The 42672-nt window shown below is 72.0% G+C and carries 35 protein-coding genes; 23 read left to right on the forward strand and 12 right to left on the reverse strand.

Annotated elements, in window-relative coordinates; genetic code table 11:
• The first annotated feature begins 211 nt into the window (after positions 1–211).
• From IE142_RS33130 to IE142_RS33140, 3 genes are all read left to right on the forward strand, one after another.
• Positions 212–1060 carry a GNAT family N-acetyltransferase gene (locus IE142_RS33130; RefSeq protein ID WP_043379282.1) on the forward strand — a complete coding sequence of 283 codons (849 nt, stop codon included), beginning with the start codon at positions 212–214 and terminating at the stop codon, positions 1058–1060.
• Between the two features lie 65 nt (positions 1061–1125).
• Positions 1126–1671 carry a GNAT family N-acetyltransferase gene (locus tag IE142_RS33135; RefSeq protein WP_043379279.1) on the forward strand — a complete coding sequence of 182 codons (546 nt, stop codon included), beginning with the start codon at positions 1126–1128 and terminating at the stop codon, positions 1669–1671.
• Positions 1672–1744: 73 nt separating this feature from the next.
• Positions 1745–3448 (forward strand): proline--tRNA ligase, encoded by a 1704-nt coding sequence (locus IE142_RS33140; RefSeq protein ID WP_191889165.1) that lies wholly within the window; start codon positions 1745–1747, stop codon positions 3446–3448.
• Between the two features lie 593 nt (positions 3449–4041).
• On the opposite strand, the gene IE142_RS33145 is transcribed toward IE142_RS33140, so the two are convergent.
• From IE142_RS33145 to IE142_RS33155, 3 genes are read right to left on the reverse strand one after another with little or no spacing between them, the layout of a single operon-like run.
• On the reverse strand, positions 4042–4944 hold the full coding sequence (locus IE142_RS33145) for an aminoglycoside phosphotransferase family protein (protein ID WP_191889166.1): 903 nt from the start codon (positions 4942–4944) through the stop codon (positions 4042–4044).
• 39 nt (positions 4945–4983) lie between these two features.
• Positions 4984–5475 (reverse strand): DUF4439 domain-containing protein, encoded by a 492-nt coding sequence (locus IE142_RS33150; protein ID WP_100047828.1) that lies wholly within the window; start codon positions 5473–5475, stop codon positions 4984–4986.
• Positions 5472–6005 carry a hypothetical protein gene (locus tag IE142_RS33155; RefSeq protein ID WP_191889167.1) on the reverse strand — a complete coding sequence of 178 codons (534 nt, stop codon included), beginning with the start codon at positions 6003–6005 and terminating at the stop codon, positions 5472–5474. The genes IE142_RS33150 and IE142_RS33155 overlap by 4 nt, the downstream gene beginning before the upstream one ends.
• Positions 6006–6257: 252 nt before the next feature.
• Here IE142_RS33155 and rimP point away from each other — a divergent pair, with 252 nt between their 5' ends.
• The 9 genes from rimP (at position 6258) to IE142_RS33200 (ending at position 18506) form a co-directional block, all read left to right on the forward strand.
• Positions 6258–6809 carry a ribosome maturation factor RimP gene (rimP, locus tag IE142_RS33160; protein WP_191889168.1) on the forward strand — a complete coding sequence of 184 codons (552 nt, stop codon included), beginning with the start codon at positions 6258–6260 and terminating at the stop codon, positions 6807–6809.
• A gap of 2 nt (positions 6810–6811) precedes the next feature.
• Positions 6812–7822, forward strand: coding sequence for a transcription termination factor NusA (nusA, locus tag IE142_RS33165; RefSeq protein ID WP_100047831.1), 1011 nt, complete (start codon positions 6812–6814; stop codon positions 7820–7822).
• 102 nt (positions 7823–7924) lie between these two features.
• Positions 7925–8206 (forward strand): YlxR family protein, encoded by a 282-nt coding sequence (locus IE142_RS33170; RefSeq protein ID WP_191889169.1) that lies wholly within the window; start codon positions 7925–7927, stop codon positions 8204–8206.
• A gap of 174 nt (positions 8207–8380) precedes the next feature.
• On the forward strand, positions 8381–11452 hold the full coding sequence (gene infB, locus IE142_RS33175) for a translation initiation factor IF-2 (RefSeq protein ID WP_191889170.1): 3072 nt from the start codon (positions 8381–8383) through the stop codon (positions 11450–11452).
• Positions 11453–11604: 152 nt separating this feature from the next.
• Positions 11605–11898, forward strand: a complete 294-nt coding sequence (locus IE142_RS33180; protein WP_043379255.1) for a DUF503 domain-containing protein — start codon at positions 11605–11607, stop codon at positions 11896–11898.
• Positions 11899–11937: 39 nt separating this feature from the next.
• Positions 11938–12402, forward strand: coding sequence for a 30S ribosome-binding factor RbfA (rbfA, locus tag IE142_RS33185; RefSeq protein WP_043379253.1), 465 nt, complete (start codon positions 11938–11940; stop codon positions 12400–12402).
• Positions 12399–13304: a tRNA pseudouridine(55) synthase TruB gene (gene truB, locus IE142_RS33190; RefSeq protein WP_191889171.1), complete on the forward strand. Its 906-nt coding sequence runs from the start codon at positions 12399–12401 to the stop codon at positions 13302–13304. Before rbfA ends, truB begins: the two co-directional genes overlap by 4 nt.
• Before the next feature lie 254 nt (positions 13305–13558).
• Complete coding sequence (locus tag IE142_RS33195) at positions 13559–17392, forward strand: trypsin-like peptidase domain-containing protein (RefSeq protein ID WP_191889172.1); 3834 nt, start codon at positions 13559–13561, stop codon at positions 17390–17392.
• A 157-nt stretch (positions 17393–17549) separates the two neighbouring features.
• Positions 17550–18506 (forward strand): bifunctional riboflavin kinase/FAD synthetase, encoded by a 957-nt coding sequence (locus IE142_RS33200; RefSeq protein ID WP_043379246.1) that lies wholly within the window; start codon positions 17550–17552, stop codon positions 18504–18506.
• 218 nt (positions 18507–18724) lie between these two features.
• On the opposite strand, the gene IE142_RS33205 is transcribed toward IE142_RS33200, so the two are convergent.
• The 6 genes from IE142_RS33205 to IE142_RS33230 form a co-directional block, all read right to left on the reverse strand.
• Positions 18725–19765, reverse strand: coding sequence for an ABC transporter ATP-binding protein (locus IE142_RS33205; RefSeq protein ID WP_191889173.1), 1041 nt, complete (start codon positions 19763–19765; stop codon positions 18725–18727).
• Positions 19762–20796 (reverse strand): ABC transporter ATP-binding protein, encoded by a 1035-nt coding sequence (locus IE142_RS33210; RefSeq protein WP_191889174.1) that lies wholly within the window; start codon positions 20794–20796, stop codon positions 19762–19764. The genes IE142_RS33205 and IE142_RS33210 overlap by 4 nt, the downstream gene beginning before the upstream one ends.
• Positions 20793–21752 carry an ABC transporter permease gene (locus tag IE142_RS33215; protein ID WP_191889175.1) on the reverse strand — a complete coding sequence of 320 codons (960 nt, stop codon included), beginning with the start codon at positions 21750–21752 and terminating at the stop codon, positions 20793–20795. The genes IE142_RS33210 and IE142_RS33215 overlap by 4 nt, the downstream gene beginning before the upstream one ends.
• Positions 21749–22789, reverse strand: a complete 1041-nt coding sequence (locus tag IE142_RS33220; protein WP_191889176.1) for an ABC transporter permease — start codon at positions 22787–22789, stop codon at positions 21749–21751. Before IE142_RS33220 ends, IE142_RS33215 begins: the two co-directional genes overlap by 4 nt.
• Position 22790: 1 nt before the next feature.
• Positions 22791–24659 (reverse strand): ABC transporter substrate-binding protein, encoded by a 1869-nt coding sequence (locus IE142_RS33225; protein ID WP_191889177.1) that lies wholly within the window; start codon positions 24657–24659, stop codon positions 22791–22793.
• Between the two features lie 369 nt (positions 24660–25028).
• The gene (locus IE142_RS33230) at positions 25029–28319 is read right to left on the reverse strand and encodes an SCO5717 family growth-regulating ATPase (RefSeq protein WP_191889178.1); all 3291 of its coding nucleotides are present in this window, start codon (positions 28317–28319) and stop codon (positions 25029–25031) included.
• Between the two features lie 522 nt (positions 28320–28841).
• Between IE142_RS33230 and IE142_RS33235 the strand changes: the two genes are divergently transcribed.
• Positions 28842–30302: a PQQ-binding-like beta-propeller repeat protein gene (locus IE142_RS33235; RefSeq protein WP_229831125.1), complete on the forward strand. Its 1461-nt coding sequence runs from the start codon at positions 28842–28844 to the stop codon at positions 30300–30302.
• 28 nt (positions 30303–30330) lie between these two features.
• Here IE142_RS33235 and IE142_RS33240 read toward each other — a convergent pair whose 3' ends face one another.
• Positions 30331–30627: a DUF397 domain-containing protein gene (locus IE142_RS33240; RefSeq protein ID WP_191889180.1), complete on the reverse strand. Its 297-nt coding sequence runs from the start codon at positions 30625–30627 to the stop codon at positions 30331–30333.
• 390 nt (positions 30628–31017) lie between these two features.
• On the opposite strand from IE142_RS33240, the gene IE142_RS33245 reads away from it, so the two are divergent.
• From IE142_RS33245 to IE142_RS33275, 7 genes are all read left to right on the forward strand, one after another.
• Positions 31018–31557, forward strand: coding sequence for a hypothetical protein (locus IE142_RS33245; RefSeq protein WP_191889181.1), 540 nt, complete (start codon positions 31018–31020; stop codon positions 31555–31557).
• A 78-nt stretch (positions 31558–31635) separates the two neighbouring features.
• Positions 31636–31785, forward strand: a complete 150-nt coding sequence (locus IE142_RS33250; RefSeq protein ID WP_191889182.1) for a hypothetical protein — start codon at positions 31636–31638, stop codon at positions 31783–31785.
• A 225-nt stretch (positions 31786–32010) separates the two neighbouring features.
• The gene (gene rpsO, locus IE142_RS33255; RefSeq protein WP_003973291.1) at positions 32011–32298 is read left to right on the forward strand and encodes a 30S ribosomal protein S15; all 288 of its coding nucleotides are present in this window, start codon (positions 32011–32013) and stop codon (positions 32296–32298) included.
• Positions 32299–32613: 315 nt separating this feature from the next.
• Positions 32614–34833, forward strand: coding sequence for a polyribonucleotide nucleotidyltransferase (locus tag IE142_RS33260; protein WP_191889183.1), 2220 nt, complete (start codon positions 32614–32616; stop codon positions 34831–34833).
• Entirely contained in the window at positions 34830–36209 is a 1380-nt protein-coding gene (locus IE142_RS33265; protein ID WP_191889184.1) for a M16 family metallopeptidase, read from the forward strand. The genes IE142_RS33260 and IE142_RS33265 overlap by 4 nt, the downstream gene beginning before the upstream one ends.
• 25 nt (positions 36210–36234) lie before the next feature.
• Positions 36235–36987 carry a 4-hydroxy-tetrahydrodipicolinate reductase gene (gene dapB / locus IE142_RS33270; RefSeq protein ID WP_191889185.1) on the forward strand — a complete coding sequence of 251 codons (753 nt, stop codon included), beginning with the start codon at positions 36235–36237 and terminating at the stop codon, positions 36985–36987.
• Between the two features lie 25 nt (positions 36988–37012).
• On the forward strand, positions 37013–37468 hold the full coding sequence (locus IE142_RS33275) for a tetratricopeptide repeat protein (protein ID WP_043379210.1): 456 nt from the start codon (positions 37013–37015) through the stop codon (positions 37466–37468).
• 86 nt (positions 37469–37554) lie between these two features.
• Here the strand turns inward: IE142_RS33275 and IE142_RS33280 are convergent, their stop codons facing one another.
• Both IE142_RS33280 and IE142_RS33285 read right to left on the reverse strand, forming a co-directional pair.
• The gene (locus IE142_RS33280; protein WP_191889186.1) at positions 37555–38112 is read right to left on the reverse strand and encodes an SCO5741 family PH domain-containing membrane protein; all 558 of its coding nucleotides are present in this window, start codon (positions 38110–38112) and stop codon (positions 37555–37557) included.
• A 117-nt stretch (positions 38113–38229) separates the two neighbouring features.
• On the reverse strand, positions 38230–38469 hold the full coding sequence (locus IE142_RS33285; RefSeq protein ID WP_043379205.1) for a hypothetical protein: 240 nt from the start codon (positions 38467–38469) through the stop codon (positions 38230–38232).
• 186 nt (positions 38470–38655) lie between these two features.
• Between IE142_RS33285 and thyX the strand changes: the two genes are divergently transcribed.
• From thyX to IE142_RS33300, 3 genes are all read left to right on the forward strand, one after another.
• Positions 38656–39396, forward strand: a complete 741-nt coding sequence (thyX, locus tag IE142_RS33290) for an FAD-dependent thymidylate synthase (protein ID WP_191889187.1) — start codon at positions 38656–38658, stop codon at positions 39394–39396.
• A gap of 217 nt (positions 39397–39613) precedes the next feature.
• On the forward strand, positions 39614–40513 hold the full coding sequence (gene dapA / locus IE142_RS33295; protein ID WP_043379201.1) for a 4-hydroxy-tetrahydrodipicolinate synthase: 900 nt from the start codon (positions 39614–39616) through the stop codon (positions 40511–40513).
• Between the two features lie 153 nt (positions 40514–40666).
• Entirely contained in the window at positions 40667–42352 is a 1686-nt protein-coding gene (locus tag IE142_RS33300) for a ribonuclease J (protein WP_191889188.1), read from the forward strand.
• The last annotated feature ends 320 nt before the right edge of the window (positions 42353–42672 follow it).

Raw genomic sequence — 42672 nt, forward strand, 5'->3', positions numbered from 1 at the left:
CCCGAGTCCAAGATCGTGGAGACCCTCATCGAGGAGGCCATGAAGATCGCCGAGCAGATGGAGGCCGACGGCGTGACCTCCGGCGAGCCCTCGGTGTCCGTCGCGGGCTGATCCACCTCCGCTCCTGCCGCGTCGCCCCGGGGGGCGGCGCGGCATATTCGTGGCAGGTACAGTGCGGAGACCAGCAGATCTCAGGGTGAGGCCCCCGCACGTGTTGACGCAGACCACCTCCCGCGTGCTCGAACCGAGCGACCTGGACGCCGCGCTCGCCGTCCTCGACCGTGAGCCGGTCGCGAACGCCTTCGTGACCGCCCGGGTGCAGATCGCCGGCCTCGACCCGTGGCGTCTCGGCGGCGAGATGTGGGGCTGGTACGAGCACGGCATGCTGACGTCCCTGTGCTACGCGGGCGCCAACCTCGTCCCCATCTGCGCCACCCCGCGCGCCGTCCGCGCCTTCGCCGACCGCGCCCGGCGGGCCGGCCGCCGCTGTTCCTCCATCGTCGGCCCCGCCGACACCACCGCCCAGCTGTGGCGGCTCCTCGAACCCGGCTGGGGCCCCGCTCGCGAGGTCCGCGCCCACCAGCCCCTCATGGTCGCCGACCACCTCCCCGCCGACATCGCCCCCGACCCGTACGTCCGCCGCGTCCGCAAGGACGAGATGGAGCGGATCATGCCGGCCTGCGTGGCGATGTTCACCGAGGAGGTCGGCATCTCCCCGCTGGCCGGCGACGGCGGCCTCCTCTACCAGGCCCGGGTCGCCGAACTCGTCGGCTCCGGCCGCTCCTTCGCCCGCTTCGACACCGACGGCAAGGTCGTCTTCAAGGCCGAGATCGGCGCCGCCACCGACCACGCCTGCCAGATCCAGGGCGTGTGGGTGGCCCCCGAGTACCGGGGCAGGGGCCTCGCGGCACCGGGCATGGCGGCGGTGCTGCGCTACGCCTTGGCGGACGTCGCCCCCGTGGTGAGCCTGTACGTCAACGACTTCAACACGGCGGCCCGACGCACGTACCGAAGGGTGGGCTTCCAAGAGGTGGGCGCCTTCATGAGCGTGCTGTTCTGAAGCCGTCGCCCCCGAGGCGCGGGGGACCGGGCACACCACCGAAAGGCCCCTGTAGGCTCCCCGCCATGGACGTCGTGATCGGCCCGCTGGACCTCTCCGCCCACGTCGACGAGGCCCTGGCCGTCCAGGCCGCCGCCTTCGGACTCGGCCCCGACGAGGTCGCCGTCCGGCGCCAGATCGTCCTGCGTCACATGACCTACCCCGGGGCCCGAGCTCTCGGCGCCACCGCCGACGGCGACCTCGTCGGCTTCGTCTACGGCATGCCCAACGACCGCTCCCACTGGTGGTCCACCGTCGTCGAGCCCTACCTCCGCGCCCAGGGCAACGACGCCTGGCTCGACGACGCCTTCGTCATCACCGAACTCCACGTCCATCCGGCCCACCAGAAGCACGGCCTGGGCCGCTCCCTGATCACCACGATCACCGACGCCGCCGCCCAGCCCCGCTCGATCCTCTCCGCGATCGACACCGAGAGCCCGGCCCGCGGCCTCTACCGCTCCCTCGGCTACCAGGACCTCGCCCGCCGGGTCCTCTTCCCCAGCGCCCCCAAGCCGTACGCGGTGATGGGGGCCCCGCTCCCGCTGCGCAGGCGGTCACCGGCCGGTCGATAACCGATTTCCACCGCACCGGACCACCCGGCTAACCTCCTAGCACCACCCTTACGCAGCAGGAGACACGAGAACCATGGCCAACGCACAGGTCCAGCGCATGTCGAAGTTGATGGCGAAGACGCTGCGCGACGACCCGGCGGACGCCGAGGTCCTCAGCCACAAACTGCTGGTCCGCGCCGGGTACGTGCGCCGCACCGCCGCCGGTCTGTGGAGCTGGCTGCCGCTCGGCAAGAAGGTCCTCGGCAACGTCGAGCGCATCGTCCGCGAGGAGATGGACGCCATCGGCGCCCAGGAGGTCCAGCTCCCCGCCCTGCTGCCGCGCGAGCCGTACGAGGCCACCGGCCGCTGGGAGGAGTACGGTCCCGAACTCTTCCGGCTCCAGGACCGCAGGGGCGGCGACTACCTCCTCGGCCCCACCCACGAGGAGATCTTCACCCTCCTGGTGAAGGACCAGGTGTCCTCCTACAAGGACCTGCCCGTCATCCTCTACCAGATCCAGAACAAGTACCGCGACGAGGCCCGCCCCCGGGCCGGCATCCTGCGCGGCCGCGAGTTCCTGATGAAGGACTCCTACTCCTTCGACGTCGCCGACGAGGGCCTCGCCGAGTCCTACGCCCTGCACCGCGCCGCCTACCAGCGCATCTTCGAGCGCCTGGGCCTCGACTACCGCATCTGCGCCGCGACCGCCGGCGCGATGGGCGGCTCCAAGTCCGAGGAGTTCCTGGCCCCCGCCGAGGCCGGCGAGGACACCTTCGCGGACTGCCCGAACTGCGACTTCGCCGCCAACACCGAGGCGATCACCTACGCGCTGACGCCGGTGGACGCGACCGACGCACCCGCCGCCGAGGACATCCCGACCCCCGACACCCCGACCATCGAGACCCTGGCCGCCTCCCTCGGCGTCCCGGCCTCCGCCACCCTGAAGAACCTCCTGGTCAAGGTGGACGGCGAAATCGTCGCCGTGGGCGTCCCCGGCGACCGCGAGGTCGACATGGACAAGGTCGAGGCCCACTTCGCCCCGGCCGCCGTCGAACTGGTCACCGCCGAGGACTTCGCCGGCCGCCCCGACCTGGTCCGCGGCTACGTCGGCCCCCAGGGCCTCGGCGAGAAGGTCAAGTACATCGCCGACCCCCGCGTGGCGCCGGGCACCGCCTGGATCACGGGTGCCAACAAGGAGCACACGCACGCCAAGAACGTCGTCGCCGGCCGCGACTTCGAGGTCGACGCGTACGTCGACGTCGTGGTCGTCCGCGAGGGCGACCCCTGCCCGAAGTGCGGCACCGGCCTCAAGCTGGACCGCGCCATCGAGATCGGCCACATCTTCCAGTTGGGCCGCAAGTACACCGACGCCCTCAAGCTCGACGTCCTCGGCCAGAACGGCAAGCCTGCCCGCGTCACCATGGGCTCCTACGGCATCGGCGTCTCCCGCGCGGTGGCCGCCCTCGCCGAGCAGCACGCCGACGAGAAGGGCCTCGTCTGGTCCAAGGAGGTCGCCCCGGCCGACGTCCACGTCGTCGCCGCCGGCAAGGCCCTGCAGACCGAGCTGGCCCTGGAGGTCTCCGAGAAGCTGTCCGCCGCCGGCGTCCGCGTCCTGGTGGACGACCGCGCGGGCGTCTCCCCGGGCGTCAAGTTCACCGATGCCGAGCTGATCGGCGTCCCGCAGATCCTGGTCGCCGGCCGTCGTTCCGCCGAGGGCGTGGTCGAGCTGAAGGACCGCCGCACCGGCGAGCGCGAGGAAGTAACGGTCGAAGAGGCCATCACCCGCCTCACCAACTGACCTGCCCGCCCCGGGGGTGGGCGACGCTCACCCCCACTGGCGCGTCGCACCCGAGGCGCGAGGCCCGGCGCCTCCCTGCGCACCCGGCGTGGGTGTGGGCGCGGGAGCGGGTGTCGCGGCCCGGCATTGCGGGGTACCTCCCCCACGCTCGGCTTCGCCCCCACGCTCGGCTTCGCTCGCGCGGGAGGGGCCCCCACCGCCCACCCGTGCCGCCCCTGAGGGGGCACCTCCCAGGCCGTTCAGGCACTGGGGGAGGCACGACTGCCCGCAGCTGCGCGGGTGCGGCGGCACCCGCCGCTGGGGCGGCAGGCGTCGGCCCGCACCCGCCGGGGCGGCGCGGGGGCCGGTCGGTCGCGCACCCGCGTGGACGAGACAGCCGCGTACGGCGGGATTGGGACGTGACGGGGGTGTCCGCCCGCAGCGGTTGGCGCGTCCGCGCCGTTCGCCCCCGTAACCGACCGATTCCGCGCCGTTTCCGAGGACGGACACCCCTCGGCGCGGCCCCGACCCACCACCGAACCGACGCTACCCGCACTCCCACCGGACCCGCACAGGCCGCCGCAGGCACCCCGCTCAACCGCCGGAGGCACCCCTCACAGCCAGCCCGCGAACTCCAACAACAACTCCGCGTCCTGCTCCCGCCCCACCCGCCGGGCCCGCACCCCCGACTCCACGGCCCGGAACAGCGTCCACCCCCGCAGCCGCTCCTGATCCACCTCCAGTGACTCCGCGAGCCGCTTGATCCGGCGCCGGGTCGTCGAGGCCCCCGAGGGCTGCGCGACGAGGTCCTCCACCCGGTCCCGCACCAGCCGCGCCAGATCGAAGGCGCTCTCGCCGACCACCGGGTCGGGCCCCACGGCCAGCCACGGCATCCGGTCCCCGGCGAGAACCTTGCTCTGCCGGAACGTGCCGTGCAGAAGCCGCTCCTCAGGAACCCCGGCCAGCAACTCCCCGCGCACCGCGACCGCCGCGTCGACCAGCGGCGCCACCTCCGGGTCGGTCACCGCGCCCGCCCGCATCGTCTCCGCCTGCCGCCCGGTCCGCTCCGCCACGGTCTCGAAGGGATGACCGGTGGGCGGCTCCACCCACAGCCGGCGCAGCGTCCCCGCGGCCTCCAGCAGCGCCTTCGACTCGGGCAACGACCGCACCGATACGTCCGGATGCAGCCGCTCCAGCAGCAGCACGCCCTCCGTACCGTCCGGCTCGTCGAGCAACTGCACGGCGCCCAGCCCGTTCCAGTGGGCGAGCGCGGCCCGCTCGCTCTCCGGCCGCGCCCGGCGCGGGGCCAGCTTCAGCACGGCCGGCGTCCCGTCCGACCTGCGCACCAGGACGACCAGGCTGCTGCGCCCGCCGGGCACCTGCACCCGCTCCACGGTCAGCTCGCGCAGCTCCACGGCCCGCTCGGCCGCCGCGGGCAGCTTCTCCAACCAGTCGTCACCGTCCGGTGCCGTCTCACCGAGCGCCCTGACCAGACGCCGCGGCGGTTCGAAAGCCATGCGCGAGCCGTTCCCTTCCCGTACGGGCAGCCGTACGTGTTACGCAGTCGGTGTCGCCGAGGCCGAGGTTCCCGAGGCCGGCCCCTGCCCGGCCGACGAACCGGCCCGCTCGGCGAGCCCAGGGAAGGCTACGCTCCCGCCCCGCCAGCGCACCGCCCGGACCGCCGCCTCGCGCAGCGCCCCGGCCGCAGCCGCGCGCCGGTCGCCGTCGGCGGCCCGCACCAGGTCGGAGTAGACACCGGCCACCCGGTCCTCCAGCTCCGCCGCCAGCCGCACCGCCGACGCGGAGTCCGGCACCTCGAAGGGCAGCGCGTATCCGGCCGCCGCCGCGACCGGCTTCGCGCCGAGATCGGACACGTCGCGCGCCAAGGCGTCCCGTCGCGCCCGGTGGGCGTCGTACGCCGTCCGAGCCTCGCCGCGCCGTTCCTCGCCGACGCGCCCGCCGACGACCCCGTAGCCGTACACGGCCGCGTGCTCCGCCGCCAGCGCCGCCTGGAGGGCGTCCAGTTCCCGGTCCTCAGCCTCGCTCACCCGTCACCCTCCGTCAGCAGATACACGTGCGCCGCCCCGGCCGCCGCCACCGAGGCGAGCAGCCGCGCCAGCTCGCCCGGCACCTCCGCCAGCGCCCCGGTCCGCCGGTCGGTCAGCTCTCGTTCGGCGGCGGCGAGCAGGGCCAGGGCGTCCCTCTCGCTCGCGGGCACGGCACCGGAGCCGTCCTCCGGCCCCGCGGCCCGCGCGGACACCGAGGGCGACGCGTCCGGGGAGGACGCCCGCACGGCACCGAACGCCTCCGCGTGCCGCACGACCTCCTCCCGCAGCGGCCGCAGCCGCTCCGCCAGCCCCGGATGTGCGGCGATCACCGCCGTGTACCGCCCGGCCAGCGACTCGCTGTCCCGCGCCGCACGCGCGCGTGCCCGCTTCGCCGCGGACGGACCGCCGCCCTGGTCACCGGATTCGGAGCCGCCGGAACAGCCGACGAGCAGCGCGGCCCCGGCGGCCGACGCGAGCAGGCTCCTTCTGCGCGGCCCCGAGGGCAGGCGCGGCGATGCGGGAAGCGACACGGCAGACGTCCTCGACGGGCTCGTACGGATACGGAGGCGACAGCGGAGCAAAACGGCGGCGGAGCGGCGGGCGGCGCGAACGGGAACCCGCGGTGCGGCCTGCCCGTGATCACGGTACCCGGGCCCCGGCCGGGCACCACCCATCGGCACCGCCGAGCCGGGGTGGACGGCAACACCCTCCGGGACCGGATACCCTTTGACCAGACACGAGCACCGTCCCACAACAGCACACGCGGCCGAGGAGTCACCCGGATGAGCACCACCCAGAGCGACAGGCTGCGAGAGCTGCTCGAGCCGCTCGTCGCCTCCCAGGGACTGGACCTCGAGGAGATCGCGGTGGACTCGGTCGGCCGCAAGCGCGTGCTGCGTGTGGTCGTCGACTCCGACACCGGTGCCGACCTGGACCGGATCGCCGATGTGAGCCGCGCGCTCTCGGCGAAGCTCGACGAGACCGACGCGATGGGCAGCGGGGAGTACACCCTGGAGGTCGGCACCCCGGGCGCCGAGCGCTCCCTCACCGAGCACCGCCACTTCGTGCGCGCCACGCACCGCATGGTGCGGTTCCAGCTCCACGAGGGCGGCGAGCTCGTCGCCCGCATCCTGGGCGTCGACGACGAGGGACTCGACGTCGAGGTCCCCGGAGTCAAGGGGCGCAAGGCCACCACCCGCCGAATCGCCTTCGGCGACATCGACAAGGCACGCGTCCAGGTCGAGTTCAACCGCAAGGACGACGGCGGCGACACGGCCTCCGGGAACAACAGCAAGAACAACAGCATGAACACAACGGAAGAGGAGGAGGCGTAGCCGTGGACATCGACATGAGCGCCCTGCGGGGTTTGGTCCGGGAGAAGGAGATCTCCTTCGACCTGCTGGTCGAGGCGATCGAGTCGGCCCTCCTCATCGCCTACCACCGCACCGAGGGAAGCCGTCGGCACGCGCGCGTGGAACTCAACCGGGACACCGGACATGTGACCGTGTGGGCGAAGGAGGACCCCGACGACCTCGAGGAGGGCCAGGCGCCCCGCGAGTTCGACGACACCCCGTCCGACTTCGGCCGCATCGCCGCCACCACCGCCAAGCAGGTCATCCTGCAGCGGCTGCGCGACGCCGAGGACGACGCGACGCTCGGTGAGTACGCCGGCCGCGAGGGCGACATCGTCACCGGCGTCGTCCAGCAGGGCCGCGACCCGAAGAACGTGCTGGTCGACATCGGCAAGCTGGAGGCCATCCTGCCGGTGCAGGAGCAGGTGCCCGGCGAGACCTACCCGCACGGCACGCGGCTGCGTTCGTACGTCGTCCGCGTCGCCAAGGGCGTGCGCGGCCCGTCCGTCACGCTGTCCCGCACGCACCCCAACCTGGTGAAGAAGCTCTTCGCCCTGGAAGTGCCCGAGATCGCCGACGGTTCGGTGGAGATCTCCGCGATCGCCCGCGAGGCCGGTCACCGCACCAAGATCGCCGTGCGCTCCACCCGCTCGGGGCTGAACGCCAAGGGCGCCTGCATCGGCCCGATGGGCGGCCGGGTGCGCAACGTCATGGGGGAGCTGAACGGCGAGAAGATCGACATTGTCGACTGGTCGGACGACCCGGCCGAGATGGTGGCGAACGCGCTCTCTCCGGCCCGCGTCTCCAAGGTGGAGGTCGTGGACCTGGCGGCCCGCTCGGCCCGCGTGATCGTGCCGGACTACCAGCTGTCGCTGGCCATCGGCAAGGAGGGCCAGAACGCCCGCCTCGCGGCCCGGCTGACCGGCTGGCGGATCGACATCCGCCCGGACACCGAGCAGCCCTCGGACCAGTCGTCCGGCGGGCACGGGGAATAGATCCAAGCCGCACGACGCTGAGATCACGACAGTCTTGTGTGCGGCGTGTGTTCGATTCTTGCCCCAATGGGGTGAGGTCGGTCCGGGGAGGTAGACTTAGGAGTGTCTGGCCGGACACGTACCCGAGCACGCCCTGAGCGCACCTGCGTGGGGTGCCGGGAGCGATCGGTCAAGAGCGAGCTGCTGCGCACCGTGGCGGTCGAGGGTGAATGTGCCCCCGATCCGCGCGGTACGCTGCCCGGCCGGGGTGCGTACGTGCACCCCGTGCCGGTCTGTGTCGACCAGGCAGTGCGCCGCAAGGCGTTCCCGCGGGCGCTCCGCGTCCCGGGTCCGCTCGACGTAAAGGCGTTGCGCCGCTACGTCGAGCAGGCACAAGGTTGCTGACAGCAGCATGTAGGCAACGTGCTAAGGAAGACGTGCCGCACGGAACCCCGTGCGGACTGGTACCTCGCGAGTCGAAAGCAGGTCGAGATTGCGATGAGCACTCGATGAGTACGCGATGAGTACGCCCATGAACTAGCGACGGTCCGGACGCAACCCGGACCTCAGAGGAGCGAAGTGGCTAAGGTCCGGGTATACGAACTCGCCAAGGAGTTCGGTGTGGAGAGCAAGGTCGTCATGGCCAAGCTCCAGGAACTCGGTGAATTCGTCCGTTCGGCGTCTTCGACGATCGAAGCGCCCGTAGTACGCAAGCTGACAGACGCCTTCCAGCAGGGTGGCGGCAACGGCCGGTCCGCCGGTCGTCCCGCGGCGCCGAAGAAGGCTGCCCCCAGGCCGTCGGCGCCCTCCCCGGCGCAGGCGGCCCGCCCGGCTGCGCCCCGTCCGGGTCCCGCGGCTCCGGCGGCACCGGCGGCTCCCAAGCCCCCGGCCGCCCAGCAGCCCGAGGCTCCGTCGGCCCCCGCGCCGGCGCCGTCCCAGGGTCCGCGCCCCACGCCGGGCCCCAAGCCCGCTCCGCGTCCGGCCCCGGCCGCCCCGGAATTCACCGCTCCGCCGTCGGCGCCGGCCGCTTCGTCCCAGGCTCCGGCCGGTCCGAAGCCCGGTGGCGCGCGTCCCGGTGCCCCCAAGCCCGGCGGCGCCCGTCCGTCCGGTCCGGGTCAGGACCGGGGTCAGCAGGGCGGCCAGGGCCGTCCCGGTGGCCAGCGTCCCGGCGCCCCGGGCCAGCGTTCCGGCGGCCGTCCCGGCGGTCCGCGTCCGGGCAACAACCCCTTCACGTCCGGCGGCAACGCCGGCATGGCGCGCCCGCAGGCGCCCCGTCCGCAGGGCGGTCCGCGTCCGGGCGGTCCCGGTGCCCCCGGCGCCGGTCCCCGTCCGCAGGCCCCCGGCCAGGGCGGCGGCGGTCCCCGTCCCCAGGCTCCGGGCGGCAACCGTCCGAGCCCGGGCTCGATGCCGCGTCCGCAGGGCGGCGGCGCCGGTCCCCGTCCCGGCGGCGGTCCGCGTCCGAACCCCGGCATGATGCCGCAGCGTCCCGCTGCCGGTCCGCGTCCCGGCCCCGGTGGTGGCGGTCGCGGTCCCGGCGGTGCCGGTCGTCCCGGCGGCGGCGGCGGTCGTCCGGGCGGCGGCGGCTTCGCCGGTCGTCCCGGCGGCGGTGGCGGCGGTCGTCCCGGTGGCGGCGGCGGTTTCGCCGGTCGTCCCGGCGGTGGCGGCGGCTTCGGTGGCGGCGGTGGCCGTCCCGGCTTCGGCGGCCGTCCCGGCGGCCGCGGTGGCACGCAGGGTGCCTTCGGTCGTCCCGGCGGTCCCGCGCGTCGCGGTCGCAAGTCGAAGCGGCAGAGGCGCCAGGAGTACGAGGCCATGCAGGCCCCGTCGGTCGGCGGCGTGATGCTGCCTCGCGGCAACGGCGAGACCATTCGCCTGTCGCGCGGTGCTTCGCTCACCGACTTCGCGGAGAAGATCAACGCCAACCCGGCGTCGCTCGTCGCGGTCATGATGAACCTCGGCGAGATGGTCACCGCGACCCAGTCCGTCTCCGACGAGACGCTCCAGCTCCTCGCGGACGAGATGAACTACACGGTTCAGATCGTCAGCCCGGAGGAGGAGGACCGCGAGCTGCTCGAGTCCTTCGACCTGGAGTTCGGCGAGGACGAGGGCTCCGAGGAGGACCTGGTCGTCCGTCCGCCGGTCGTGACCGTCATGGGTCACGTCGACCACGGTAAGACCCGACTGCTCGACGCCATCCGCAAGACGAACGTCATCGCGGGCGAGGCCGGCGGCATCACCCAGCACATCGGTGCCTACCAGGTCGCGACCGAGGTCAACGAAGAAGAGCGCAAGATCACCTTCATCGACACCCCGGGTCACGAGGCGTTCACCGCCATGCGTGCCCGTGGTGCTCGGTCGACCGACATCGCGATCCTGGTCGTCGCGGCCAACGACGGCGTCATGCCGCAGACGGTCGAGGCGCTCAACCACGCCAAGGCGGCCGAGGTCCCGATCGTCGTCGCGGTCAACAAGATCGACGTCGAGGGCGCCGACCCGACCAAGGTGCGCGGTCAGCTGACCGAGTACGGCCTGGTGGCCGAGGAGTACGGCGGCGACACCATGTTCGTCGACATCTCCGCCAAGCAGGGTCTGAACATCGACTCCCTGCTGGAGGCCGTGGTCCTCACCGCGGACGCCTCGCTCGACCTGCGGGCCAACCCGAACCAGGACGCGCAGGGCATCTCGATCGAGTCCCGTCTCGACCGCGGCCGCGGTGCCGTGGCGACGGTCCTCGTCCAGCGAGGCACCCTGCGGGTCGGCGACACGATGGTGGTGGGCGACGCCTACGGCCGCGTCCGCGCCATGCTCGACGACAACGGCAACAACGTCGCCGAGGCCGGTCCGTCGACTCCGGTCCAGGTCCTGGGCCTGACCAACGTCCCGGGCGCCGGTGACAACTTCATCGTGGTCGAGGAGGACCGTACGGCCCGCCAGATCGCGGAGAAGCGCGCCGCCCGTGAGCGCAACGCCGCGTTCGCCAAGCGCACGCGCCGCGTGTCGCTGGAGGACCTGGACAAGGTGCTCAAGGCCGGCGAGGTCCAGCAGCTGAACCTGATCATCAAGGGTGACGCTTCCGGTTCGGTCGAGGCCCTCGAGTCCTCGCTGCTCCAGCTGGACGTCGGCGAAGAGGTCGACATCCGCGTCCTGCACCGCGGCGTCGGTGCGGTCACGGAGTCCGACATCGACCTGGCGATGGGCTCCGACGCCATCGTGATCGGCTTCAACGTGCGCGCCGCCGGGCGTGCGCAGCAGATGGCCGAGCGCGAGGGTGTGGACGTCCGGTACTACTCGGTCATCTACCAGGCGATCGAGGAGATCGAGGCGGCCCTCAAGGGCATGCTCAAGCCGGAGTACGAAGAGGTCGAGCTCGGTACGGCGGAGATCCGCGAGGTCTTCCGCTCGTCCAAGCTGGGCAACATCGCGGGTGTCCTCATCCGCTCCGGCGAGGTCAAGCGCAACACCAAGGCGCGCCTCCTGCGCGATGGCAAGGTCATCGCGGAGAACCTCAACATCGAGGGTCTGCGTCGCTTCAAGGACGACGTCACCGAGATCCGGGAAGGCTTCGAGGGCGGTATCAACCTCGGGAACTTCAACGACATCAAGGTCGACGACGTCATCGCGACGTACGAGATGCGCGAGAAGCCGCGGGTGTAAGCACCCCGACTTCCGAGGCGGTCCGGTCCGGGGCCGGTCGGCGGAGAGCAATATCCGTCGATCGGCCCCGGCCGTTCGTTGTACGGTTCTGATGTCCCCGCCCGTGGATGGCGGGGCCATCGATCCCGGACCGGCGGGTGAACCGGTTGCACATGTATGTGGGGACGCTGTCCTTCGACCTCCTCCTCGGCGACGTACATTCGCTGAAGGAGAAGCGCTCCGTCGTCCGCCCGATCGTCGCCGAGCTCCAGCGGAAGTACGCGGTGAGCGCGGCGGAGGTGGATCACATGAACCTCCATCGCCGGGTCGTGATCGGCCTGGCCATGGTGTCCGGCGACGCCGGGCACCTCAGTGACGTACTCGACCGGTGCGAACGGCTGGTGGCCGGCCGGCCCGAGGTGGAACTGCTGTCCGTCAGGCGGCGCTTCCACGGCGAAGACGACTGACCCACAGAACACAGAGAAGAAAGAACGGGAGACGGACCAGTGGCCGACAACGCGCGGGCGAAAAGGCTGGCGGACCTCATCCGAGAGGTGGTGGCCCAGAAGCTGCAGCGCGGGATCAAGGACCCGCGGCTCGGCTCGCACGTCACCATCACGGACACCCGGGTCACGGGTGACCTGCGGGAGGCGACCGTCTTCTACACGGTGTACGGGGACGAAGAGGAGCGGGCGGCCGCGGCCGCCGGCCTGGAGAGCGCGAAGGGCATCCTGCGCTCCGAGGTCGGCAAGGCGGCGGGCGTGAAGTTCACGCCGACCCTGGCCTTCGTCATGGACGCCCTCCCGGACACCGCCCGGAACATCGAGGACCTCCTCGACAAGGCACGCCAGTCCGACGCCAAGGTGCGCGAAGCCTCCGCGGGCGCCGCGTACGCCGGTGAGGCGGACCCGTACCGCAAGCCGGGCGAGGACGACGAAGAGGCCGACGAGACGGACGACACCGCTAAATGACCGAGAAGCACACCACGCCCGACGGCCTTGTCATCGTCGACAAGCCGTCGGGCTTCACCTCGCACGACGTCGTCGCCAAGATGCGGGGCATCGCCCGCACCCGGCGCGTCGGGCACGCCGGTACGCTCGACCCGATGGCGACGGGCGTCCTGGTCCTCGGTGTGGAGCGGGCGACCAAGCTCCTCGGGCACCTCGCGCTCACCGAGAAGGAGTACCTGGGCACCATCAGGCTCGGGCAGACGACGCTGACCGACGACGCCGAGGGCGAGATCACGAGGTCGTTGGACGCCTCGAAGGTCACCCGGGACGCCGTCGACGCCGCCGTCGCCAAGCTGACCGGCGACATCATGCAGGTGCCGTCCAAGGTCAGCGCCATCAAGATCAACGGCGTGCGCTCCTACAAGCGGGCGCGCGAGGGCGAGGAGTTCGAGATCCCCGCCCGCCCCGTCACCGTCTCCTCCTTCGCGGTGTACGACGTCCGGGACGCCGTCGCCGAGGACGGCACCCCCGTGACCGATCTGGTGGTCTCGGTGGTCTGCTCCTCCGGCACCTACATCCGGGCCCTGGCCCGGGACCTCGGCGCCGACCTGGGCGTCGGCGGCCACCTCACCGCGCTGCGCCGAACCCGCGTCGGCCCCTACAAACTGGACGCCGCCAAGACGCTGGACCAGCTCCAGCAGGAGTTGACCGTCATGCCCGTCGCGGACGCGGCCCGTGCCGCCTTCCCGCAGTGGAAGGTGGACACCAGGCGTGCCCGGCTCCTCCTCAACGGCGTGCGGCTGGAGATGCCCGACGAGTACGCGGGCGCCGGTGCCGTCGCCGTCTTCGACCCGGAGGGCCGCTTCTTCGCGCTCGTGGAGGAACAGAAGGGCAAGGCCAAGAGCCTGGCCGTCTTCGGCTGAGCCGGTCCGCCGAAGGGCTTGTCCGTGGAGCGGCGACCACGGGGACTTCCACCGCCGCCGCTCCACGGCCCCCCTCGGTTCCCCCACCCTCTAGGTTGTATCCAACCCTCCCCGCCTGTTCACCCGTCCGGGCAGGCGCTCGGAGTGAACTGGGGGAGTGGAAGGGGGCGCTTTCGTGAAGCGACCTGTCCCGCTGATCATCAGGCGCTTACCGTCGAACACACAGCACGGGTGTACGGCGGGGAGGTGCGACGATGGGGTCGCGGAACCGGTCCCGGGAGGCGGGAAGCGGCAGAGTGGTACGGGGGTCCGCGCAGGGCATCGGGGACCCGCACGACGGACCATCGGCGCGGGCGACCCCGTCGACCGGACACCCGCCCGACGACGCCCTGGTCCGCGTCCACGACCTCGCCGGCCGCCCCCGCGGCACCGGCTTCGTCGCCGACCACCACGGCACGGTCGTCACCGGTCACGAAGCGGTCGACGGCCTGTCCCGGCTCGTGCTGAGCACAGCCGACGACCGCCGCCGCGTCGTGGCCGCCGCCGACGTCACCCCGCTGCCCGCCCTCGGACTGGCACTCGTCCGCGCCGGGGGGCTCGGCGTGCCCCCGCTGCCCGTCACCACGCGGAACAGGGTCGAGGTCGGGGCGTACGTCCGGATCGCCGCCGGCGGCTGGCGGGAGGCCCGGGTGCTGGGCACCACCGACGTCCACTACGCGGCCACCGACCGCTTCCACCGCGTCCGTGACGCGCTGGAGCTGGCGGTCGGCATCTCGGGCCGGGACGCCCTGCGGCTGGGCGGCGGAGCGGCCGGCGGACCGGTGCTCGACCCGACGACCGGCGCGGTCCTCGGGGTCATCGGCACCGCGCTGAGCTCCGGACACAGCGACGTCGGCTTCGCCGTCCCCCTGCCGCACGCCCCCGGCCCCCTCGCCGACCTGCTCGCCGAGAACGCGGCGACGGTCCCGGCCTACGGCGCCGACCTCAACCTGGCCGGCGTACTGGCCCTCACGGCGACCCAGGTCGGGCAGGACGGCCCACCGGGGACGCCGGCGGGGGGTGGGGCGACGGACGCGCGTGCCGGGGTGGGCGGGAGCGACGGCCCGAGGGCCGACGGCGGGCCCTGTAACGGCGCCGGCCCGGTGGAGCCGGTCGAACGCACCGGCGTGATCCGGGAGTTCAACGCCTTCACCGAGCCCCGCGCCCGTGCCCGGGTCCTCGGGCTCGTCGGCGCACCCGGCAGCGGCCGTACGACCGAGCTGGCCGCCCTCGCCGCCCGCCGCTCCCGGGGCACGGAGCCGGCGCCCACCCTGTGGCTGCGCGGCGCCGATCTGCAGGACGACGACATGTCGGTGGCGGACGCGGTCCGCAGGGCGCTGGCCCGGGCCGCCCGCATCGTGGCCGCCTCCGCCCGCTCCCGCCCCGCCGGTCTCGGCGACATCACCCCGGAGCGCCTGGCACACCTCGCGCACACCGCCGGGCGCCCCCTCCTGCTCCTCCTCGACGGCCCCGAGGAGATGCCGCCCGTCCTGGCCCACCGCCTCCCCGAGTGGACCGAGGGCACGGCGGCATGGCTGGCGGAGACGGGGGCCCGGCTCGTGGTGGCCTGCCGAGTCGAGTACTGGGAGCTGGCCGGGGCGGAGTTCCCGCGGGAGCTGTTGTACGCAGAGGGCACGTCCGCGTCGGCCGCGCCGTGGGCCGGGCCGGTCCTCGGCGGCGGATGCTCCTGGCCGGACGTGACACCGCAGCCGTGCATCGGGCCGGGCGGCGACGGCGTCGGCGACCGCCTCGGCGACAGCGACCGCACCGCGTGGCGGGCACCCGCCGCAGGGCCGTCCTCCGGGACGGAACCCCCCGAGCTTCCGCACGGGGCGCACGCCCCCGAGCTGCCGCACGAAGCGGAGCATCCCGAGCCCGCGTCCGCGGCGGCCGGTGTGGGAAGCCCGCCCTGCGTCCGCCTCGGCGACCTGTCGGACGAGGAGGCCCGTGAGGCGCACGCACGCTACCGGGTACCGGAAGGCGCGCTCGCCGACCCCGACGCCCGGCACCCCCTCACCCTCCGCCTGCTCGCGGAGGTCCACCGGGCCATGCCCGGAGCGCCTCCTCCCGTCCGCGTCGACCGGGACGCGGTCTTCACGGCCTACCTGGACCTGGTCTGCCTGCGCGTCGCGGACCGGCTGGCCCGGGAGAACGGCCTGCACGGCACCGGCGTACGCCGTCGGCTCGCGGCCAAGGTCTCCGGACAGGTGCACGAGGCGGCCCGGCGCAGCCTGGGCCCCGGACAGGGCGAGCTGGACCGGGAGTCGTTCGAGGCGGTGTTCCCGTGGGGGCAGGCCCCGGCGCGGCTCGGCGGCTGCACCGGCTGGGCGGCGGCCGTCCTCGCCGAAGGCCTCCTCGTACCCGTCGGCAACGGCTACCGCTTCGCCCACGAGGAACTCGCCGACTGGATCCAAGGCACCCACCTCGACCTGGACGAGGCCCTGCGCGCCCTCGTCCACCGCGGCGGCACCCCGCGGCACGCGCCCGCCCTCCCCGTGCCGCACCACCGCATCGGACCCGTCGTCGAAGCCGTGCTGCTCCTCGCCCGGCAGCACGGCATCCCCCAACTCGCCCTGACCCTCGAGGAGCTGGTGAACGCCCTCGACGCCGACCCGTACTCCTGGTGGGCCGCCCGGCTGCTCACCGAGGTGCTGACGCGCGTGCCCGACGCCACGCCGTACACGGACGTGCTGCGGCTGCTCGCCGACGGCATCGCTGAGCGGAGCGGCGAAGGACCGTGCGCTCACGGGGAGTTCGGGCCGGCCTTCTGGACCGCCCTGCGACTTCCTGAGGCCACGCGCCTGGACCTGCTGCGCCGCCTCGTCCTCGCCGACGGCCCCCCGCGCGAACCCGGCCCCCGCCACCTCGACACGGTCGCCCGGCTGCTCGCCGCCGACCCCGCGACCGTGCAACCGCTCCTCGCCCGCTGGTTCGACGACGACCGGCCGCTCCCCGCGACCCCGCACGCCACCGTCGCCACGGCAGCCCAGGCACTGCTGCACACCCACCGCCACCGCGGCCTGGACACCCTCACCGAGGCACTCGCCGACAGCACGCACCGGCGGGCCGACGAACTGCTCGCCGTACTGGCCGAGGAGGAGCCCTCCGCTCTCTGCCGGGCCGTCGAACGCTGGGCGCGCGACGAGCGGCCGGAGCGGCGGGCGGCGGCAGTCACCCACGGCCTGCGCACCGCCCCGCACGCCCGCACCGGCGCCGACCGCACCCTGCTCCGCCACACGGCCCTGCTCCTGCTCGCCGGTCCCGCCGACGAACCGCTGCACGGCGGGGCCCTCGCCCTGCTCGTCATGGACCCCGGCAGCCGCGACCGCCACCTCGCGCGGGCCCTCGGCCGGTTCGCGGCGGGCGACCCGTACTTCCCGCCGAGCGCGGTGGCCGCCGCCCTGCCGACCCACCCGGAGCCCGTCCTCGACGCCTTCCGGGCCAGGCTGCGCGGACCCGACGCCGGGGAGGCGCTGCGCAGACTCGCCGACGCCACCACACCCGCGTTGGCCCACCGGGTGGCCGTACTCGTCGGGGAGGCCGTCACGGAGCGCCCCGAAACCGCCGGGCACGTGGCCGCCTACGTCGACCGGCGCCTCGACGACGACCCGGCGGCCCGCGCCGTGCTCCACCCCCTGGTCACCGGTCTGCTGGACGCCGGTCCGGAGCCGGTGCGGGCCGCGCTCGCCGGAGTTCTCGCCGCCGACGGAAGCCCGGTCCGCGGCCTGCTCCGCCACGAGCTGCGCGAACACCTCCTGACCCACGAGCAGGCCCCGGCCGTGCTCGACGCGTTGCTGCACGCGGCCGCCCAGTGCGGCGGCGAGGGCCAGCGCGCCCTGGTCCACCGCACCGGCCGGCTCCTCGTGCGCACCCCGGCCGGCGCCACCCGCTTCGACCGGGGCCTGGTCGACCTGGCCCGGCACCTGCCGGGTTTCGCCGCTCGCGTGACCGACTGGCTGGCCGACGCACCCGAGGACTGGGCCGCGCTGGTGGGCCCCAGCGCACGTCGCACCATCGAGGGCCTGGCGGGCGCCCGGGTCCCCGCGTGACCGCCCAGGCCCGTACGGCGTCTCCCGGCCAGCACCGCGCGGCGTGCACCCGGTCACAGCCCCCATGCCGATGCGGGCGCGAGACGGGTGGCATGGCACTCTTAGAGCTGCGTAAGAGGCATCGACTCCGACGAGTTTGCGACAAGGAGCAGACACAGTGCAGCGCTGGCGTGGCTTGGAGGACATCCCCGAGGACTGGGGACGCAGCGTCGTCACCATCGGCTCCTACGACGGGGTCCACCGGGGGCACCAGCTGATCATCAAGCACGCCGTCGACCGCGCCCGTGACCTGGGCGTCCCGGCAGTCGTCGTCACCTTCGACCCGCACCCCAGCGAGGTCGTCCGCCCCGGCAGCCACCCGCCGCTGCTCGCCCCGCACCACCGGCGCGCCGAACTGATGGCGGACCTGGGCGTGGACGCGGTACTGATTCTGCCCTTCACCACCGAGTTCTCGAAGCTGTCCGCGGCCGACTTCGTGGTCAAGGTCCTGGTCGACAGACTGCGCGCCAAGGCGGTCGTCGAGGGCCCCAACTTCCGCTTCGGCCACAAGGCCGCCGGGAACGTCGACTTCCTCACCGAGCAGGGCAGGGTCTACGACTTCGAGGTCGAGGTCGTGGACCTGTACGTGACCGGTGAGGCGGGCGGCGGCGAGCCGTTCTCCTCCACCCTGACCCGCCGCCTGGTCGCCGAGGGCGACGTCGGGGGTGCCGCGGAGATCCTCGGCCGGCCGCACCGCGTCGAGGGCGTCGTCGTCCGGGGCGCCCAGCGCGGCCGTGAACTGGGCTTTCCCACGGCCAACGTCGAGACCCTCCCGCACACCGCCATTCCGGCCGACGGCGTCTACGCCGGCCTGCTGCACGCCCAGGGTGAGATGATGCCGGCCGCGATCTCCGTCGGCACCAACCCCCAGTTCGAGGGCACCGAGCGCACGGTGGAGGCGTACGCGATCGACCGCGTGGGCCTCGACCTGTACGGGCTGCACGTCGCCGTCGACTTCCTGGCCTTCGTACGCGGGCAGGCGAAGTTCGACACGCTGGACGCGCTGCTGGACCAGATGGGCGAGGACGTCGAGAAGTGCCGGGAGATCATCGCGGCGCACACCGGTCGCCACTGAGAACCACGGCAGCGGCCCGCCATGCCGGGCGTGAGGCCGCCGCCATGCCTCGCCGGGGGCCGACGCCGCGTGGCCCGGTGCACGTGCGGGCCGCGGGCCGCATCCGACGCTCGCCCCACGACAGCCGCACCGCCGCGCACACCGTACGAAGGCCCCGCCGCATGGCCGGTCGGCCGACCGCGAGCGGCGGGCACTCCGCGCCCGCCGCGGGGCGCGCGTCAGCCCGGCCGCACGGCCGCCCCGCCCCCGGCCTCACCCCCGGCCGTCGCCTCGACCGCCCGGGCCCGCGCCCAGTGGCAGGCGACCTGGGAAGCGCCGTCGCCGCGCAGGATCTCCAGGTTCCCGTCACGGCAGGCGTCGGCGACCCCGGCGCGTGCGGCTTCGCCCCCCGCCAGTACCTGACAGCGGACGTGAAAGCGGCAGCCGGTGGGGATGCGCGAGGGGTCGGGCGGTTCGCCGGTCAGCACGACGGGGCTGCCCGGTGCCTTTGGCAGGACGGACAGCAGGGCCTGGGTGTACGGGTGCCGGGGCGCCGTCAGCACCTGCTCCACCGTACCGGTCTCGACGATACGGCCGAGGTACATCACCGCGACCCGGTCGGCGATGTTCCACGCCAGCCCCAGGTCGTGGGTCACCACCAGCGCGGACAGGCCCAGCTCGGTACGCAGCCGCAGCAGCAGCGCCAGGATCTCCCCGCGCACCGACGCGTCGAGGGACGCCACCGGCTCGTCGGCGACCAGCAACTCCGGCTCAAGGACGAGCGCGCCCGCGATGACCACCCGCTGGCGCTGACCGCCGGACAGCTCGTGGGGGTACCGCAGGAAGAAGCGCTCCGGCGGGCGCAGCCCGGCACGGGACAGGGCCTCGGCCACCGCCGTCCGCTCGTCCCCCGGGTGACGGTGGATACGCAGGCCCTCGGCGACGATGTCGTACACCGTGTGCCGGGGATTCAGCGAGCCGCTCGGGTCCTGGAGGACCAGCTGGGCCCGCTTGCGGTACGCCTTCAGCGCGCGTGAGGAGAGCTCGAGCGGCGCGCCGTCGAAGACGATGCGGCCCCCGGTCGGCCGGACGAGGCCGAGCAGGCTCCGGGCGAGCGTCGTCTTGCCGCAGCCCGACTCGCCGACCAGCGCGACGATCTCGCCCCGCCGGACGTCGAGGTCGACCCCGTCCACGGCCCTGGCGGGCGGCGCGCCGCCCCGGCCGGGGAAGGCGACGTGCAGCCCCTGGACGCTCAGCAGTTCGGGCTCGGTGCTCGTCATGAGGTGCGGCTCCTCACTTCCTCGTCCCGTGCCGACGGTGTCCCGCCGGAGGCCTCGTTCCCCGGGAGCGGTGTGCCGGCGTCGGAGCCCACGTGGACGCAGGCCGCCCGCCGGTCCGCCCCCGCCTCCCGCAACGGCTGGTCCTCCGTGGCGCAGACGTCCAGCGCGACCGGACACCTGGGGTGGAAGGCGCACCCCGACGGCACCGCCGCCGGGTCGGGCGGGTCACCCGGCAGCCCGCGCGGCGCGAACCGGGAGCCCGGGTCCCCGATCCTCGGGAAGGCCCCCGACAGCGCCCGGCCGTAGGGGTGCAGGGCGTCCTCGTAGACCTGCCGGGCCGGGCCCTCCTCCACGATCCGGCCCGCGTACATCACCGCGAGCCGGTCGCAGGTGTCGGCCAGCACGGCGAGGTCGTGACTGATCATGATCAGGCCGACGTCCTGCTCGCCGACCAGGCCCTCGATCAGCCGCAGGATCTGCGCCTGGATCATCACGTCGAGTGCCGTGGTGGGCTCGTCGGCGACGATCAGACGCGGTTCACAGGCCAGCGCCATCGCGATCATCACGCGCTGGCGCTGTCCGCCGGACAGTTCGTGCGGGTAGGCCCGCGCCCGCGCCGCCGGGAGGCCCACCTGCTCCAGCAGCTCACCGGTCCGCTTCCGCGCGCCGGCCGCTGTGGCCCTGCGGTGCAGCAGGATCGGCTCGGCGATCTGGTCCCCGACGCGGTGCACGGCGTTCAGCGAGTGCATGGCGCCCTGGAAGACGATCGACGCCCCCGCCCAGCGCACCGCCCGCACCCGGCCCCACTTCATGGCCAGTACGTCCTCACCGTCCAGCAGGATCTCCCCGCCGACCCGGGCCCCGGCCGGCAGCAGCCGCAGCAGCGCCAGCGCCAGGGTGGACTTGCCGCAGCCGGACTCGCCCGCGACACCGAGTTTCTCGCCGGCCGCCAGGGTCAGGCCGGCCCCGCGCACGGCCGCCGCACCTCCGGGATACGTCACCCTCAGGTCGCGGACCTCGAGCAGACTCAACGGGACACCCCCAGCCTGGGATTGAGCACGGCCTCCACCGCACGTCCGCACAGCGTGAACGCCAGCGCCACCGCCGCGATCCCGACGCCCGGCGGCATCAGGTACCACCAGTCGCCGGAACTCACCGACCCCGCCTCCCGCGCGTCCTGCAGCAGCCCGCCCCAGGACACGACCGTCGGATCACCGAGCCCGAGGAAGGCCAGGGTCGCCTCGGCCAGGATCGCCGAGGAGATGATCAGGGTCGTCTGGGCCAGCACCAACGGCATGACGTTGGGCAGCACGTGCCGGGACATGATGTGCCAGTGCCCGCCCCCGAGCGCCTTCGCGCGTTCGATGTACGGCCTGGACTCCACCGCCAGTGTCTGCGCCCGCACCAGCCGGGCCGTGGTGGGCCAGGTGGTCACGCCGATCGCCAGCACGATCGTGCCGAGCGAACGGGACAGGACCGTCGCCAGCACGATGGCGAGCACCAGCGTCGGCATCACCAGGAACCAGTCCGTGATCCGCATCATCACCGTGGCGTACCAGCCGCGGAAGTGCCCGGCCGTGATCCCGATGAGCGCGCCGATCGTCACGGACAGCGCGGCGGCGAGCAGCCCGACGAGCAGCGAGACGCGAGAGCCCCAGACCAGCAGGCCGAGCAGGCTCCGCCCGAACTGGTCGGTGCCCAGCGGGAACTGTCCGCTCGGGCTCTCCAGCGGCCGGCCCGGCGCGTCGGTCACGCTCTCCACGTCCGACCCTACGGTCAGTGGCGCGGTCAGCGCGACGAGCACGAACAGCACCAGCGCCGCCAGTCCGAACACGCCGGCGCGGTGCCTGCGGAACTCCCGCCAGAACCGCGCGACCGAGGCTCGGCGCCGCCGCCGGGCGAGCGCGCGCGGACCGGGCGCCGCCGGTCCCTCGGTGGTCCCGGCGATCGCGTCGCTCGCGGTGGTCTCGGCTTTCTCGGCGGTCATCGGCCCACCCTCGGATCGAACAGCGGATACAGCAGGTCGGCCAGGGTGTTCATCAGGATCACCGCCGCGGCGAAGACGAAGAACAGCCCCTGCACGAGCGGCAGATCGGGCACGCTGAGTGCCTGGTAGAACAGCCCGCCCAGCCCCGGCCAGGAGAACACCGTCTCGACGAGGATGACACCGGCCACCGTCCGGCCGAGGTTGACGAAGACCAGCGTCACGGTCGGCAGCAGCGCGTTCGGCACGGCGTGCCTGCGCCGTACGAGGTCGTCCCGCAGCCCCTTGGCCCGAGCCGTCGTCAGATAGTCGCCGCCCATCTCGTCCAGCAGCGCCGATCGCGTGACCAGCAGCGTCTGCCCGTACTCCACCGCGACCAGCGTCACCACCGGGAGCACGAGGTGGTGGGCGACATCGACGACGTAGGCGAACCCCTCCTCGCCGCCCGACTCCATGCCCCCGGTCGGGAACAGGCCCGGGATCGGGTCCACCCCCACCGACAGGACGATGATGAGCAGCAGGCCCAGCCAGAAGGACGGGACGGAGTACAAGGTCAGCGCCAGCCCCGTGTTCAGCCGGTCGCCGAGCCGGCCGTGCCGCCACGCCGAGCGGGTGCCGAGGAACGCGCCCAGCGCGGTGTACAGCACGAAGGCCGTACCGGTGAGCAGCAGCGTGTTCGGCAACGCCTCCGTGATCCTGTCGACGACGGGCGCGCGGAACTGGTACGACGTGCCCAGGTCCCCGGTCAGCGCCTTGCCGCAGTACTCCGTGAACTGCCGCCACAGCGGCAGGTCCAGCCCGAACTCCCTTCGGTAGACGGCGATCTGCTCGGCCGAGACCGGACGGCCACCGGTCATGAACTTCACCGGGTCGCCGGGGATCATCCGGAACAGGAAGAAACTGGTGACCAGGACGGCGAACAGCGAGACGACCGCTCCGGCCAGCTTGCCCGCCACGTACCGCGGATACGCGCGTCGCCCACGGGACGGGCCGGCGGCACGGCCGCCGGCCGGCGCGGGACCGGCCGGCGCGGACGCCACCTCACTCACGTTCGTCCGCCGAGGCCCGGCGGCGGAGGGCGAAGAGCACCGCGAGCCCGACGAGGACGGCGCCACCCGCGGCGACCCAGATCACCACCGCGGTCGACGACGAATCACCGGAGGAGTCGCCGGAGTCCGCGGGGACGGCCGACCACCAGCTCCAGTAGCCGTCCTGCCCGTAGATGTTGCCCGCCGAGGACGGCATGGTGGTGATCGACTCGATGTGGTCCTTGCGGTAGGCCTCGACCGCGTTCGGGTAGGCCATCACGTTCATGTAGCCCAGGTCGTACAGCCGGGACTGCATCTGCTTGACGATCTCCGTCCGCTTGCCGGCGTCGTACTCGCCGAGCTGCCGCGCGTAGAGCTCGTCGTACTTCTCGTCGCAGATGAAGTTGTCGGTGGCCCCGGTGTCCTTCGGCGTCGCCGGCAGCGCCGCGCAGGTGTGGATGGACAGCACGAAGTCCGGGTCGGGGTTGACGGACCAGCCGTCGAAGGCGAGGTCGTACTCGCCGGCCAGCCACGGGTCGGTGACGTTGTCCCGGCAGTCGAGGGTCATCGAGATGCCGAGCTCGCCCCACCACTCCTGCAGGTACTTGCCGACCGCCTTGTCGTTCGGGTCGGTGGCGTGGCACAGGACGCGGTAGTTCAGCGGCTCGCCGTCCTTGTCGACCCGCTTGCCGTCGGCGTTCTTCCGGTAGCCCGCCTCGTCGAGCAGCCGCGTCGCCTCCGCCGGGTCGTAGGCCAGTTCCTGTTCGGCCGACGGCTCGAAGAAGTACTGCGAGAAGCGCGGCGGGATGTAGCCCTCGCCCTCGACCGCGTGGCCCTGGAACACCTTGTCGACGATCGCCTTGCGGTCCACCGCCATGAACAGCGCGTGCCGCACCCGCTGGTCCAGCAGCGACGGGTGTCCGTCACCGATCTCCGTACCGTCCTTGGCGCGGGCGCCCGGGTTGGTGGCGAGGGCGTAGAAGCGGCGCCCGGGGGCGTCGTTCACGTGGATGTTCTCGTCCTCCTTCAAGGAGGCGGCCTGGGCGGGCGTCAGCGACGGCGAGCCGGCGACGAAGGACACCTCGCCCTTGCGCAGGGCGGCGACGGCGGCGTCCTGGTCCTTGTAGTACCGGAACACCAGCTCGTCGAACTTCGGCGCGCCCCGCCAGTAGTCCTTGTTCGCCGCCAGCCGGACGTAGCTGTCGGGCTCGTAGTCGGTGAGGACGAAGGGTCCGTTCCCGACGACCGGGAAAGTCTTGTCGTTGTTGAACTTCGAGAAGTCCCCGACCTTCTCCCACACGTGCTTGGGGACGATCGGCACGTCCAGCGCGGTCATCGTGGCCTGCGGCTTCTTCAGCCGGATCACCAGCTGGGTCGGGCTGGGCGCGGTGACCTTCTCGAAGTTGGTGACGAAACTGCCGTTGGCGGTTGCGGCACCGTCGTCCGTCATCATCTTGTTGAACGTCCACGCCGCGTCCTCGGCGGTGGCCTGCTCCCCGTCCGACCACGTGGAGTCGGAGCGGATCGTGTACGTCCAGGTCAGTTTGTCCGGGGACGACTTCCACTCGGTGGCCAGCCCGGGGATGACGTGGTTGTCCTTGGGGTCGTAGTTCGTCAGGTACTCGTAGGTCAGCCGGTGGATGCTGGTGCTGAGCAGCCGCACCGCCAGGAAGGGACTGAGCGAGTCGACACTCTGCGCCACGGCGACGGTGAGTACCTTCTTCTGCCCCTGGTCGCCGTCCGCGGCACGCGCGGCCGGGGCCGACGGGGTGACGGCTCCCGACGCGAGGAGGAACGCCGCGGCGCCCGCGGCGGCGAGCAGCCGTGCCCTTCTCGGGCGGGGGCCGGTACGTCCACTGCCGTGCTGATCGTGTGCGCTCATGTCTCCCTGACCTCACGTCATCGCACGCGGGAGACGCCGTGCGCCCCCGCGTGAGGCGGGCTTGAACAGGTGTGAACGGTTGTGAACAGGTTGGAGCGAACTGCGAATGGCCGGAAGGTGATCGGCCGGGTGGCGCCGACGGAATGAAGTGTGTGTCTATCAGCGGCAGTCTGCACGCGTCAACGGTGCGTCAAACCCCATGTGGCCTGCGGAAACGCGGAGTTGATCGAAGGATCATCCTCATTGGCGCAGACCTTTGCCGCCTTGCTGGTGGGAGCGTGGCGGCCGAGTCCCACCGGTTTTGCCTGCGAAGGCCGTGAACGCGCGAACGCCCGCGCCGTGGGGTGACGACGCGGGCGTTCGGCGGGCCTACTGCTGCGGGGGAGGCGTCTGTCCCGGCTGCGGATATCCGTAACCGGGCTGCTGCGGGTACGACTGGCCGGGGTACGGCTGCCCCGGGTGGGGCTGGCCGGGCTGGGCGTACTGGCCCGGCTGGCCGGGGACGCCGGGCTGGTCCGGCATGGGCTGCTGGCCGGGCATCGGCGGGGCCGCGACCGGCGGCGGGTTGCCGTCGGACGTCCACAGCCCGTGGGACTGCTGGTGGCGGACGAAGTCCTCGGCCACCATCGCCGCCAGGTTGAAGTACGCCTCCCGCACCTTCGGCCGCATCATGTCGAGGTCCACCTCGGCACCGGCGGCCAGGTGCTCGTCGAACGGGACCACGACCACACCCCGGCACCGCGTCTGGAAGTGCGCGACGATGTCGTCCACCTTGATCATCTTTCCGGTCTCGCGCACTCCGGAGATGACGGTGAGGGAACGGGACACGAGGTCGGCGTACCCGTGCGCGGAGAGCCAGTCCAGCGTCGTACTGGCGCTGCTCGCACCGTCCACGGACGGCGTCGAGATGATGATGAGCTGGTCGGCGAGGTCGAGCACACCGCGCATGGCGCTGTAGAGCAGACCGGTGCCCGAGTCGGTGAGGATGATCGGGTACTGCTTGCCGAGCACGTCGATCGCGCGCCGGTAGTCCTCGTCGTTGAAGGTCGTGGACACGGCCGGGTCGACGTCGTTGGCGATGATCTCCAGACCGGACGCGGCCTGGGAGGTGAACCGCCGGATGTCCATGTACGAGTTGAGGTACGGGATCGCCTGGACGAGGTCGCGGATGGTCGCACCGGTCTCGCGGCGTACCCGGCGGCCGAGGGTGCCGGCGTCCGGGTTGGCGTCGATCGCGAGGATCTTGTCCTGCCGCTCGGTGGCGAGAGTCGAGCCGAGCGCGGTGGTGGTGGTCGTCTTGCCGACACCGCCCTTGAGGCTGATGACCGCGATGCGGTAGCAGGAGAGCACCGGTGTGCGGATCAACTCCAGCTTCCGCTGCCGCTCGGCCTCCTCCTTCTTCCCGCCGAGCTTGAAGCGCGAGCCGCCGGCCGCCGGGCGGCTGCTTTTCGCCTTCTGCTTCTTGTTGTTGAGCAGCCGGTCCGACGACAGCTCCACGGCGGCCGTGTAACCGATCGGCGCGGCACCCGGGTTGGTGGGCTGCCGCTGGTCGTGCTGCATGGGCTGCGGCCAGGCGGCGCCCAGACGGGGGTCGGCGGGCTGCTGGAGGGGCGGCTGGGCCTGGGGAGGCTGCTGGGACGGGTCCTGCCAGCCGGGCTGTCCGGGCTGCCCCGGCTGAGGCGCGGCCGGTGCCTGGTGCGGCTGCTGGGCGGACGGGACCGGCGGAGTTTGTGCGGCCTGACCCGGCTGGGGCATGGGCTGGGCCGGCGGTACGTGCGGGGCGAATCCCGGCTGGGCGCCGTGGGGCGCGGCACCCTGTGGCTGGCCCTGTTGCGGTACGCCGGGCTGCGGCTGCGGCTGCGGCTGCGGCTGCGGCTGCGGCATGCCGGGCTGGGGCTGCGGGGATACCTGCTGCGGCTCCTGCGGCTGCCCGTGCGGTGCGGGTGCCTGCGGGAAGCCGTAACCGCCGGGCTGTGCCTGGGGCTGGGGCGCGGGCGCGCCGGGGTGCGGGAACCCGTAGCCGGCGGTGGGACCGACCGCGGGGCCGGGACCGCCGCCCGGCTGCTGGAGCGGCGGCTGTGGTGACGCCGGAGCCGGTGCGTCCGGCTGCGGGAAGCCGTAGCCCGGCCGCGGCGCGGGCTGCGGGGGTGTCTGGTGCGGCGGTGTCGGTGCTGTCGGCGCGGTGGCCGACGGGTTCCACGCGGCGGGCGCCGGCTGGGGCGCCTGCGGCTGGAACGGAGGCTGCTGCGCCGGCACGCCCGGCTGCTCCGGAGCGGGGACGGGCTGCGGCTCTACGGGCCACCGGTGCGCCGCGGCGGGGGCGACGGGCGGGTACGACGGAGGCAGCGGCGGTACCGAGGCCTGCGCCGCGGGCGGTGCGTCGGCTGGGGCGGTGTCCTCAGGAGCGGCGTCCTCGGGTGCGGTGCCGGCCGGGACGGCGTCCGCCGGCTCGGCGACGGGCGTCACGGCGTCCGCCGCCGACGGCCGGGCGTCCCGAGGCTCGGGCCGCGCGTCCTCGGGCCCGTCCTCGGCCGGGACGCCGTCCTCGGGCTCAATGCCCGGAGCCGGAGCCGGAGCCGGAGCCGGAGCAGAGGCCGCTGGCACCGAGTCGCCCCCGTCGTCATCACCGCGCACGGCGCTCACGTCGGCCACGCCGGACGGGCCGGCCGCGTCGGCCGTACCCGCGTCCGCCGCGTCCGCACCGTCCTCGTCCCGCACGTCGCCCTGCCCGTCGGCATCGCCGAGTCGGAAACCTTCGGCGTGCTCGGGTTCCACGGCGCCGTCCGTAACCGCGAGCGCCTCGTCCGCGTCGTCCCCGACGCCGGCCTCGGGTGCGTCGGCCGCTGCTTCCGGCCGCTCGTCGTCCGCGGCGGCGCGCTCGGCGATCTCCCGCTTCAGGGCGGCAGAGGAGAAACGCATGGTGGCGCCGCTCTCCAGGTCGCCGTCACCGGGGTCCACCCCCGGCTCCGCCTTGGGTTCCTCGGCCGGTGGGGGAGCGGGCGCCTGGAGCTGGAACCCACCGGCCGGAAACGCCGGTACGGCCGTGGGAGAGGCCGGATCCGCCGCGGGCGCCGGGGCGGCCACGGCCTCCGGCTCGGACTGCGCCGGCGATTCCGACTGGGGCGGGGACTCCTCACGTACCTGAGGCTGCTGCGGCGGCTGCGGCTCGAACCCGCTCCCGACCGGCAGCTTGGGGACCCCGGCAGGCCCCCCGGCCGGAGGCGCGGGCGGAATGAAGGGCGCCCCCGGCCCCGGAGGCGGAGGCGGCGTGAACGCGGTTCCCGGAGCGGGCGGCGGCGGAGTGAAGGGCGCCCCCGGCGAGGGAGCGGGGAAGGAGGAAGGACCGCTGGACGGAGACGCGTGCGGCGGGGGAGTCAGCCCCGGCAGCGGCGGAACCGGCCCACGAGGGGCGGGCGGCACGGAAGGAGTTGCGGCGCCGGAAGACGAACCGGCACTCGAACCCCCCGCAGGCCCGGCCCCTTGATCCCGACCCTGCCCCCGCCCCTGCCCCGAGTCGCTCGAAGCGTTCTGCGTGTACCAGGCGGGCGGGGCGTAGTCGATGGTGAACTCGCCCGTCGTCTCGACTGCGGACTCCGCGTCGGGTTGGTCATCGCCGGGTGTCGCCCAGCCCCCGCGGATCCCGTCCCGATCGCTGCTCACAGTTCCTCCTGGTGTGGTCGAGCCCCTCATGCCGTGCTGGGGCGACCGTTTTTGTCGTCCGACGTTGTCCGAAGTGAAACGAGGTCGTCCGATCGTCGGCCCTCCCCGTACGACGCCGACGCCCGGTCCACGGGTCTGGCGTCGCGCCGGGACCCAGCCTAATCACCACACGCCCCACCCCGGCAGCCCCGTCCTCACCCCAGCATCCGCCCATTGCGTCACAGCCTGCCCCGAAGTGCCGTACCTCGTTTCCGAATCCGTGCATCCGCCACACGACATCCGTGAACAAGTCGGACAGAACTCGGCCGGAGTCGACGGCTCCGGGTCCCTCCGGTGCCACGAGCGATCAAGGCACCGGCATAGTAGGGACGCTTGTCGCCGTCGCTAGGCGGGCAACCCCATGACCAGGAAGAGGATTCACGCGTGAGCTTCGGCCCGCCCCCCTCCATGCCCCAGTCGCCACCGACCGCGGAGACCCGGGAAGGGGCACCCGGACGTAAGGCGCGTAAGGCACGTAAGGCATTGACCGGCCTGCTCGCGGTCGTAGTCGCCGCGGCGTTGGGCACCGGCGGCTGGCTCCTGTGGGGCGGCGAGAACGGCAAGAGCGCCTCCCAGGACGAGAAACGGGCCACGGAAGCGCAGGGCCCCCTCGACGTACGGGAGACGGTCGAGAAGCAACCCGCGAGCACCGTGGGCGAGATGGCCTTCCGGTTCTCCGTGGACGACATGAACCCCGGGGAGCGCGTGGAGATGCCGGGCATGTGGGCCACGGACCGCATCCTCGCCAAAGGCATCAACAAGACCCTCGTCGGCATGCGCATCGGCACCGACGTCGCGCCGGGCGAGGAGGAGTGGCGGCTCGGACTCGACGGCCCGATCTGCGGCTACACGCGCCATGTCACCGGCGACAACCGCACCGCCGTCCTCTTCCGGGCGAACGACCGGGAAGAGGACGCCTTCTGCAACCAGGTCGCCTTCGTCGACCTGGACGACGGCCGCCTGGTCTGGGAGGACCGCTTCTCCTACTCCGCGGCCGGCCCCGGTACGGGCTTCGCGACGGGCAGCGGCAGCCAGGACCGGCCGAGCGTGACGCTGGCGCCCGGCACGGTAGCCGTGACCTGGGGCGGCGGCACCATCGGATACGACATGGCGAAGGGCACGAGCCGGTGGACGACCACGGCCACCGACCCCTGTCAGGACATCGGAGCGGCCGGCGGGCGGGCACTTCTGATCCGCCAGATGTGCTGGAGCACCGACAAGAGCGTGCAGGACACCTCCTGGCAGGACGTCGGCTACAAGGTGCGCAAGGTGGACCCGGACACGGGCCGGACGCTGTGGACGTACACCGCCGCCGAGGGCATCCGCGACCTCAACGTGCCTTCCGCCGAGCCCCCGGTCCTCGCTGTGGCCGGCGGCGACACCGAGATCACCGATCTGCTGTCCCTCGACGACAAGGGCCGCAACCGCGCCACGATCAGTCTGCGCAACGGCGCGTACGTCGCCGACTGCTCCTACACGGACTACCTGGTCATCGACGACTGCCCGACCATCGCCGTCGGCGCGGGCCAGGTCTTCATCCGCAGCAAGGACCAGCTCGAGAAGCAGGTCTCCAACTGGATCATCGGCTTCGACCTGGAGACGGGCGACACGACGAAGAAGTTCGACTCCGGCCCGGAGTCCCTGCTCCAGCCGGTGCGGATGAGCGGCGACCGACTCCTCGCCCTGCGCCTGAGCAACGACCACATCTCACCGAACGCGCTGGTCGCGCTCGACCCGGACACGGACAAGGAGATCCCGTACTTCTATTTCGGCCTCCCGGCCGAGGCCCAGACGATGACGCTGATGAACGAGAACGACATCGTCGTGCAGAACGGCCGGATCTTCTTCGGAGTCAAGTCCGCGAACGGTCCCTCGGGCGAACAGAAGAAGCAGTGGCTCTACCTGGTGCTGGGCATCGGAAGCAGCGCGGCGGAGAAGCCCTGAGACTCACCGGTACCCCTCCGCCCGCACGTCACCGCGGTCCGGTGTCACCATTCTGCGGCGCCGGCTCCAGATCGAACTCTCCGTCGCGCGCCCCCAGCACGAACGCCCGCCACTCCGCCTCCGTGTACCGCAGCACGGTGTCCGGGTCGAGGGACGACCGCATGGCGACGGCGCCGGCGGGCAGGTAGGCGATCTCGACCCGCTCCTCGTGCTCCTCGGTGCCGGGTGCGCTGTGCCATTCCACTCCGGAGATGTCGAGGGAGTAGAGCTCGTCCCTCTCCCGCTCCTTGCGCGCCTTGAGTTCGAGGTCCTCGGCATCGGCCATCGCGGGTCCGGTCCTTCCTGCTGTGCCAACGAGCTGTGCAGCTACCCTACTTGCTGTCGTTGTCCCTGATCAGCGGTTCGCGGATGTACCCCCGGCGGGGTGACGCCGCCTTCGCCCCGCCGTCCCCCCCACTGCCCGCCCAGCGCCCGCCCCCTCGACTCTGCGGGCCGGCAGGCGCCGCCGTGAGTTTCGTCCCCCGCCCTCCCCGTACAACGCTTCCGCCCCGGAACCTCGCCCCCGCCCCCGCCCTCGGACCCGGGGCGTCGGACGTCGGACGCCGCAGGGCGCGGGTGACGACTCCGCGTCGGACGGCCGCCCTGTGGCCGTCCCTCAGGCACCGGACGAGATCCGGGAGACCGTCGCGACCCGGCCGTCGTCACCGGAGGCAGGATGGCCGGGTCCCGCACCGAGGCCCTCCGTACCGTGGGGCGCAACGTCCCGGCGATGGGCACCTGGGCGACGGACAAGGTCTTCGCGAAGGGCTTCGGCAGCGGACTCAAGGGCTTCCGGCTCGGCGTGTTCGAGGCGTCCACGCCCGCTTCGCCGGCGGACGCGGGCTGCTCGCCCTCCTGTCCTGCGGCGACTCGGCGGCTCCCACCTACCGGGTGGAGAAGGTCGATCCGCGTGGTCTCCGCCTCACCGCCCGTCATCGCCGTCGCCGCCGGCGACTACGTCGTCACCGACCTGATCACGTTCGACGAGCGGGACGAGCGCCGCGCGACCATCCGGCTCGACCGGGACCACCGGATCCTCGACCGCGACCGGACCTACAGCGGCGTGGTCGAGAGCTGCGGTGCGATCGTCGTCGTCGGTGAGCGGCTCTCTACCTCTCGGAGGAGGACCACTTCGTCGCCTTCGACCTGGCCACCGGCCGGCCCGCGTAGAAGTCCGACGCTCCCACCGGCGGCGGGATGCACCGTCTGCGCATGAGCGGATAGGAGCTGATCGCCTTCCGTCCGGGCACCGGCCTCGCCGCCGAGGCCGTCGCGGCCTTCCGGGGGACAGGAGGTGCACGCGCTCGACACCCCGCCACTCAATGACATCCTGTACGGGCACGGACGCGTGTCCTTCGCCGCGCGCACCGTCGCGGGTCCCGCCACCGAGGGCGAGGTCGGCGAGTTCGACCAGGTGGCGGTGGGTGTGGAGAGCGCGGGCTGAGCGGCGTACGCGGCGGTGACCCGGACCGTGCGCACGGCCCGGGGCCCTGCGCGGGCACGTCCGCCCAGGCTGGTACGCTGTGTGACGGCCGTTTGTGTACGCGCCCCCGGAGCCTCGAGCCCTGGTGGTCGCGCCCAGCGGATCCCCGCCTTCCGAGTCATGGAAGATCCCCCGAGACGTAGACCGGGGGCACTCGGTGGCCACTCACAGACCAGAGGAGTACGCGTGTCGCTCGACGCCGCAGTGAAGAAGCAGATCATCACCGAGTTCGGTACCAAGGAGGGCGACACCGGCTCCCCCGAGGTCCAGGTCGCTCTGCTGTCCCGTCGCATCTCCGACCTGACGGAGCACCTCAAGACCCACAAGCACGACCACCACTCCCGTCGTGGTCTGCTGATCCTGGTCGGCCAGCGCCGCCGGCTGCTGCAGTACCTCGCCAAGAAGGACATCCAGCGCTTCCGTGCGCTGGTCGAGCGCCTCGGCATCCGCCGCGGTGCGGCGGGCGCCCGCTAGGACGCCGTGAAGGGAGCGGTTCCCATCGTTCGGGGGCCGCTCCCTTTGCTGTACGTGCGCACTGTCGCCGCCGCTTTGTAGTGTGGTAACAGAACACGAGACGCACGACACCGAACGAAACGCACGCAAAGAACGCACGCAACGAACGAGGAGAAGCGCGCCTCGCCGCCGCCGGTCCTCGGTAGTGGCCCCCGGGGACAGCACCCCGGGTGCTTCGATCGAAGACCGGCCCGCACCGGATGAGCGCTTCTCCACCCGTTCCCCCGCCACACGGGCGGGAGGGACAAAAGACGACACGTAATGGAGAAACCGCTGGTGGAGAACGAGACCCACTACGCCGAGGCCGTCATCGACAACGGCGCCTTCGGCACCCGCACCATCCGCTTCGAGACGGGCCGCCTGGCCCGTCAGGCCGCCGGCAGCGCCGTGGCGTACCTGGACGACGACACCATGGTGCTGTCGGCCACCACCGCCTCGAAGAACCCCAAGGACCAGCTCGACTTCTTCCCCCTCACGGTGGACGTCGAGGAGCGGATGTACTCGGCCGGCAAGATCCCCGGAAGCTTCTTCCGCCGGGAGGGCCGGCCCTCCGAGGACGCGATCCTCACCTGCCGCCTGATCGACCGCCCGCTGCGCCCGTCCTTCAAGAAGGGCCTGCGCAACGAGATCCAGGTCGTCGCGACGATCATGGCCCTCAACCCCGACCACCTGTACGACGTCGTGGCGATCAACGCCGCCTCCGCGTCCACACAGCTGGCCGGTCTGCCCTTCTCCGGCCCGATCGGCGGCGTCCGCGTCGCGCTGATCCGCGGCCAGTGGGTGGCGTTCCCGACGCACACCGAGCTCGAGGACGCCGTCTTCGACATGGTCGTCGCGGGCCGCACCCTGGAGGACGGCGACGTCGCGATCATGATGGTCGAGGCCGAGGCCACCGAGAAGACCATCAAGCTCGTCGAGGGCGGCGCCGAGGCGCCCACCGAGGAGGTCGTCGCCGCCGGTCTGGACGCCGCGAAGCCCTTCATCAAGGTGCTCTGCCGCGCGCAGGCAGACCTCGCCGCCAAGGCCGCGAAGCCGACCGGCGAGTTCCCGATCTTCCTGGACTACCAGGACGACGTCCTCGAGGCGCTCACCGCCGCCGTCAAGCCCGAGCTCGCCCAGGCGCTCACCATCGCCGGCAAGCAGGAGCGCGAGGCCGAGCTGGACCGCGTCAAGGCGCTCGCCGCCGAGAAGCTGCTCCCGCAGTTCGAGGGCCGTGAGAAGGAGATCTCCGCCGCGTACCGCTCGCTGACCAAGTCCCTGGTCCGTGAGCGCGTCATCAAGGAGAAGAAGCGCATCGACGGCCGCGGTGTCACCGACATCCGCACCCTGGCCGCCGAGGTCGAGGCCATCCCGCGCGTGCACGGTTCGGCGCTGTTCGAGCGTGGCGAGACGCAGATCCTGGGCGTCACCACCCTGAACATGCTCCGCATGGAGCAGCAGCTGGACACCCTCTCTCCGGTGACCCGCAAGCGCTACATGCACAACTACAACTTCCCGCCGTACTCCACCGGTGAGACCGGCCGTGTCGGTTCCCCGAAGCGCCGCGAGATCGGCCACGGCGCCCTCGCCGAGCGCGCGCTCGTGCCGGTACTGCCGACGCGCGAGGAGTTCCCGTACGCGATCCGTCAGGTGTCCGAGGCCCTCGGCTCCAACGGCTCGACGTCCATGGGCTCGGTCTGCGCCTCCACCATGTCGCTGCTGAACGCCGGTGTGCCGCTGAAGGCCCCCGTCGCCGGTATCGCCATGGGCCTGATCTCCCAGGAGATCGAGGGCGAGACGCACTACGTCACCCTCACCGACATCCTCGGTGCGGAGGACGCCTTCGGCGACATGGACTTCAAGGTCGCCGGCACCAAGGAGTTCGTGACGGCCCTCCAGCTCGACACGAAGCTGGACGGCATCCCCGCCTCCGTCCTGGCCGCCGCCCTCAAGCAAGCCCGTGACGCCCGCCTCCACATCCTCGACGTGATGATGGAAGCGATCGACACGCCGGACGAGATGTCCCCGAACGCGCCGCGGATCATCACCGTGAAGATCCCCGTCGACAAGATCGGTGAGGTCATCGGGCCCAAGGGCAAGATGATCAACCAGATCCAGGAGGACACGGGCGCCGACATCACGATCGAGGACGACGGCACGATCTACATCGGTGCCGCCGACGGCCCGGCCGCCGAGGCCGCCCGCGCCACGATCAACGGCATCGCCAACCCGACCATGCCCGAGGTCGGCGAGCGCTACCTGGGCACCGTCGTCAAGACGACCACCTTCGGCGCGTTCGTATCCCTGCTGCCCGGCAAGGACGGTCTGCTGCACATCTCGCAGATCCGCAAGCTGGCCGGCGGCAAGCGCGTGGAGAACGTCGAGGACGTCCTCGGCGTCGGCCATAAGGTCCAGGTCGAGATCGCCGAGATCGACTCCCGCGGCAAGCTCTCCCTGATTCCCGTGATCGAGGGCGAAGAGGGCGACGAAGAGAAGAAGGACGACGCCGACCAGTGACGTCCCGTGGCTCCAAGGCGACGGCCCGCACCTCCACGGAGGCGCGGGCCGTCGCCCGTACCCAAACCCTGATCAAGGGCGAGCACGGCATCGGCACGGTCCGCAAGACCACCCTCCCGGGCGGCCTGCGCATCGTCACCGAGACCCTGCCCTCGGTCCGCTCCGCGACCTTCGGCATCTGGGCCCACGTCGGCTCCCGCGACGAGACCCCGGCCCTGAACGGTGCCACCCACTATCTGGAGCACCTGCTCTTCAAGGGCACCCGCAAGCGCAGCGCCCTGGACATCTCCTCCGCGGTCGACGCGGTCGGCGGCGAGATGAACGCGTTCACGGCTAAGGAGTACACGTGCTACTACGCACGCGTGCTCGACACCGACCTGCCGCTCGCCATCGACGTGGTCTGCGACATGCTGACCGGCTCGCTCATCCGCGAGGAGGACGTCGACGTCGAGCGCGGCGCGATCCTCGAAGAGATCGCGATGACCGAGGACGACGCCGGCGACTGCGTGCACGACCTGTTCGCGCACACCATGTTCGGCGACAACGCGCTGGGCCGCCCCGTCCTCGGCACCGTCGACACGGTCAACGCCCTCACCGCCGACCGCATCCGCCGCTTCTACAAGAAGCACTACGACCCCACCCACCTGGTGGTCGCCGCGGCCGGCAACGTCGACCACAACAAGGTCGTGCGCCAGGTCCGCGCCGCCTTCGAGAAGGCCGGCGCCTTCCGGGACCCGGTGGCCGAGCCCCTCGCTCCGCGCGACGGGCGGCGCACCATCCGAGCCGCCGGCCGCGTCGAGCTGATCGGCCGCAAGACCGAGCAGGCCCACGTCATACTCGGCATGCCGAGCCTGGCCCGAACCGACGAGCGCCGCTGGGCCATGGGCGTCCTCAACACCGCCCTCGGCGGCGGCATGTCCTCGCGCCTCTTCCAGGAGGTCCGCGAGAAGCGTGGCCTGGCCTACAGCGTGTACTCGTACACCTCGGGCTTCGCCGACTGCGGCCTGTTCGGTGTGTACGCGGGCTGCCGGCCCTCTCAGGTGCACGAGGTGCTGAAGATCTGCCGCGACGAACTCGACCACGTCGCCGAGCACGGCCTCACCGACGACGAGATCGGCCGCGCGATCGGCCAGCTGAGGGGCTCCACGGTCCTCGGCGTGGAGGACACCGGAGCGCTGATGAACCGTATCGGCAAGAGCGAGCTGTGCTGGGGCGAGCAGATGTCCGTCGACGACATGCTGGCCCGGATAGCCTCGGTCACGCCGGACGACGTCCGCGCCGTGGCCCGCGACGTCCTGGGCCGGCGACCGTCCCTGTCGGTCATCGGCCCGCTGAAGGACAAGCAGGCGTCCCGGCTGCACGACGCCGTCGCCTGACACTCCCGGTAAGGAAGCGAAGAACATGAGCAAGCTGCGCGTGGCCGTCCTCGGTGCCAAGGGCCGGATCGGCTCCGAGGCGGTACGGGCCGTCGAGGCGGCCGAGGACATGGAGCTGGTCGCCGCCCTCGGCCGGGGCGACAGCCTGGACACGCTGACCGGGGCCGGCGCCCAGGTCGCCGTCGAGCTGACCACCCCCGACTCGGTGATGGACAACCTCGACTTCTGCGTAAGCCACGGCATCCACGCCGTCGTCGGCACCACCGGCTGGACCGAGGAGCGCCTCGCGCGGCTGAAGGGCCGGCTCGACGACTCTCCGGAGACCGGCGTGCTCATTGCGCCCAACTTCTCCATCGGCGCCGTACTGACCATGAAGTTCGCGCAGATCGCCGCCCCGTACTTCGAGTCCGTCGAGGTCGTCGAGCTGCACCACCCGAACAAGGTCGACGCCCCCAGCGGCACCGCCACCCGCACCGCCCAGCTGATCGCCGAGGCCCGGCAGAAGGCAGGCGCCGCCCCGGCGCCCGACGCCACTGCCACCGCCCTGGACGGCGCCCGCGGTGCGAACGTGGACGGCGTCCCGGTCCACGCGGTCCGCCTGCGCGGCCTGCTCGCCCACCAGGAGGTCCTGCTCGGCGCCGAGGGCGAGACCCTCACCGTCCGGCACGACTCCCTGCATCACAGCAGTTTCATGCCGGGCATCCTGCTGGGCGCCCGCCGGGTGGTGACCACTCCGGGCCTCACCTTCGGCCTGGAACACTTCCTGGATCTGAACTGAGACCCGGACCGAGCCACAGCCCCTCATGCGCGCGAAAATCTCCTACGTCATCACGGCCGCCGTCCTGGTCTTCTACTTCGCCCTGGTCGGCAGCCGCGGTGTCCTGCTCATCGGCACCGGCACGCCCCTCACCGTCACCTTCGGCATCGCGGTGCTGGTCCTGCCTGTGATCGGCGTGTGGTTCCTCTGGAAGAACACCCAGTTCGTCCGCAAGGCCAACGCCCTCGCCGCCGAACTCGACGCCGAGGGCGGACTGCCCGTCGACGAGCTGAAGCGCACTCCCAGCGGCCGTGTCGACCGCGACTCGGCCGACGCGGTCTTCGCCCTGCGCAAGGCCGAGACGGAGGACGCCCCCGGAGACTGGCGCGCCTGGTTCCGGCTGGCCGTCGCCTACCACGACGCCCGCGACACCCCGCGCGCCCGCAAGGCGATGCAGCGGGCGATCGCCCTGCACGACGGCAAGCCCGTCGAGACGGCCTGACCGGACCGGACCGACGGGAGAGACCGAAGGGCTGGGGGCCGGACCGCACCGCGGTCCGGCCCCCAGCCCTTCGCCGTCGCCGGGGCTCAGCCCCGCCGGTACTCGTCGGCCCAGGCCTCCACGGCGTCGGCCGCCCGGTCGAAGGCTTCCTCCCGCGCCAGGAAATCGGCGTTGTGCGTGGTCAGCAGCGGAGGAAAGGTCTCTCCGGACCGGCCGCCCTGCCGGACCAGGAGCAACGCCTGCCCCTGCACGGTCCGCGGCAGCCCGAGCCAGCGCACCGGCTGCTGCACGGTCCGCACGCTGGCGACCTGCTGCCAGGCCACCGTGCGCGTGCTGAGGAAGCTCACGTGACGCACCCCGTGCGCGCTCACCCACGCCCCCACGCGCAGCAGCCGCAGGGCACAGACGATCACGACCAGCGCGATGCCGAAGACCACACCGGCGGCGGACAGCGAGTCCGTCGCCGCGATGATGACCGCCGCGAACAGCACGAAGGAGGCCAGCAGCATCATCAGCGCCGCCACCCCCACGCGCCACGGCCCCGGCCGGTAGGGCCGGCGCCAGAGGTCGCGGTCGTCGTGCGGCAGCGCGACGTCGTCGGTGGCGTCGAAGGCGTGGTCGGCCGTCAGGAAGGGCAGGGGCACGGCTGGTCCTCACTCGTTCCGTGGCAGGAGCTGTGCCCCGTGAGGCTACCGACCTGTGTCTCCGGTCACCACCTTCGGGTCCCCGGATGGAGGCAGGCCACCGGCCCGGAGCCGCGGCTAACGCCCCTCGGAGGCCTGCGACGGCTGCTTGTGCGGGGAGGGCTGGTCGGCCGAGAGCGCGGGCATCCCGATCACGAGGGAACCCACGATGCCGGCGACGACGGTGAGACCGAGCAGCCAGCGCCCGGCCAGCTGGCCGAAGGACGCCCGCTCCCGGGGCGGGGGTGTGACATTGCTGCGGAACCTGTCGGCTTCGGCGACGAAGGCGAACGGCACGGGTTCACGCCGGCGGATCATGGAGGCTGTGTCTCCTTTCGGGGACCGAGTGCACCGCTGTGTCGGGTGCTGTTACTCATACAGACGAACGAACGCCCCCGCGGGTGCCCTGATTCATCGACTTCATCGCGGCACGGCACCGAACGCCCCATTCGGCGGGCCGTAGAGTGGCCTCGCCAAGCGACAAGATGGGAAGGCCCTCCACCCGTGACCGACATCCCCGCCGACGATTTCAAGATCGACCTGCGCAACGACGTCACCGTCGAGCTGGTCAAGAGCAGTGCGACCGACTCCGACGTGCTGTTCGCCGCCCGCGTCTCGACCCTCGGGGAGCAGTCCCTGGACGAGTTGCAGAAGGACCCCGAGCGCTCCAAGGGCCTGATCAACTACCTCATGCGGGACCGGCACGGCAGCCCGTTCGAGCACAACTCGATGACCTTCTTCGTCAGCGCCCCGATCTTCGTCTTCCGCGAGTTCATGCGGCACCGCGTCGGCTGGTCCTACAACGAGGAGTCGGGCCGCTACAGGGAGCTCCAGCCGGTCTTCTACGTGCCGGGGCAGGACCGCAAACTGGTCCAGCAGGGCCGCCCGGGCAAGTACGTCTTCGTCGAGGGCACCCCCGAGCAGCACGACCTGGTCAGCCGGTCCATGGAGGACTCCTACCGGCAGGCCTACCGCACGTACCGGGAGATGCTCGCCGCCGGCGTCGCCCGCGAGGTGGCCCGCTCGGTGCTCCCCGTCGGCCTCTACTCGTCGATGTATGCCACCTGCAATGCCCGCTCGCTGATGCACTTCCTCGGCCTGCGCACCCAGCACGAGCTGGCGAAGGTCCCCTCCTTCCCGCAGCGCGAGATCGAGATGGTCGGCGAGAAGATGGAGCAGGAGTGGGCCCGGCTCATGCCGCTCACGTACGCCGCCTTCAACGCCAACGGCCGCGTGGCGCCGTAACCACTGACGAGTCCATGACGCGCCGCGAGCACGCATGTACGCATCAGCTGCCCGAAGTGTCCGTATTGCGGCGTTCTAAGAAGTTCATCTAGCCTGATCAAAGGGACCCGGCACTGCTTGAACCCCCGAGCAGGCAGTGCCGGGCTCCACCCCTCTCCCGGTCCGCCGCCTCCCCCGAGGGCAGACCCCGCCCTGAGCAACGAGTAGCGTGTAACCCATGGCTCCGACCTCCACTCCGCAGACCCCCTTCGGGAGGGTCCTCACCGCCATGGTCACGCCCTTCACGGCGGACGGCGCACTCGACCTCGACGGCGCGCAGCGGCTCGCCGCCCACCTGGTGGACGCAGGCAACGACGGCCTGATCGTCAACGGCACCACCGGCGAGTCCCCCACCACCAGCGACGCGGAGAAAGCGGACCTCGTACGAGCCGTCCTGGAGGCCGTCGGCGACCGGGCCCACGTGGTCGCCGGGGTGGGTACGAACAACACCCAGCACAGCATCGAGCTGGCCCGCGCTGCCGAGCGCACCGGCGCACACGGCCTGCTGCTCGTCACGCCGTACTACAACAAGCCCCCGCAGGAGGGCCTGTACCAGCACTTCACGGCCATCGCCGATGCCTCCGGGCTGCCGGTCATGCTCTACGACATCCCCGGCCGCAGCGGCGTCCCGATCAACACCGAGACGCTGGTCCGCCTCGCCGAGCACCCGCGCATCGTCGCCAACAAGGACGCCAAGGGCGACCTCGGCCGCGCCAGCTGGGCCATCGCCCGCTCCGGCCTCGCCTGGTACTCCGGCGACGACATGCTGAACCTGCCGCTGCTCTCCGTGGGCGCCGTCGGCTTCGTCTCGGTCGTCGGCCACGTCGTCACCCCCGAACTGCGGGCGATGGTGGACGCGCACGTCGCGGGCGACGTGCAGAAGGCACTGGAGATCCACCAGAAGCTGCTCCCCGTTTTCACCGGCATGTTCCGCACTCAGGGCGTCATGACCACCAAGGCCGCGCTCGCCCTGCAGGGACTGCCCGCCGGACCGCTGCGTGCCCCCATGGTCGGCCTCACGCCCGAGGAGACCGAGCAGCTCAAGATCGATCTTGCCGCCGGTGGGGTACAGCTCTGACAACGGACTTCGCACCACCGCACGACCGGACGGACTTCACAACTGAATAGGCGGGCCACCGGTGCCCGCACCCCAATACGACAACTGCTTTGCACGAACGTCACGCGCGCCACGTGCCCACCGGTACGTGGCGCGCGTGGTGAGGAGAGTCTTTTGAGTCATCCGCACCCTGAACTGAGCCGTCCCCCTGTGCTCCCGAAGGGCGGCCTCCGGGTCACGCCCCTCGGCGGTCTCGGCGAGATCGGCCGCAACATGACGGTCTTCGAGTACGGCGGCCGATTGCTGATCGTCGACTGCGGAGTGCTCTTCCCCGAGGAGGAGCAGCCCGGAATCGACCTGATCCTGCCGGACTTCTCGTCCATCCGGGACCGCCTCGACGACATCGAGGGCATCGTCCTCACCCATGGCCACGAGGACCACATCGGCGGCGTGCCCTACCTCCTCCGCGAGAAGCCGGACATCCCCCTGATCGGCTCCAAGCTGACCCTCGCCCTCATCGAGGCCAAGCTCCAGGAGCACCGCATCCGCCCGTACACCCTCGAGGTGGCGGAGGGGCACCGTGAACGCATCGGCCCCTTCGACTGCGAGTTCGTCGCGGTCAACCACTCCATCCCGGACGCCCTGGCCGTCGCCATCCGCACTCCCGCGGGCATGGCCGTCCACACCGGCGACTTCAAGATGGACCAGCTCCCGCTGGACGGCCGCCTCACGGACCTGCACGCCTTCGCGCGCCTGAGCGAGGAGGGTATCGACCTCCTCCTCTCGGACTCGACGAACGCCGAGGTCCCGGGCTTCGTCCCGCCCGAGCGCGACATCTCGAACGTCCTGCGCACGGTCTTCGCCGGCGCCCGCAAGCGGATCATCGTGGCGAGCTTCGCCAGCCACGTCCACCGCATCCAGCAAATCCTGGACGCGGCCCACGAGTACGGCCGCCGGGTCGCCTTCGTCGGCCGTTCCATGGTGCGCAACATGGGTATCGCCCGGGACCTCGGATACCTGAGGGTCCCGCCGGGTCTGGTCGTGGACGTCAAGACTCTGGACGACCTCCCCGACAGCGAAGTCGTCCTCGTGTGCACGGGCTCCCAGGGCGAACCGATGGCCGCGCTCTCCCGCATGGCCAACCGGGACCACCAGATCCGCATCGTCCAGGGCGACACGGTGATCCTCGCGTCGTCACTCATCCCGGGCAACGAGAACGCGGTCTACCGCGTGATCAACGGCCTGACCCGCTGGGGCGCCAACGTCGTCCACAAGGGCAACGCCAAGGTCCACGTTTCGGGCCACGCCTCGGCCGGCGAGCTGCTGTACTTCTACAACATCTGCCGCCCGAGGAATCTGATGCCCGTCCACGGCGAATGGCGCCACCTGCGCGCCAACGCCGAACTGGGCGCCCTCACCGGAGTCCCGCACGACCGCATCGTCATCGCCGAGGACGGAGTCGTCGTCGACCTGGTCGAGGGCAAGGCGAAGATCTCCGGCAAGGTCCAGGCGGGATACGTCTACGTCGACGGCCTGTCGGTCGGTGATGTGGGCGAGCCGGCCCTGAAGGACCGCAAGATCCTCGGCGACGAGGGCATCATCTCGGTCTTCGTGGTCATGGACTCGTCCACCGGCAAGATCACCGGCGGGCCGCACGTCCAGGCCCGCGGTTCGGGCATCGAGGACTCGGCCTTCGCCGCGGTGCTCCCCAAGGTCGTCGAAGCACTGGAACGCTCGGCCCAGGACGGAGTCGTCGAGCCGCACCAGCTCCAGCAGCTGGTGCGCCGGACCCTCGGCAAGTGGGTCTCGGACACCTACCGGCGTCGGCCGATGATCCTCCCCGTGGTGGTGGAGGTCTGACGGACCGTCGGGTCTCCGGCGGCGTCAACCGGCAGCGGGGCGCCTCGATTTGCATCGAGGCGCCCCGCTCCAGTACGTTTACATCTCCGCTCGGACGGGCACCCGACCACTTCGTGGAGGGAACCCCCGGGGGTGGAAATACCGACTCAGAATCTCTGATAAAGTCGGAACCGCCGGAAAGGGAAACGCGAAAGCGGGAACCTGGAAAGCGCCGAGGAAATCGGATCGGAAAGATCTGATAGAGTCGGAAACGCAAGACCGAAGGGAAGCGCCCGGAGGAAAGCCCGAGAGGGTGAGTACAAAGGAAGCGACCGTTCCTT

It is taken from the genome of Streptomyces mutabilis (assembly GCF_014649815.1).
GTDB lineage: Bacteria > Actinomycetota > Actinomycetes > Streptomycetales > Streptomycetaceae > Streptomyces > Streptomyces mutabilis.

Bases quoted from the DNA above. Each gene is read 5' to 3' on its own strand.
- IE142_RS33195 (WP_191889172.1), top strand. From the start codon at position 13,559: ATGGGGTCGCGGAACCGGTCCCGGGAGGCGGGAAGCGGCAGAGTGGTA.
- IE142_RS33275 (WP_043379210.1), top strand. From the start codon at position 37,013: ATGCGCGCGAAAATCTCCTACGTCATCACGGCCGCCGTCCTGGTCTTC.
- dapA (WP_043379201.1), top strand. From the start codon at position 39,614: ATGGCTCCGACCTCCACTCCGCAGACCCCCTTCGGGAGGGTCCTCACC.
- IE142_RS33135 (WP_043379279.1), top strand. From the start codon at position 1,126: ATGGACGTCGTGATCGGCCCGCTGGACCTCTCCGCCCACGTCGACGAG.
- truB (WP_191889171.1), top strand. From the start codon at position 12,399: ATGACCGAGAAGCACACCACGCCCGACGGCCTTGTCATCGTCGACAAG.
- IE142_RS33245 (WP_191889181.1), top strand. From the start codon at position 31,018: ATGGCCGGGTCCCGCACCGAGGCCCTCCGTACCGTGGGGCGCAACGTC.
- IE142_RS33140 (WP_191889165.1), top strand. From the start codon at position 1,745: ATGGCCAACGCACAGGTCCAGCGCATGTCGAAGTTGATGGCGAAGACG.
- IE142_RS33145 (WP_191889166.1), bottom strand. From the start codon at position 4,944: ATGGCTTTCGAACCGCCGCGGCGTCTGGTCAGGGCGCTCGGTGAGACG.
- IE142_RS33240 (WP_191889180.1), bottom strand. From the start codon at position 30,627: ATGGCCGATGCCGAGGACCTCGAACTCAAGGCGCGCAAGGAGCGGGAG.
- IE142_RS33205 (WP_191889173.1), bottom strand. From the start codon at position 19,765: ATGACGAGCACCGAGCCCGAACTGCTGAGCGTCCAGGGGCTGCACGTC.
- dapB (WP_191889185.1), top strand. From the start codon at position 36,235: ATGAGCAAGCTGCGCGTGGCCGTCCTCGGTGCCAAGGGCCGGATCGGC.
- IE142_RS33285 (WP_043379205.1), bottom strand. From the start codon at position 38,469: ATGATCCGCCGGCGTGAACCCGTGCCGTTCGCCTTCGTCGCCGAAGCC.
- IE142_RS33225 (WP_191889177.1), bottom strand. From the start codon at position 24,659: ATGAGCGCACACGATCAGCACGGCAGTGGACGTACCGGCCCCCGCCCG.
- rimP (WP_191889168.1), top strand. From the start codon at position 6,258: ATGAGCACCACCCAGAGCGACAGGCTGCGAGAGCTGCTCGAGCCGCTC.
- IE142_RS33180 (WP_043379255.1), top strand. From the start codon at position 11,605: ATGTATGTGGGGACGCTGTCCTTCGACCTCCTCCTCGGCGACGTACAT.
- IE142_RS33215 (WP_191889175.1), bottom strand. From the start codon at position 21,752: ATGACCGCCGAGAAAGCCGAGACCACCGCGAGCGACGCGATCGCCGGG.